Origin of the sequence: Alcanivorax nanhaiticus (assembly GCF_000756665.1) — a bacterium.
GTDB lineage: Bacteria > Pseudomonadota > Gammaproteobacteria > Pseudomonadales > Alcanivoracaceae > Alcanivorax > Alcanivorax nanhaiticus.
This window is the reverse complement of record NZ_ARXV01000007.1, coordinates 173,015-230,685: the sequence shown is the minus strand read 5'-3', so window position 1 is coordinate 230,685 and position 57,671 is coordinate 173,015. Positions and strand designations below refer to the sequence as shown.

Here is a 57,671-nt window from a genome sequence, read left to right as displayed (position 1 = left end):
TCCCCAGCCTACCTCAGCACGATCCCGAACAAAAAGTCATATGCCACAAACCGTCAGGTTGCTCCTTCACCTCAATGCTTTGAATGGTCGGGACGTATCTCAGCCAGCCTCTATGAGGCTTCGGGGAGAACAACCGCCGTAATTCTCCGGATGCTCACGAGCATCTTTAATGGCTCGCCAGGCTTCCGGCACCCAGCGTTTGTTTTCATCCAGCATGGGCCAGAGCACTCGCATCACGCCACCGATCAACTTGAAACCCAATTGATCAAGCCAGCTCCAGCGAATGCCAAATACTTCCCGATAGACCGGCGGATAAAAACCCTTCTTCAGATGCCAGGTCAGCGAGCCCATGAAGTATTGGTAAATACGCCACTGCCGATCTGGACGCACCGTGGAGCGCATTATCACCGCCACCGGTGAGCTGGTACTGGAACAGGGGCTCGACGCCCTGACCACCAACCGGGTGGCCGAGCAGGCCAACGTGAACATCGCCACCTTGTATCAGTATTTTCCGCATAAGCAGGCACTGCTCAGCGCCCTGGTGCAGACCCACATGCACGACCTGACCCGCAAGTTACACGCACTGCTGGATGGTTTGGGTGATGCCTCCGTGGCGGAGTCCACGCGGCTATGGGCAACCCTGGGCATACAGTACTTTCGGCAGAATGACAGCCTGCTGGGCATGCTGTTCCAGAGTCAGCATGCCCTGAGTACTCTGCCGGAAGGGAAGGAATTCGAAAGGCGGCTACTGGATGCCATGCACCGCTTCCTGTTGCGCCAACGCGATCGGCTACAAGTGGAAAGTCTGGATCGGGCGATCTATGTGGCACTGCATGCCTGCACCGCCATCCTGTCACGCCATCTGCTGGAACCAGTGCCGTACTATCAGGATGAGGAAATTGTCGAGGAGGTGATCATCTTGATGACCCGCTATTTTGGTGCGGGCGACGCCTGACACAACACGGTTCACGCCAAAAGCCAAAGGCGATTTACCACAGCGCGCACAGAGGCCACCAAAAAAAATGCTTTCCCCTGTGTCTCTGCGATCTCTGTGCCGAAAACGCGTCTAACACTGTCAGGTGAATGTCTCAACATACAACGCCTCTACTTTTTCCCGCGCCCACGGGGTCTTGCGCAGAAACTTGAGGCTGGATTTCACTGACGGATCCTTACGGAAACAATTGATCCGGATCTGGTCTGCCAGCGCGGGCCAGCCATAATACTCAACCAGCTCCGTCACCACTCTTTCCAGCGTGACGCCATGCAAGGGGTTGTTGATTTGCGACCCGGCCATGCGGATTCTCCTGAGGGTTCGGTCGTTAATGGCTATCGTCCGCGAGGACAGCCTGTATGATACGCGCTTCTTTTCAACGCTACTGCATGGACCGCCTCGGACACACCATGAAAAAAGGCATTTTCATTCTGCTTGTCTCACTCTTTGTGCTGCTCGCCATTGGCAAGATCGCGCATCAGCTCAGGAGCAACTGGCAGCAACAGCAAAACCTGTATCTCAGCCTGCAGGAGAATATCGCCAGTCAGAAAGCCAAATTGCAGGAAATCGATGACGACATCTCCCGGACCAAAACCAAAGCGACGCTCAGTGAGCATGATCGCTGGCTGATCGCACACCTGAGCAAAAGCCGGGAGAAACTGGCTACCCTCATTGCCGGCCTTGAGCAAAACCAACAGCACTTCCATCGTCCCCTGATCCGCCAGTGGGTTGGTCATGGCTTTATGCTCGTGGTGTTTATGGCGATGGCGGTTTTGGCGCTTTCCGGGCGCAGTAACCACCTGACCCGCGAAGAAAAACGCTGGCTGGATAGCGGGCTGAACGACATCCCGCAATTGCAGCTGAATCCCGCTCTTGCCCGCGACACAACCGCCCCGCTCAGCAACGCCAGCAACTTTGTCACCGGCCGCATCAAACCACGCAGCCGACATGAACTACATATCACCCGTAGCAGCACCCTCACCGCCATGGGCTTGGCATTTCTGCTTGCCCCACAAGGCACCCTGGCAGTGGATATCTACTACTTGTTCAACACCCTGCTCACCACATCCACGCCCTTCTCCGAACTTCCCTGGCACACCCTTTCCAATAGCCTGATGGTATCCATCCCATTTGCGCTGGCTGGTTTTTACGTGCTGTTTTTCACAACCGGAGACGTTCGCATTGATCGCCATCGCCAGCAAATCCGGCTGCAATCCGACAAGCCTGCGATTGATTTTCGGGAGGTAGAATCCTTGCAGCTCAACCAGCTTCTGACAACGGGAGAAAGAAGCTTTGTGAACAGCCAGATCCAGCTGAATCTGCGCGATGGCCAGGCAGTGTCACTGCTCAGTCATGCCGGTAAAGATCAGATATATGTGGATCTGATTCGGGTTGCGCTATTTATGGACAAGCCGGTTGCCATTGGCTCTGCTCAATGAATAACTCCTGTTTATTCGGGTGATTCAGATTCACTCCTTCGTGTGAATCACCCCGCTCTTATCGTCACTCAGCAATGCCCTTAGCGAACCTTGCCAAGCCGGGGTAATCTTGGTGATATGAGCATATAAAAAGGCAAGGAGCGCCTGATGGCAGGGAAGCAATGGCGGTACAGCATTCGCATTGGCGTGGTCGCCATCTTTGTCATTGCCACCGCTCTCACTGCCAGCATTGCCATTGGCCTGCAATACTATTTCAGCTATCAGCAATCCCTGACTGCCACCAAGGCGCTTTACAGACAGACCGCAGAACAGACGGCTGACTACCTGGAAAGCCGTGACCGCAATGCGCGTAACATTGCCCTCTCCCTGGCCCGCTATCCCCGACTCGCAAATCCGGACGGCCAGGTTCCCGCTTCTACCCTGTCACTGTTTGCCCAAACTCTGGCGCTCAATCCGGGCCTGTATGCCATTTACATGGGTTTTGATAACGGGCGCTTCTATGAATTAATCAATCTTGATGCTCACCCACAGGTACGCAGCCGACTGGACGCCAGCCCCACAGAGCGCTGGCTGTTGGCAATCCGCAACCATGACACGAATGTTCTCCAGCATATCTATCTTGATCATCAGCTCCGCATCCTGCGCCAGACTCGACAAACCAGCAGCTACGATCCTCGCACCCGCCCCTGGTATCAAAATGCGCAACAGGGCGATGTCTTTCAAACTGCCCCCTACGTATTCGACAGTCTGAATGCACCCGGTCGTACCTACTCGTTACGCCTGGACAAAACCAGCGCCGTACTTGGCCTTGATATCACCCTCGATGCCGTCACCGATCACCTGATGAAGCTGCCAGTCGCGAAAGGCACTGAACTCTATCTCCATGATAGACAGGGGCGAGTCATTGCCAGCAACGCCCCCACTCTGAAAAGCAACCTTCCCGATCTTCCTCCGCTCTCATTGAGCGAAGCAGAAAAAGCGCTGGTCAAGGCCCTTTCACCGCTCAGGGTATCCAATGAAATGGACTGGGCGCCGGTAGACTTTGCCATTGGGGGCGAACCAAATGGATACGCTATCGATGTGCTGACCTTGATAAGCCAGATGACCGGACTGGAACTGCAGTATGTGAATGGTCACACCTGGCCGGTGCTGGTTTCTCTCTACCAGGAAGGCAATATCGATATTCTTCAGCCCATTCTGCGTAACGAGAACAACGCCAGCCTGGGACTGTTTTCACAGCCCTTCCTGAACCTCCCCTTTGCAATTGCCAGCGATAGTAACCAACCCGGTTATAGTCATCTGTCCCAACTCAGCGGAAAACGACTTGGACTAGGGCAGGAATGGTCAATTATTCCCGTGATCGAAACGCATTTTCCTGACATCCAGCTCCATCAATATCCCGGTACTCTGGATGCACTTCGCGCAGTACAACGGGGCGAAATTGATGCCGCCATCGACAACGCTGCCATCCTGCGCTTTATACAGCGCCAGTATTTTCTTGAAGGATTGACCATCAAGGAAGGGCAGGACAACGGCCTTCCCAGCGAGATGGGAGAACTCTTCCTGCTCGTCCATCCAGACCAACAACGGCTACAGGCTTTGCTCAACAAGGCCTTGGCAGCCATTCCTTCTGAAGCCCATGCACAGCTGAGCAAAAAGTGGCTGGAGGATCATCAGGCCTTCAGCCGCTTTAGTGGCACCGTTCCCTACCCGGCTCTGCTGCAGACAGACAATGAGCTACGCAACGTCTCCCTTCCAAGCCATTCCCTGAAAGAATTTCAGGAGAATAACAGCCACTACTACCTTTTCTCCCGTCCGTTTGAAACCGGTACCAATCTCACTTTTTCGGCGGTTGCTCCGGCATGGCTAATCACCGGGCCGGCACGGGAAAATGCACTATGGGCAGCGGGAATTACTGCGCTGTGCATTGTCATTCTATTACCCCTTGCCGGTCTCTTTGCTGCACCTATTGTCAATCCGATCAAACGATTGGAAGCAGAAACCCACAAGGTGAAAAACCGCGACTACACGCAAGTAAAACGCATTCCATCACGCATCATTGAAACTGAAAAACTCTCGACTTCCCTCTATGTCATGGCGCAGTCCATTCGTCAGCATGAAAAAAACCAGGAAGCGCTGATGGAATCATTCATCGAGCTGATAGCCCAGGCCATTGATGAGAAATCGGCTTACACCGGGGCACACTGTGCCCGGGTGCCTGAGCTGGGAATGATGCTGGCCGAAGCCGCTTCGCAAAGTGACGCCAAACCGTTCCAGGACTTTTCACTGGATGATGAACGCAAACGCCGGGAGTTTCGCATCGCCGCCTGGCTGCATGATTGCGGCAAGATCACTACCCCGGAGCACATCGTCGACAAGGGAGCCAAGCTGGAAGCCAACTACAACCGCATCCATGAAATCCGCACCCGATTTGAAATTCTCTGGAGGGATGCAGACATAGAGTATCTCAAGGCCACCCTGGCCCACCCGGAACAACAAGCAAAATATGACCAGCGCTGGCAGGCCCGCCATCAGGAATTACAACAGCAGTTCCGAATTGTGGCTGAAGCCAATGTAGGCGCAGAATTCCTGAGCGAAGAGACCAAGGCCGTTTTGAAGGAAATTGGCGCACAGACCTGGCTACGGCATTTCGATGACCGACTGGGCCTTTCACCGCTGGACAGTCGTCGGCTGGGCCCAGGTCGCAATGATTTACCTGTGATCGAAGCCCTGCTCGCCGACAAGCCCGAACACTTGATTCCCCATGAGCACCCACCCCACTACCCCGAACATCTGGGAATCACACTAACGCCACCCCATTACCAGGCAAACCTGGGGGAGCTGTATAACCTTCTGATTGAACGCGGAACGCTCACCGATGAAGACCGCTTCAAGATCAACGAACACATCATCAACACGATCCGCATGCTGGACAAACTGCCGTTCCCCGAAGAGCTGGCCAAGGTTCCCCAGTACGCCTCCACCCACCACGAACGCATTGATGGCAACGGCTACCCACGTGGACTGAAAGGTGAACAGCTGGAACTGCCGGATCGAATACTGGCCGTCGCCGATGTATTTGAAGCCCTGACCGCATCGGATCGCCCCTATAAAGAAGCCAAGACCGTCAGTGTAGCCCTGCGCATCATGAATCACATGGTCGCCGACGGTCATCTGGATGCCGATGTCTTCCGGTTGATGCTGCAAAGCGGCATCGTGGAGGAGTATGCCCGGCAACACCTTAGTGCCGATCAGCTGGATCTCCGTGGATTTAGCGAATATTTACCGGGATAAACGCCCACCAGGCCTCAAGCTGGCCATCCAGCCATACACAAAAACAACCATAATTATCTGCCTCCTCGTTGAAACCCACTGGGAGGCTGGGATAGCTTTAGGAAACCAACAAAAATGACCTTCTCTATTTTGACAGCACTTTGCCTATGGCCCTGACGACAGCAGATGTACGTAATGCCACCGCGCTGAGCAAAAACTACCGGCTTCAGGATGAAAAAGGCCTGTTTCTTCTGGTGGAAACAGACGGCACCTGTACCTGGAAGTTTGCTTACCGCTACAACGATCGCGACAAGATCATTACCCTGGGCCCCAGCCCGGATGTCACCCTGCAATCTGCCCGCCAATTACGCGATGAGGCCCGCGAACTGATTGCCGATGGCATTGACCCCCTTAGCCGCTGTGAAAAACGGGAAATTTTTCGCCCCTCTCTTGCCACGTTTGAAACCGTCGCCAATGACTGGCTTGAGCGGGTCTATCGACTCGAAGTCTCTGAAGCCCAGTTCCGCCGTACCAAACGTCAGCTGGAAAATTACCTTATCGCCAGTGTCGGCAAACGAGTTGTGAGTGAAATCACCCCTGAAGATCTGAAATCACTGGCCAATGCGCTAGGCGCTGAAGGGCATGTGGAAAAGGGTAAACGGGTACTCGGCATTGCCAAACGGGTTTATCAGCATGCCCGCGACACTGGCGTTGCGGGATACCAGCAGACCGCCGCACTGCACAAACGTCTGACCGGCTCCGGTACCGAACCCGAGTTTTTGATCAGCACCCGGGAAAAGCTCACCCAGCTCGCCGGAGGCGTACTGGGCCAGTGGAGCCGTAGCACCAGCAGCGCAGCGTTGAAAATGACGGTCTGGCTGCTCGCCAAACCCAGTGAAATCGTCAACGCACGCTGGTCAGACATGGATCTTGATGCAGGAGAATGGCGCATTCGCCGCCGGCATCCTGATACCGGTGAGGATCGGACCATTACCGTCCCCCTCCCCCATCAGGCCGTGGAATTGTTACGCGAAATGGAGCCGCTGACAGGGCGCCATGAATATGTCTTTCCCGGCAGCCGCGACCGCAAATCCCATCTCGGCGCCAGCACCATCAGCGGTGCCCTGCGCAAGGTCACCCGCAGCAATCCGGTGACACCGGATACCCTGCGCAGCCTGGCCGCCAGCGCCCTGGGCGAACTGGGCTATCAAGCTGAACAGATTCAGGCTCAGCTGCTGGATCTTAATGGAGACACCCCGCCAGACCGGGAAACCTACCCGGAGAAACGCCGCGAGATGCTGCAGGCCTGGGCAGACTATCTGGACGGCTCACTGCTAGGCAGGGTCTCCAGACGCCAGGAAACCGCAGACTAGTCGTGCCAAACCGGCATGAATAGCGCGGTTAGCTTCCCACACCATGCTGACGCCGCCATTCGCGCGGTGTCACACCCGTCCACCCCTTGAAGGCACGGGTGAAATTGGCCGGATTGAGATAGCCCAACATTTCACCGACCCGGCGCACCTCCAGATCAGCCTCTTGCAGCAGCTGACAGCTGTCACGCAAGCGCGCCTCTTCGAGTAATTGCTGATAATGACACCCTCGCTCCTGCAAACGCCGGCGCAAGGTACGTGGGCTCTGGTGCAACAGATCCGCCAACGCTTCCGGAGAAGGGTAGCCATCGGGGCCGGGCACCAGCGCCAGACGCACCTGAAGAACAATGTCATCATCCCGATCCATCAGGGCACTTTCCCGCTCGCACTGCGCCAACGCTGTCTTCAAGGCTTCCGGGTTGGCGGTAGGCAGCGGCTGATCCAGCAAGGCAAGATCCCCATGCAGGTACAGCCCATAGCGAGGACGGGAAAAACGCAATTCAGGCAGACGATCCCGCCAGGCCTCAACCCCCTCTGGCGGATCACCTGGCAACCACATCTCCACCCCTTGCGGCAGACTCGGCAGCAGAAACTCTACCCCGCGCAGCATACTGGTCAGAATCGAACTGAACATCAGCCAGGTCAGCGAGGGGGCCAGATTGATCTCCGGGATCAGCTCCATGAACAGGGAATCACCCTCACTGCTGACCTGAAGTTGTACACCGCGCCCACGCAGGTGCCAGAAACGCTCAAGGATATCGATAGCATCACGCACCGTAGGCGCACACATCAGGGCATAACCAAGATTGCCATGGGCGGTAAGCAGCATGCGGTCGCCCGTGGCAAACCCAAGACAATGATCGCCACTCAGCTCCCGGGCCGCTGCCACCGTCTGCGCCACCTCGAACAATGACAATTTCCCGGAAGGATCTTCCAGACGACTTTCGGGCACCTCAGACAGGGCCAGCAAGGCTGATCGCTCCACCCCTCGAGCCTGGGCCGCCGCCACAAATGCCAGGGGATAAGTTGCCGCCTGGCTGGGCTGATGCACCCAATCCGGCAAGTTGTCGCGCTTTTCCGCCAGCACAGCAAGCAGAGAATCCGGGGACATTTGGCCACCAATGATAATTATTATGTCCTCGCAGCGTCTCACGGCCTTGCTGGTTTCACCAGTACATTAGGGACATTGCAGACATATTGGCCCGATGAGCCACGCAGGAGTACAACAATGAATGCCATCGTTCCTATCAAGCCCGGCAACGTCAGTAAGCGCGTACGCAGCAAACTGAAAGGGTTGAGCAAAACCCCCAAGGGCATGATCCCGAAAATTCGTCGTCCAAACTTCACTTTCCGGGAAGGTGATGTGCCCCGCTACTGGTGGGATAACAACCCGATCAAGACCTTGCTGCTGGCAGCCATGTCCTCTGGCTTCCCGCCGGGTGAACGCTTCTTCATTGATTCCGTTCGCCACTTCGAAAAGCAGATTACGGATCCGGAACTCAAGAAAGCTATCAAGGGGTTCATCGGCCAGGAAGCGCATCACTCCCGCGAGCACGACATGCTCAACGGCTACCTGCAGGAACAAGGCGTCGATCTGGCAAGACTGGAACGGGAAATCCTCGGCTTCATGAACTGGATGCGCAAGAACCTGAGCCCGGAAAGACAGCTTGCCCACACTGTAGCAGTGGAGCATTTCACGGCCCTGATGGCGGAAGAGTTCCTGCTGAAATATGACGCCCTGGATGAAATGGATCCGCACATGGCTCCGGTCTGGGCCTGGCATGCGGTGGAGGAGTCCGAGCACAAGGCCGTGGCATTCGATGTTTACAAGGCCATTGGTGGCAGCGAATTCACCCGCATCACCGAAATGATGCTGGTCAGCATCCTGTTCCCACTGTTCACCAGCGTCCATCTCTACCAACTGGTCCGAGACGAAGGCCAACTGGGTAACTGGAAAGCTTGGCGGGAAACCCTGAATTACATGTGGGGCAAGCCCGGCGTGTTCCGCAAACTGCTGCCCGGCTACTTCAGCTTCTACAAACCCAGCTTCCACCCATGGGACCACGATGCCCGCGACCTGGTGGAAAAAGCCAAGAAGCGCTGGCTCGGCGATATCGCCTGATCGAATGCGGTTACGGGTCCCCGTAACCGCTTTTCCACTTCCCCACCACCTCTCCACCCTCCCCTCGCTTCAATGGCAGGCGTGCACCAAATCGCTACCAAAGGGTCATGCACCCAAAGCACGCTTGGCTTAAAATGCGCCGTTACCGCTTGCCCCACCGCCATGGTCGGCGCATAAAATAATCTCAAAAGGCGACGGGAGCCTTCACATTGAAACGGATCAGGCTGGCATTGCTTGCCCTGTGCATAAGCAGTTCCTCCGCGGCGGACAATGTTACCGCCGAACTGCTGGCTTTTGCCCTCACACAAGCCGCTAACATCGCCTCCCGGGCTGATGTGATTGAGCAGGTGCAGCGCCAGAATAAAGTACATGCCACACTGAGCCAGGAGCAGATAGCAGTACTGGACAAAGACTGGCGACAGCAGTTCGGCAACGCCAAGGCCCCTCTGATAAACAGCCTCATGGACACCCCCCTCTCCGACTCACTGCGCCAGCTGCAATTGCATAGCAATGAGCTAATCACCGAAATCATCATCATGGATAATCGCGGGCTCAACGTGGCCCAGAGCAGCGTCACCAGTGATTACTGGCAAGGAGACGAAGCCAAGTGGCAACAGACTTTCATGGTCGGCCCCGGAGCCGAGCACGTGGGAGCGCTGGGCAGAGATGATTCCACCGGCAGCATTCAGATTCAGGTTAGCCGAACCATCAGTGACAGCCACGGCCAGCCGATTGGTGCGGTGACTGTGGGGGTAGCACCTGTCCAGTTCTGAACAACTCGCCTCTTCACCCGCTGCCAACACTCTCCCGACGATACTCCCTGCATGTCCACAGCCTCCCCGATCACTCCACCGTTCCCGCTTGCCACCTTGCCCACCGGCCCCGGCATTTATCGGTTCTGGGGCCAACAGAGCGCTCTGCTCTATATTGGCAAGAGCATTAATATTCGCCAGCGGGTACGTAGCCATTTCAACAATACGACACCGCGCGCACAGCGCATGTGTCGTCAGACGCACCACATCGACTTCACCGAAACCGCAGGCGAACTCGGCGCTCTGTTACTGGAAAATCAGGAAATAAAACAGCGCCAGCCGATCTTCAATCGCCGCCAGCGTCGCTATCGGCAACTGCAAACCTGGTTATTGGAGCAGGACAACAAGGGATTCCTCGTTCCACGCCGCTACCAACCCAACCCCATACAGCCCCTCTGGCAGCAGGACTGCTACGGTGTGTTTCGCAGCCCCCGTCAAGCGCAGCAAGCACTCGAGTACTGGGTAAAAACCCATCAACTATGCCCTCGAATCTGCGGCCTGGAACAGGGGCAGGGTCCTTGCTTCTCTTTTCAACTCGGCCGTTGTCGCGGCGCCTGCTGCAACAAGGAATCTATCGCTGAACACAATGAGCGCCTCCTCAAAGCCCTGACAGAACACCAGATTCAGGCGTGGCCCTATCAGGGCACTCTGGTGATTCACGAACAGGGGAATGATCGTGAAGACTTCCACCTGATTCGCCAGTGGTGCCATTTATGCACCCTGCCACACCCACCCTCGCAACAAGACCTGACACCGGAGGGCGAGATCTGTTTCGATCTGGACAGTTACAGAATGCTGTTGCACTTCCTCAATCGTGGCGCCCACCACTTTGTCATGAAGTAGTTCCCGCAAGGCTCTTCACACCGGATTGCCGCGTCGGGCGGATACTAGGGCCTGTTAACAGGCCCTAAAATCATGAATATTCAGCAAACCCGACTTATTACCGGTGCCAGCTCAGGCATTGGCCTTGCGCTGTTGAAGCACTGGCTCGCACCGGATGCCCCGGTGATTGCCGTGTCACGCCGTGCGACCGGTCACCCGACACTCCACGCCTTGCGAGAACAAGGGCTACCGCTACGATGCATCAATGTGGACATCACTCAGGAAGAGCAGCTTGAATACCTAGCCAAGAATCTGGAAGAGGAAGGCATCCGTCTGCATCAGATCATCAACTGCGCTGGACTTCTGCATGATGCAGAAATAGAAATGGGTCCGGAGAAGCGTCTCGAGGACATCAGCCTGAAAAACCTGCAGCGGGGCTTTGCCGTTAATACCTTTGCCCCCATTCTTCTCGCCCGGCACCTGCTACCCCGCATGGATAAAAAGCAGACGGCCGTTTTCGCCAGCCTCAGCGCTCGGGTGGGGAGCATCAGTGATAATCATCTTGGTGGCTGGTATAGCTACCGCGCCAGCAAGGCGGCACAGAACCAGTTACTCCGTACGCTCGCCATCGAGACCCGACGTCGTTACCCGAAGCTGTGTGTGATGGCGCTTCACCCAGGCACCACCGACACCCCTCTTTCATCTCCCTTTCAACGCAATGTGCCAGAAGGAAAATTGTTTTCAGCCACACGGGCAGCCCAACAACTTGCCACCATCATCGACTCCGCCAGCGAGCAGGAGCATGGCCGTTTTATTGCCTGGGATGGAAAACCGATTCCCTGGTAAATGCCACAGAAACCCAAACCTGACAGCGATCTCCAGATAAGGCCGCTTTAGTTCGATGTCGGCATTGGTGGTGCTATCGGATTTGTCGGTTACCCGTTCAAGAGGGTATGTCGCCAACCGGCGTGAAGTTATTCCCTGACACCACCTGTCAGGCCGAAGACTGCAATTCCAGCAGCCCAGCCGCATACGCATTGATATCAAAGGCGGAATCCTTCTCGGCGCTCAGGGCGATGTGTCGGGCCAAAACCGCGGCCATTTTCACCAACACCTCATCATGAGACTCACCGTTGGCAGTCAGCGCCATCATCACCAATCCGGCTTCACGAGGATGCCCATCTGCAATCTGGTTCTCAATGGCTTCTATTAGACGCTCGTGGGAAAAATCATCTTCTGCCTGTTCCATTTCGTTCATATCTTTTCCTGTCTCTCCAGACTGACTTTCTCAAGGGTTGGCTACCCTGCTATTAAAAGTCTCTACTGTCTGATTCCACTGTTGCACAACTTCATTCTCGGCATCACTGGCATCCACGATACAACGCTCCAGACACTGCTTGTAGCTTTGCATCTTCTCCTGATAAGCCACCAGCGTGTTGCGTGCAAACTGGATCTGCTCATCGTTGGCCGTTTGCCCATTCGGGATATCAGGACTGGCTGGCAGGTAGCAATTACACAATGCCGCAGCCTGACCTGCCAACCCCAGAAACAGCCCCGCCAACACAACACTACGTACAAATCGCCACATATTCTTCTCCTTGATTATCGTGACTTCAGCAAGCCCTTCATCATAGAGGATTACGGCTGAATTTCCTGGCAACACTTCACTTTCCGGCACGACTCATCCCTGTGCCAACCACGCCGCCATCTTGTCGGAAAGATCATCCAGCACAACCTCTGGATGAATACCAGGCGGCGGCATCAGCACCAGATGCAGCAAACTCCCCGCTGTGGATGTTGCCATCAGATACAGGCTGCTTGCCGGTACCGTCAGATGATAATGCTCACGAGATTTCTGCAGCCCGGTAACGACCACCTGCAAGAGCTCTTGCTGCAACTGCTGCGCAGACGGCAAATGCTGAACAAAAGGCACCTGGAAGATCAGCACTCTGATCAGCTTTCGATGTTGGTATACAAGCGCATGCAGCGCACCGATCAGGTGGCGCATGGCCCGATGCAAATCCTCACGACTATCCGTCCGCTCCAGCCGGGCATTCAAGGTGGCAGAAACATCAGCAAGCAATGTATCCGCCAGTCTGGCCACAATAGCGTCTTTGCCTGGGAAAAATTCATACACCGAGCCGATACTGACCCCCGCCACCTCTGCCACCGCATTGGTGGTCAACCCCGCATAACCTCGCTCTTCCAAAATCCGAGCACAGGCATCCACCATGGCCTGCACTGTAGCCCTGGATCGCGCCTGTCTGGGTTCTTTTTTCATTGCAAAATCAGAAGCTTGGATTGTTTCTCGGGTCATATTCGATGCCTTGATGGTGATTCCTGAATCCGAGTATTTCCGAGCATATACTCAGATTAATATTTGTGCATGCAAGCCTCTTTCAACACAGCCTATAACGCAACCGCCAACGACTGGAGTCTGTCGTGAGCAACGAACTGAAATTCCGCCTCCCCAAAGTCCTGCCTTACTTCACCCGTTTTGGCCAGCACTGGCGCTGGAATGTGAAGAGTCTGGTTTCCCCACATCACGCCCTGCAAGAACGCGTCCGCGGTAAGGTAGTACTCCTCACCGGAGCCAGTTCCGGCATTGGTGCGCAGGTAGCCTGCGAACTGGGTGCCGCTGGTGCCACTGTTGCCTTGGTGGCACGCAACCGGGAAAAACTGGAAGTCATTGCCAGAGACATTCGCAATGCCGGCGGCAATGCCGAGGTGTACCCCGGCGACCTGACCGATCTGGAAGAGTGCGACCGGATTTGCCGCACTATCGAAAAAGCTCACGGCCGAGTGGATCTTCTGATCAACAACGCAGGGCGTTCGATTCGTCGCTCCATCAAGTTCACCTACGATCGTTTCCACGACTACGAACGCACCATGCAACTCAACTATCTGGCCGCCATCCGCATGGCCATGAATGTGCTGCCGGGGATGGAAGCGCGCAACGAAGGACACATCATCAACGTGTCCACGGTAGGCGTTCAGGCAAACCCGGCACGGTTCTCCGCCTATCTGGGTTCCAAGTGGGCACTGGAAGGGTGGACCTGGGTTGCGGCCAATGAATTTGCCCACACCAATATCCGTTTTTCCTCACTCAACTACCCGCTGGTACGCACACCCATGATTGCACCAACAAAAATCTACAAGTACATGCCAGTCATGTCGGTGGATACTGCAGTCAAATGGATGCTGGATGTGATCATTACCCAGAATAAACGCAAGCTCGGCATCTTCGGTAAAGGCGCCTTGAGCATGTATTACCTGCTGCCCAAGACCTCTGAATCCATCGTTAACCTAAGCTATCAGACCATCTTTGAAGACCCGCCGGAAAATTATGTTTCTGCCAAAACCCGACGTCGTGCTTCGGCCAATGAAGAAGGTCATACCAACACAATAGCGCGTCGTCACCAGCAAGATGCCGAGTAATGTCATCACTGGGCGCAGTCACTTCGATGAGCTGATTCGCGCCCAGCACTCCCTTGCTTACGCTCCTTTCACGCCATTGAAATAACCTATCCATTCTATAGAAAAGAAAACCCCTGATTATCGGGTTGTGATCTAGCCGGGGCTCCTCTATGGCTTTAGATTAGAGGCATAACTTTCATGACGTGTTCCAAGGGAGAGTAGCAATGAGCAACGCAAACGCAGGGAAGTGTCCGGTCATGCACGGCGCCAATACTTCTGCCGGGAGTGAAGCGACCAAGTGGTGGCCGCAGGCGCTGAACCTCAACATTCTTCACCAGCACGACAGCAAGACCGACCCTATGTCGGCCGGCTTCAACTATCGTGAAGAACTGAAAAAACTCGACACCGCTGCACTCAAACGCGACCTCACTGCCCTGATGACAGACAGTCAGGACTGGTGGCCAGCAGACTGGGGACACTATGGCGGCCTGATGATTCGCATGGCATGGCACGCAGCAGGTTCCTATCGCATGGCAGATGGCCGTGGTGGTGCTGGCACAGGCAACCAGCGCTTTGCGCCACTGAACTCCTGGCCGGATAACGGCAATCTGGACAAGGCCCGTCGTCTGTTATGGCCGATCAAGAAAAAGTACGGCAACAAGATCAGCTGGGCTGACCTGATTATTCTGGCCGGCAATGTGGCCTATGAATCCATGGGCTTCAAGACGTTTGGTTTCGGCTTTGGCCGCGAAGATATCTGGGCACCGGAAGAAGATATCTACTGGGGTGCAGAAGACGAGTGGCTGGCCACCAGTGACAATGACAAGAGCCGCTACTCCGGGGATCGTGATCTGGAGAATCCGTTGGCGGCAGTAATGATGGGTTTGATCTATGTAAACCCGGAAGGGGTGGACGGCAACCCCGATCCACTCAAGACAGCGAAAGACGTACGTGAAACGTTCAAGCGCATGGCCATGAACGATGAAGAAACGGTTGCGCTGACTGCGGGTGGTCACACCGTGGGCAAGGCGCACGGAAATGGCAATGCCGATAACGTGGGCCCCGAACCGGAAGCCGCCGATGTCGATGAACAGGGTCTGGGCTGGAACATCACCGCCACTCGTGGCATCGGCAACCAGGCGGTGACCAGTGGCCTGGAAGGCGCCTGGACCACCAACCCGACTCAGTGGGACAACGGCTACTTCGAGTTGCTGCTCAACTATGAGTGGGAACTGGCCAAGAGCCCGGCCGGTGCCTGGCAGTGGGAACCTGTGGACATGCCGGACGAGCTGAAACCAGTGGATGCAGAAGATCCCACCGTTCGCCACAACCCAATCATGACCGACGCCGACATGGCCATGAAGATGGACCCGGAGTATCGCAAGATTTCAGAAAAGTTCTACAACGATCCTGCCTACTTCGATGAAGTATTTGCCCGCGCCTGGTTCAAGCTGACCCATCGGGACATGGGGCCGAAGGTCCGTTACGTGGGTCCGGAAGTGCCGAGCGAAGATCTTATCTGGCAGGATCCGATTCCCGCCGGCAGCACCGGCTACGATGTGGACGCGGCAAAGGAAAAAATTGCCGACAGTGGCCTGAGCATCAGCGAGATGGTCAGCACCGCCTGGGACAGCGCTCGCACTTTCCGCGGCTCTGATATGCGCGGTGGTGCCAACGGTGCACGCATCCGCCTTGCTCCTCAGAAGGACTGGGAAGGCAATGAGCCTGCTCGTCTGAGCAAGGTGCTGGGTGTACTGGAAGGTATTGCCGCCGACGTAGGTGCAAGCATAGCCGACATGATCGTGCTGGCCGGCAACGTGGGGGTAGAGCAGGCAGCCAAGGCGGCGGGCATGAACATCAGCGTGCCGTTCACTCCCGGCCGTGGCGATGCCAGCGACGAGCAGACCGATGCGGAATCCTTCGAACCACTGGAACCTATCCATGATGCGTTCCGTAACTGGCTGAAAAAGGACTACTCCGTACCAGCGGAAAAATTGATGGTGGATCGTGCCCAACTGATGGGTCTGACCGCACCGGAAATGACAGCCCTGATCGGCGGCATGCGCGTGCTGGGTACCAACCACGGCGGCAGCAAGGATGGTGTGTTCACCGACCGCGAAGGCCAGCTGAGCAACGATTTCTTCGTCAACCTGACCGACATGAGCAACAGCTGGAAGCCGGCAGGCAACAAATATGAAATCGTCGATCGCAGCAGTGGCAAAGTGAAATGGACCGCCACCCGAGTGGATCTGGTGTTCGGTTCCAACTCCATCCTGCGCGCCTACGCAGAGGTGTATGCCCAGGATGATAACCAGGAGAAGTTTGCCAACGACTTCGTGGCCGCCTGGACCAAGGTCATGAACGCGGATCGCTTCGACGTGTAAACAGCACTACCGGTTCCCCGTACATCCGTGCGGGGAAACCGGTTTCCTGATCAAGGAAATCCCAGCGCCCCAGTAACGGGCCTTTGGAAATGTCTATTTTTCCACGATCCACGCCTGGGCCGCTGCCCTGTCACCGGCAGCAAACTGGCGAATCTCTGCGGCCACAAAATGGCTGGCCAGCTTTTCTGCCACAACCCCTAAAGAGGAATCCGTGACCAGCGCCACACGTGCCACCGCCTTGTGATGGTCATGAACAAAACGCAGATGTGACACCAACGAACCCAACGACTCCCAACCGGGAAAGGAGTCCATCGCGATCACAAGCCCATTCAGCAAACCGTGCTTCTCGATAGCAGGATCAATCTGCGCAGCAGCATCCTCAAAGTCGGCCTGACTCAACGGGCCATCAGGGAAAACCGTTGCCACATTATCCAGCGGATCATATTCCACTTTCATTCAGGCTCCCTCCCGAGCGCGGCGCGGCATAGCCGCTTACTCTTCCGGTTTTCTTTCTTCATCCATCGGGGTCAGCTCCAGTTTCAAGCCATCCGACGTGACAAAAGCAGCAGGTTCAGCCTTCTCTCCCGGCTTCGTCTCTGACGAATCACGGGTCAAATTCTCCGGCAAATAAGGCCCCATGATTCCCTTGGCTTCTTTCAGCCAATCGGGCATTTCATCGTGGCTCGCCTCTTCTTCTGTAGGAGTCAGCTTGAGGTTATCCAGATCCAGCGAAAACGCCTTGGCCTTCTCCAGATAATTGGTCATCGTCTGCGGCTTGTCCCCGTCATCAGGCAGATACGCCTGGAAGAAACCGCGCATCTCGATCAACTCATCTTCCAGCAGCAAGGGAACCAGCGTGGAGTACATGTCCATCAGCGTAATGGCGTTTTTGGTGGAATCCGAACTGGTTGCGGACTGGAGGCGACGAGCCACCGCCGTATTGAGGGTGTGCAGCTCGTTATAAATATCCGTCAGCCCGTCAAACTCGATACGTCCCTGCCCGGTAGCCGAGCGACTCAGAAAATATTGTGCCAACAGGTACATGCCGGTGACGCGAAAAATGGTTTCTTCTTCCGAGCACAATGGCAGATGAAAACGCGCCAACGGCTTCATGAATGCCGTCTTTGGACAACCACAGATGGGGTAGATCAGATCCAGCATGGAGGCAACGACCCGCTGAAGACCGGTCTTCTGGCGCACCCTGCGTTCTTCCGTCACCACTTCGACAACCACTTCATCAATGGAACGCGTGTCATGAAAGCGGTCCACAATACTGTGCATCTGCAGTGCCAGCGGACAGTGCGTATGCTCTTCCGTGGACAGTGGGCAGTGGGCGCATTGGCTGTATTCCAGCTCCGTCCATTTGGGCGGATCTGGCACCTTGTCCCCAATGAGGTCAAACGTCTCTTCATCCAGGCGGAAATTGAAGGTTTCCAGCCTGTCCTGGCTCAGCTTGACGCGGTAGATAATGTCGACAGAGTTCATGGCGCTTGTTCAGTGCCCATTTGGCGGATTGCAGCTTTCCCGGCAACTGCAGGGAAAGCGCGTTTATTTGCAGGTTAACTCAGACAACAACTGTCAGGAAGCCGACCCTTTCGGCGCAGGATATCATACTTTGTTCGTATAAATGTGGGATCAACGCCGCAGATCAGGCGGGCTCGCCCGGCAGGGATGCACCCACCTGCTCGCGCCGCAGGAAAAACTCCACCGCAATAAAAGCAAAGGGCACCAGGGCGGCAAGGAAGATCAACAACCACACAATCACAGACCAGTTGCGACTATTACTTACCCACAGTGACAGCACCATATATGCCAGAAACAGCACCCCATGGGTCATGCCCAGCATGAAGACATAATCCCGACTGATCACCCCAAGGCTGACACTGAGAATCACCAGAAAGGACAGTCCCTCCGCAACACTGGCAGCCCGGAACACATTCAACATCGCACACCCCAACTTCTCCCCGCTGTGGCCTCCTGCCTCTACGGAATGGTTATTTCGCCAGTATCCTGCCCGGCAATGATTGGCCGCCCCCAGTCTTGTGGCTAACTGACGCCCTGGCAAGGGCAGACATCCCGCCAATCACAACGTTTATCCCTGAATGACGCAAACCCTGCTTCCGGCAGGCAACAAACCTCGCGTCTCATCAAGTCTTCATATTCTTCAGTAATGCCTGGTACAACCTCAGTGCCCGAATCGGCTTGCTGACGAAATCATCCACTCCGGCGGAAAACGCCGCCTGCTTGTCTTCCCGGCCCGCATTGGCGGTCATTGCGATGACCACCGCATCATGCAGCTCAGGGTCTTCGCGGATCAACCGCGTCGCTTCATAGCCATCCATGATCGGCATCTGCACATCCATCAGCACAGCATCGAAGCGGTCATGCTCCAACACTTGCAAAGCCTGCTTACCATTAGCCGCCACCTCCACTTCAACGCCGGCTCGTGACAATAGCTCTTTGGCGACCATCTGATTGACTTCGTTGTCTTCCACCAGCAGGATCCGCCGCCCCTGCAAGCGCTGCGCTTCTTCGTCCTCAAGAACGTCAGATTGCACCACCGCCCGCCCGTTGGTGACCCCCATCCGGGTGGTAAACCAAAACTCACTACCTTTTCCCGGCTCGCTCTCTACCCCCACCTGGCCCCCGGTTTCTTCCACAATTTTCCGGCAGATCGCCAGCCCCAACCCAGTCCCTCCATATTCCCGAGTGGTAGAACCATCCGCCTGCTCAAAGGGCTGGAAGAGCTTTTTCTGCACGTCCTGACTGATTCCGATGCCGTGATCCCTGACCAGGAAACGCAACTTGCAGGTGCGCCCATCTCGGCTGATCAATCTGGCGGATACCTTGATCTCGCCGCGCTCACTGAATTTGATCGCATTACCGATATAGTTGATCAGCACCTGGCCCAGACGCAGAGGATCACCATAAAGGTTATCTGGCACCTCTTCCGCCACCATAAACAGCAACCTCAACCCCTTGCTTGAAGCGCTGTTAGCCAACTGACTCTCCACATTGTTCAGCACCGAACGCAGAGAATAATGCTGACGATCCAGCTGAAATTTTCCGGTCTCGATACGGGAGAAATCCAGTACGTTATTGATGATACCCAAGAGATGCTGAACCGCATGATCCATCTTGCCCAGATAGTCCCGCTGGTCCAGCGTGAGAGACGTATTGCCTACCAATTCCAGCAACCCCTGAATGCTATGCATTGGCGTGCGAATTTCGTGGCTGATATTGGAGACAAAATCACTCTTGGCACGACTTGCCGCCTCCGCGCGTTCTTTCTCGCGGTTCAGTTCCAATGTACGCAAGCGTACCTGCTTCTCCAGATCCGCATTCAGTTCCAGCAAGCATTGCCGATCCAGACTTCTCTCTATGGCAATGGCAGCAAGACTGGCAGAGGCGGCGATGGTTTCAATGTGCTCATCATCAGGGCGATGAGGACTGCGATGATAAATCGCGAACGTGCCAAGCACCTTGCCACTGCTGCTGCGAATTGGCTCAGACCAGCACGCTCCCAACCCGGCCTGTTGAGCAAGGGGGCGATAGTCATCCCACAACGGGTCAGTGTGAATATTTTCCACGATGACCCGTTTTCCGGTATACGCTGCCGTGCCACACGAACCCGCCCGCGGTCCGATGAGCGCACCGTGAATGGCTTGATTATAGAAATCGGGAAGATGCGGTGCGGAGCCCAGCAAAACATGATCGCCACTGTCGTCGAGTAACAGAATACTGCACAGGGTTTGCGGATGCTGGGCCTCTACTCCCAGCACAATCGCATCCAGCACCGCATGCAGCTCTGCCCCGGTAGCAATCAAATACAACGCACGGGCACGGGCGGCTTCCCGCGTCTCCATCTGGGCCCGCCGCGTCATATCCGTGAGCACCCCCAGCGAACCGGTGTAGTTGCCACCCTTGTCAAACAACGGCGTGCTACCCACCTTCACCAGTAACAGGCGGCCATCCTTGTGGCAAAACCTGAGTTCCTGATGCTCATCATTCTCACGTTTGCGATTGGTAAGCGTAATGTGTGCCAGCGCGCGGGACTCTCTGGAATCAAGAAATTCCATGGCTGAATGTCCGCACAGCTCAGCCTGTGAATAGCCAAGCATGGATGCCAGGCGAGGATTAACAAATTGGATCCGGGCCATGTGATCCAGAGCCCAGATACCCTCATCCGCCATCTCCACCATGCGTTCATAACTCACGCCCAGCGAATGAGTGACGGAATCCAGTGATAGCGTAGTCATAACCTCCCCTTCCCTGGGGGGAATACCGGGTCAAACCCGTTTCATGTCTTAGTAATGTGCGCCTTATCCTCGCGCAGGCCAACATCGACCAAAGGCGTGCCTCCGCTCGCCCTCTGTCGGAGAGAATTCCAACCCCATGATTTACTGAACTTATTTTTCCTTTATATCAAAACAGAACTACCCTTCAGGGCTTATAATAATTTTCTCTAATTTTTTACCTGGGCGGAGCGCTAGTCCGGTTCTTTGCGGCGCAGAGCGCGCCCCGGATTTTCACCGAACCAGCGTTTGTAGGCACGGGAGAAGTTACTCACATGACTGAAACCCACTTCTGCAGCAATCTGTTTGAGATGCAACTTGCCCTCTTCCAGTAAACGTCTGGCCCGCCGCATACGCTGCTCACGGATATACTCTGCACAGCGCTTTTCCGCCAGCAAGCGAAACAACACATTCAAGCGCGCCTCTGTCATTCCCGCCTCTTCAGCCAGCTGCCCTGCCAGCCAACCCCTCCCCGGCTCAGCAGCAATGCGCGCCATCAAGGCCTCCACTGCCGCTCGCTCCCATTCCTGAATGGCCTGTTGCTCATCCGCTTCCATGCCACAGAAGCCTTCAATCAGTTCATAAAGAAACTGGATGGCCAGCGCCTCCAACTGAAAACGACGCCCCGGCCCATGGATTTGACGGGAAAACATGCTGGTCGCCACATTGCGCATTTGCGTGGATACCCCCACTCGGAGCATCACCACTTCTTCTACTCCTGCTCCCAGAAATGCCGCAAGCCCCTCAGGAATATCACCAGAAAAGCGTCGGGAAAGTGAATCCAGAGTGCAGGTAACGCCCACATGACGAATGAGCTGGGAGGCGGGTAGAAGATAACGGGTTCCTGGAATATCGACGCGCATGATCAAGGCCTCGTCGTCACTACAGGAAAACGCTCCCATTCCGGGAGGCTGAATCTGCATGTCGCCCAGTATGTTCAGACTGCCGCCAATCCAGCCCGGCGGCATGTAATTCTGTACCGCAAAGAAAGAATCCTGCTGTACATCCAGCTCCGCAAGGTGCAGAAACAGACCATTGCCAAACTCGATTTTTTCCATACGCCCCTGCACGCCGGGGAGCTCAAAATGCTCTCCTTCCTGCATGCGCAACTGGTCCTGCGGCTCCGCCAACATGCTCGCATTCAATGCCTCTTCCGAGCGGGTATTCATGACGCCAGCCCTCCCCCCGACCAGCCTGATGATAATTATCAGGAAAATGATATAAAAAAGTCGGCCCAAACAGCCGCCAGCCCCACCGGCTCACCCATTTGAGCGATTCCCAAATGCCCCCCGTATGCTATTTTTGGCAAGCAAATAAAACACAACACTGGAGCCAGACATTTGGCTCTGCGGGGGAACATCATGCAATTCTGGCGACTTGCGCTGGCCCTTATGGTGCTAGCGGGCGCAATGCTGTCCGGCGCTGCGCAAGCAGACTTTATTCAGATCGACGGTTTTACACCAGTGATCGGTAGCGCAAACCGGACCGTCACCCAGCATCCATTACCCAGTACGTCTACCACCACCAATGGGTCCACCTTCTCGGAATCCGGCGGCAAGGCCCAGCTCACCCTGGGCGGCAATGGCAACACCGCCGGTGCAGTGGAACTGGTTTATCACTTTTCCAGCCCCATTGACCTCACTGACGGCGGTACCAATGATCAGTTCTTCCTGGTAATGGACAGCATCACCCGCCCGGAAGCCCTGGAGGGCGAGTCTGCACTACAGGTCAGCATCAATGTCACCGGTGGCGGTAAAACCGGCACCTACAGCACCAGTATTGGTGAGGTTCCCGGCGGCCAGTCACTGGCATTGAATTTCTACTGCGATGTTAACCCGGTGTGCTTTTATCAAGGGCAACAACCCGACTTTTCCAGCATCACCCAGATCAAGGTCTGGCTGGCCTTCCCGACCAACTACGCGACCAATGCCGACACTACCCAGGTAGTGATGGACTCGGTGTATGTCACCCCTGGTGGCGGCAGCTTCCCGCCGGAATTTACCACAGCACCGGCCAGCGCCACCTTCCGCGAAGGGGAGGCCGCCAGCCCGGTACAGTTCGCCGCCTCCGGGGTACCGGAACCGAGCATCAGCCTGACCGGGGCCCTGCCCGCAGGCGTTACCTGGGACAATGCCAACCACCGCATCACCGGGACTCCCGCAACCGGGTCTGGCGGTAGCTACCCGCTGCAGGTCAAAGCGTCCAGCAGCGTTGGCGCCGTCACCAGGAACTTCACCCTGGCTGTGGAAGGCCCACCCAGCATTACCAGCAGTGCATCCACTACCTTCCAGCAAGGACTGCCCGGCAGCTTCACCGTTACCGCAGATGGCTATCCAGCACCCACCTTCAGTCTTACCAGTGGCAGCCTGCCCAGCGGCGTTACCCTTAGCAGCAGCGGCATCCTCAGCGGTACTCCGACCAACAGCACCGGCAGTTACTCGCTGGGCATCACTGCCAGCAACGGCGTGTCACCCAACGCAAGCCAAAACTTTACCCTGACGGTCAATCGCCCGCCGGCGGCCACCGCCTTTTCACTGAGCGGCCAGGAAGACACACCGCTGACCATTCCTGCCTCAGCCTTTGCCAACACCATCACCGAACTGGATGGCCAGGCGGTGTCGATCATTATCCACAGCCTGCCCGTCGGCACCGGCACACTCAGCAAAGCCAATGGTGACCCGGTTTCTCTCGGCACGCCGATGAATCTCGACACACTCGACCATCTGACTTTCACCCCTGCCAGTAACTGGTCCGGTAGCACCAGCTTCGCCTGGCGTGCCAGCGATGGCACTCTGTCCAGCGCCAACGTATCTGCCAGCCTGACCTTCGCTGCCCAAAATGATGATCCGGTTATCAACGAAGGGCCCACCGGCAACTATGCGACCAACGAGGACAACAGCCTCACGGTGACGCTCAATGCCAGCGACGTGGACAACACCGAACTGACCATGATTGCCACCGAGCAGCCACTGCACGGTACTCTCGACATCAGCGGCACCACGGTAGTCTACACCCCGGATCTGCATTACTACGGCGCGGACAACTACACCGTGCAAGTACAGGATGGCGTCGGCGGCACCGCCGAGCATGCGTTCAACGTCACAGTGGTATCGGTAAACGATGTCCCCGCCATTGAGCAAGGCAATGCCGTCAACCTCACCATTGATGAAGACAACACGCCCACCGCGTTCACCCTGCAACTGAATGCCAGTGATGTGGAAGACGGCACCGCCAACACCCTCGTCTGGAGTCTGTTTTCAGCGGCCAGCCATGGCACAGCGACCGTCACCGGTAGCGGCCCCGTTCCACAAATCGACTACACACCCAATGCCAACTACTTCGGTGTCGACAGCTTTATCGTACGCGTCTCGGACAGTGACGGCGGCCATGCCGATTTCACCGTGAACCTGAGCATCACCGCCAGCAATGACACCCCGGTGATCGATGGCACACCTCTGGAGAGCGCAGTGGAAAACGTACCGTGGAGCTTTACTCCCACGATTTCCGACGCTGAGGGTGACGACCTGACGATTTCCCTGACCGGCAAACCGGACTGGGCCAGCGTCGATAACAACACCGGCGCCATCACCGGCACACCCGCCAACGCTGATGTGGGTAACACCGCCAACATGATCTTGACCGTGGATGACGGCAACAGCACCGCCACCCTCAGTTTCTCGGTGACCGTATTGGCCGATTTCGATGGCGACACCATCCCCGATGTGGATGACAGCGACATCGATGATGACGGCATGGACAACGACTTCGAAGAGAACGCAGGACTTGATCCCTATGACGCCAGCGATGCCAGCGGAGATCTGGACGGAGATGGCATCAGCAATCTTGATGAGTTCAACAACAGCTCCAACCCAACCGAGGATGACTATCCGCCGGTACTGGCCACACCAGCAGATATCGAACTTGGTGCCACCGGCCTGTTCACACGGGTAGAACTGGGGGAACTGATAGGCCAGGACGGCCGGGATGGCCCGATTACCGCCACCCCGGACACCGCCTACGTGATGTCTGGCCTCAACGTTATTGAACGCACCGCCACCGACCAGGCCGGTAATACCGCCACCGTGACCCAGCGGCTTTTTATCACTCCGCAAGTCAGCTTTGCGCCGACACTGCATGGTGCCGAAGGAGGCTCCCTGACGGCAACCGCGTATCTCAGCGGCCCCTTCATGAGCCCAGGCATTTATTTGCCCTTTACCCTGAGCGGCAATGCGAACAGCTCGGATTACAGTTTGCCCGTACCGGAGATCTACCTTTTCAAGCCTACTCACGAACCCAGACTCGAAAACGGTTTCTCCATGACCTTCACTGATAATGGCATTGGCGAGGGCAACGAAACCCTGCAACTTGTGATGAGCACTCTCGGTCCAGACGAAGCCGTGCCCGGCCTCTACCCCCAGCAGGAAATCGTGATCCACGAAGATAATCTGGCTCCGACCGCGACACTGATCGCCAGCCAGAACGGTCGTCCGACCCGTATCGTGATTACCGACCAGGGCCCGGTGACCGTCACCGCCAACGTCAGCGATGCCAACCCGGCGGACAGCCTCACTAACGACTGGAGCGACACCGATGCCGAGCTGGTGGATACCGACATGGATGATGCCACCTTCACCTTCGACCCGGCCCTGCTCACCACTGGCACCTACACCGTAGCGCTGGCGGTCTCCGACGGCACCCTGGCCGACCACACCGACCTGACACTGAATATTCTCGACTCCGCCCCTGTACTGGGCAGTGAAAACAGTGACAGTGACGGCCCAGCCGATGACGTGGAAGGCTTTGGCGACGACGACAACGATGGTGTGCCTGATTATCTGGATGCCATGGGCATGGCCCGTGTTCTCCAGGCCCGCCCCGGCATTGCCGATCAGTTCCTGCTGGAAACCGAGCCCGGCCTGACGCTGCAACTGGGTGCCACCAGCCTGGCACAGGGTAACGGCGCAGCCACCCTCGATATCCAGAGTCTGATCGACACCTTCAATGTGTCGCTGCCTGCCGGCATTCGTACCGATGCCGCCACAGAAGCGCACGACATCATCATCGACGGCCTCTACCCCGGTGCCAGCACCGTGGTGATTGTGCCCCAGTCCAGTCCGCTCCCGGCCAGCGCTCGCTTCCTTGCCCTGGCCAGTAGCGACTGGGTTACCGTGGCGGCAGCACAATCCGCGCCCGGCGCCCCTGGCTACTGCCCTTCTCCGGGCAGCGCCGAGTTCCACAGCGGGCTAAACCAGGGCGACAACTGCATCAGCCTCACCGTCACCGATGGCGCAGACCATGATGCCGACGGCAAGCGCAATGGCCGTATCCTGTTACGTGGCGGCGTAGTCAACGGCGCTACCGCAGAAGCCGTGGCTGAGCACCCGTTCGATTTCGGAGGCAGCCTGGGCATGGCCCTGCTAACCGGACTGGCGGCGCTGGGCTTGCGCCGCCGGAACAACTGATCCTGGAAACACATCCCATGGAACGCCGAACAGCGTTTCATGGGATGCCCTCCGCTTGCGCGTCATCGCATCCAGACCGCCTCCCGCGTGCAGACAAGAAAAGTGAAACTATAAGGCGCGACAGGAATCGCATCGCCGTCTGTCAAAACGCGCAGTAGATCAAAGCTGCGTCGATCGGCTTATGGCACAATGCCACCATCCATTGAATCAAGGACGGTTCCTTAAACCCATGACGACACTATTACTCAATCTGCGCCAAGTTCCCGATGACGAAGCCGAAGAGGTTCGTGCGCTGCTTGAGGAACACCAGATTCCTTTCTATGAAACCGCACCCAGCCTGTGGGGTATTTCCTTTGGTGGTATCTGGCTAAGCAATCCGGATGACAAGGAAAAAGCCAAGGCGCTGGTCAACGACTATCAGCAAGAGCGCGCCCGCAATCAACGGCTCCGCTACCAGCAAGCCCGCCAAGAAGGTACAGCCCCCACACTGCCACAACGGCTGCGCGAACAACCGCTACGAGCGCTGGGTATACTGATCGCCGTCACGGCATTATTAGCGGTGACACTGGTGCCATTTCTAACGCTGGGTTAACCCGGTTTTCAGAGCTTGACGCTCTACGACCAACCTGCCCGACAGCAGACCCCATCCAACAAAACCCCAGCAAGAAAAGTCACAGATCTTCCGCGACAAAGATCATGTAGCGAACAATGTTATGAAGATCCTCATCGCCAAGGTCGGGATGCCCGCCCCGTGGTGGCATCCGGTTGAATCCATGAATGGCATGCTCAAGCAGCACAGCTTCTCCTTTGGCAATGCGCGACGCCCACATCTTCCTGTTGCCAATAAGAGGCGCATTACGCAAACCCGATTCATGGCAAGCGGCACAGCGCTCCCAGAACAACACTTCTCCGGCCTTAACCTGTTCTGACATCACCCGCTGCCCATGGCCGCCGGTGCTCACCAGCAGGAAAAACGCCACTGCCAGTCCACGCACATCCCTTGCTGGCCTTTCAAAAGCAGCCCGCATGCCTGTCTTCACCGCCATCCATTGCCCCGTTCAAATCCATGTCTCATCGCTGAATTCGAGACTAATGGATTCACCCGCACCGAGACATGACACAACTCTTCGCAAATTGGCCGACTTGTTTCTCTGGGTTGGGGAATAGAATCATCGCCCGCCAGATCCTGCATCAGTTACGCACACGGCGCTTATCCACTTTCGCCCGCGCAGAAGCCACCTTCATCAGACGCCGAAAGGAGGGACATTCCAAATGGCTGGGAGCAGAGCAACGGGCCGCATGGCGCAGCCCATCCCGCATGGCGGTCAACTTGCGGATCGTGTCATCCAGCGTCTCTGCCTTGCTCAGCAGCACCGCACGATCAATATGCGGTTCACCATCAGCGGCAAACATCGCGCCAATCTCGTCCAGGCTGAATCCCGCAGCCTGCCCCAAGGCAATCAATCCAAGTTGATCCAGCACCTGCGGAGAAAACACCCGCTTCAGACCCCGCCGGCCCGTGGAAACAATCAGCCCTTTTTCCTCGTAATAGCGCAACGTGGATGCCGGCACCCCCGTGCGCTGTACCACTTCAGAAATATCCAGCATCACCTTGACCTCAAGTCAGCTTGAAGCTGCAGCATAGCATGAGCGCATAAAAGTCGAGGCCCAAGGAGAGCAACATGGACACACACGAACTCACTGACGTCACTCTTAACGCCCTGGTGATTGGCATTACCGCCACTTTGGTTATGGATCTCTGGGGATGGCTGCGGCCCCAGGCATTCGGCCCACGTCCTAATTACGCCATGGTAGGACGCTGGTTATTGCACATGCGTCATGGCCAGTTTCTGCACCAGGCCATAGGTGCATCGCCGGCACAAAAAGGGGAGCGCCTGGCAGGCTGGGTCGCCCACTATCTGACAGGTATCAGCTTTGCCATTTTGCTATTCGTTTTTGCCGGAACAAGCTGGATCGATAACCCCACTCCAGGCCCCGCACTGGCCACCGGGATAGTCACCGTGATTGCGCCGTATTTCCTGATGCAGCCGGGGATGGGAATGGGCATTGCCGCGAGCAAGGCCCCAATGCCATCCCGAGCACGCACGCAAAGCTTGATCACCCATGGGGTATTCGGGATGGGGCTGTACCTTGGCGGCCTGTTGACTGCATGGCTCTAGCAACGCCCGCCTCATCGCGTCAGGCGGCGTTTTCCTCAGCAATCTGGATCCAGCGCCTGTGCAAACGATGATAATGTTTGCCTGACACGCGAGCCTTCTCTACCACAGAACGATAGAGATCCTTGCTGGCCGCCACATCGCCAGCTTCAGCCAATATTCTGGCCAGCCGGCAAGCAGGCTCGGGGCTCGAGCCATATCCAGCCAGCACCTCATACTCAGTACGGGCATCGTTGACGCGCCCCGATTTCTCAAGAGCGCGAGCGTATAACAAATGCCCCTCCTCACTGGTTCGCTGGGGATTATGCTGTTTGAAATCATCCAGGGTCTCCAGGCAAGCCAGGTATTCACCTTGGCCAAACAGGGCCTTCGCCAGCGCCATCATCAACTCGGGATCGGTGGCATGCAGGCCTGTCATGCTGTGCTCCAGCACTTCCCTTGCCTGCTCATAGGCCTGCTTTTCCATCAGCTGTTCCGCCAGCACCAACGCGTTGGATGCCGTACTGGCCACACTAAAATTCTGCGCGGCCTCACGCACCTCACGGTGCGGGTTCAACGTCTTCGACATACTACGACGCATACGCTGGCCTCCCGGACTCTGCCCCATGGACGGCAACAGCTCCACAATCACATAGGCCAACCCGCCGATCAGCGGAAAGAACAGCAGAATGTAAATCCAGCTGGTATTGCGCCCGGTTTTCATCACATGAACCACCAGCGCCAGCTGGATCAAAATGGATAATATCAATAGCGGCATGACTCCCCCCACAGCCTGTTTTCCCATCCCCCGCAGACAAAACTATAAAGATTTTCGTACGCAGACAATGGCAAATGTCCTACAGAAAAAGCTCAGCCGACCTTTGCTGGAGATTGCCGGGATACGGGCATGAGCCACGGCGCCATCGCCGTCCGGATTGACGCCTTCGCGGCGTCAGACAATGGCACCATAGGCAGGCGACACTCTGGCTGACACAGATCCAGCAATGAGCAGGCATACTTGATCGCCGATGGATTGGGAGCCAAAGACAATGCCTCAATCAGTGGCGTGACGGCAGCCTGAAACTCACGGCCTGCTGCATAGTCATTGTCACGGCACGCATCCTGAAGCTGCCTACTCAGCTGCGGCAACACATTGGCAATCACACTGATCACCCCGTTGCCGCCCATGGCGTTATAAGCCACCGCTGTACAATCATCACCAGATAGAAAACTGAAACACCGGGTAATGCGCATCCTCTCCTCCATGGGCCTGGCAAGATCCCGGCAAGCATCCTTGACCCCAACCACCCGTTCCAGCTCGGACAACCGCGCCAGAGTGTCGGGCGAAATATCCACGATAGTACGCGGAGGAATGTTGTAGAGCAGAATCGGCAGTTCAGAATGATCGTGCAGATAACGGAGATGGCCATAAAGCCCTTCCTGATCGGGCCGGTTGTAATACCCTGCCGCGCACAGCAGCCCGTCTGCCCCGTGCTGCTTTGCCAGCGCGGCCAGTTCCACAGCTTCCCGGGGATCATAGGAGGTCGCCCCGGCAATCACCGGCACCTTCCCGGCCACCTGTTCACATACCGCAGCCACCAAGGCCGCATATTCCCCTTTCGACAGCACCGGAGCCTCTCCGGTGGTGCCAGCTACCACCACCCCCTGTGTGCCTCCGGCAAGCTGATAGTCAACACAGCGTTCCAGCGCCTCCGTATCCACGGCATCGCCGTTGAACGGTGTAACCAGCGCTACCAGTGATCCTGAAAAGTGTCTACGTTCCTGCATTTTCACATCCTTCTGTTGGTGTCGAAGGCTGCGCGCGGGCAATAAAAAACCCGGTCGCGCATCCGCGACCGGGTTTGATAAAAACTGAATCAGAGTGAAATCAGATTTTTTCCATGCAGCACCCGGCCCGGACAAAAGCTGCCCGTTTCTTGGCCTTGTGTTTACAGGAAAACATCGTGTTCATTTTCGCCTGATCATCACTCTTGAAATCTGTCTTGAATCTAACAGCCAGATTAAACCCGGGTCAAGACAACGATTTCATTCGTGAGGATGCTCGCTGAACTGCTTGGCATCATCCCCGATCACATACCAGCAGGGCTTCTCGGAAACGAATTCATGGAAGGTATTCTCAAGCTCGATATCGCCATCGATACAGTGGGCATTGATCGGGAACGACGCCATATCCGACAGCACCTCACCCAAGGCAGTGCCACAGACAGAGCAAAAATTCCGGTCATACTTATAGGGCGGCTCAGCCTTGAAGGTGGTAATGTTCTCTCGTCCCGCAACGAGCCGAAACTGCTCCTGCTTCACAAACGCCAATGCACTGGCCCCAACCTTGCGGCAGCGGCTGCAATGACACATGCCCAACATCCCCGGCACATCCGTCAACTCAAATTGCACCGCGCCACAACAACAACTTCCCTGAATCATGCATCCCCCTGGTATCGGATATCGGTTCAGGGAACGTTACCATCAAACTGTACATATGGACAGTTATTAATGATAAGACCAAGGCCGAGATCACACCAGGATGTCGGCCTTTTGATGGGGCATACTGAAACGGAGAATGATTGAGACTTCATTGCGCCACAAGCAGCCAGCCTCACCCCTTGCGCGGATCAATCAGGATCTTGGCATGCTGCTCCGGATTACCCAGCGCACTAAAGGCTTCATCCACACCGGACAAACCCACCGTGCCGGTAATCAACGGTTCAACGTTCACTTTCCCTTCGGCAATCATATGCAGCGCATCACGGAATTCGATAGGCATGTACCCAAGCGTAAAGCGCAAATCGATTTCCTTGTTAATGGCATTCACCGGGTAAATCCGGTCCTGCTTCATGCATACGCCTGCCACTACAATGCAAGAGCGCAGCGGCGCCTCGGCGATGATGCTGTCGATCATCCCCGGAACCCCGACACACTCAAAAATCACCGGTCTTTTCGGGTTAGTCACGCCGGCCACTTCGGCGGCCCGCCACAACGGCTCCCAGGGCAACGGTGTCATGCGCAGCATGGCCATGCCATCCAGCGCCATATCAAACAGCTGTGGCGCATCCACCACAAAACCGCGTTTGGCCAGACCGTCATAAGGACTACCCTGAGTAGGATCCACCACCACATGGGCGCCCATGGCCCTCGCCAACCTGCGTCGGGTCGCTGAGAAATCACTGGCCACGATGTGCTTTACGCCTTTGGCCTTCAGCATGGCAATCACACCGAGACCAATTGGGCCGCAACCAATCACAATCGCCGTATCACGACGACTAACACCAGAACGGTTTACCGCATGCAGCGATACTGCCATCGGCTCGGTCAGCGCCGCATGATCGTCAGAAATGCCGTTGGTGACCGGAAACGCCAGCGACTCTTCCACCAACACCCGCTCGGCGTAGGCACCAGGAGCAGCAGTGGATAGTCCGGTCAGGTGAACCACCCCGTTGTTGCGGCGCATGGGCATCGCCACAACACGCTTGCCGGCCTTCCAGCGACGATGAGTCTTCGGGCCATAATCGGCAATCTCACCCACAAACTCATGCCCCAGCACTACATGCTCATGGCTGCGCATGATATGCGGATAACCGACACGCTCGGTGGCCTCGGCTAGTTCATCGGCATGATGGCGCGCATGCAGATCCGAACCACAGATACCGCACCGCAACACATTCAGCAGAATCTGCCCTTTCTCGGGTTGCGGCTCTGCTACATCCTGTACTTCAAACTCGCCGTGGTGGCATACCACTGCTTTCATCAGCATTCCTCTGGCAATCGTTGTTCCTCGGCTAGCTATAGTGCTGCCAGCCCTTTGGGGAATAACAGGTCGGGGGGAGCCAATTGTTGGCCATCCCTATGCAGGATCACCGTCTGGCCCAGACTTTCCGGGGAGGTTTGCCGAAGTGGCGGTTGCATGGGCAGCACGATCTCAGCGACGCCTGCCCATGCCTCCTACAGGAAGGGACTAACGCCGCCCCGCATACAGTGAGTAGACACCACTATGCGCCTCACTCTCCGGGTGCCGGTGCGCAGTCACTTGATAGCTACCCGGCTTGAGGGTTTCAATAATGCGAGAGTTATAATCCTCACCACCATCATCATCTTCTGCATAAAAACCATCCGGCCCCTCAATCACCAACACCGAATCCAGACTGAGTGACCGCATATCGATTTGATACTCGCCTTCTTCCTGAATTTCCAGAGAGTAGCTATCTGAGCCAGCACTCATCCAGCCGGTGATCTCAGAACCCAGCGACAATGTATCAGACTCAGTAATTTGAATGTCGAGGGAAGAAATCTTGATATCGAAAAGCCCCTGACGCCCCTCATAGGAACCCACCGTCAGCGTATATTCTCCGGGAACCAGCAAATCCCCCATACGGGCGTTATTATCTTCACCTCCATCATCGTTTTCTGTGTAGTAACCATTCGGCCCCTCCATCACCAACACAGAATCAAAGTCAGCAGAGACAACATCTATCTGATAGGCCGAATTTTCACTCACCGTGAATGTATAACTGCGCGGCTCCGACTGCAGCCAGCCACTGGTCGTGCCTGGCACAACCAGAACCCCGGTATCATTCAATTCGATATTTTTGGAACTGATGCTGAACGGACCATAACTGTCCGAGGAATCACCACTGACGACAACCGCATAATCACCGCCCTCCTCTGACCGGAGACGCACAGTGGAATCTGTCATCAAGAGCGCGTCCTCGTCATCGTAGAGTGAGAGTACGCTTTCGAAACTGCCATCGACTTCAATCTCGACAATACTTCCCGCTTCGAGAGAAAAACGATACATCTCATAGCGGCTACCGTCCTTGACGTTAAGAGGACTCCGAGTCGTCAGCTCACCCTTAAGACGCTCCCCCGGCACCAATTTTCCGGTACTGCTGTTGACAACAGAAGAAGAAAATGACGACGAATTCGACGCCATCATTTGACATCCCGTTAACGCGACCATCGCCACGCCCCCTACTGCTCCCTTGACCAAAACCGAATAAAAGTGACTCATGAATAATCCCTGTAAATCATGTTCAAGCACGCAATCGCGCATCAATCACTGAAACGAGTTCAGTGCGCTACATCATAGCGGCTAGCTCATCCCTTGAGGGCCAAAATCATCAGTTATGAGAACTCAGACAGAACACGCTCCCCGGTAAGACCATCGACATCCGGTTTCGGGAATCCATGCATGGGAATAGCAACACAACCATCATCTAACGTCCGACAAGCGTTGCTGTAAAAACTCCACAAAACTGCGCACCCTTGCAGGCACATGCTTGCCCGGCGGGAACACTGCGTAGATTCCTCCCTTGGGCAGAGACCATCCTGGCAATACCCTGATCAATTTCCCTGAGGCCAATTCGGGTGCCGCGATGGAATCAGCAAGCACCGACAGGCCCGCACCAGCCAGCAACAGCTGCTTGGTCACCGCGGTGGTGTTGGCTCGAAATCGTGACTGCATTTTTATCTGTCGGGTTTGCTTGCCTTTACTGAACTGCCACGTGAGCGGTGCCGGCAAGGGGGTAAAGGTAATCCAGGCATGATCCGCCAATGCTTCAGGCTTTTTCGGCGTACCGTGGGCACGAAGGTAATCCGGTGAGGCGACCAGATACTGCTCGAAGTCACCTAGCTGACGGGCCCGCAGCGTCGAGTCCTTCAGCCAGCCCAGTCGCAAGGACAAATCAATCCCCTCACGAACCATGTCTGCCACGCTGTCGCCGGTGCGCAACTCCAGATTCAATTGCGGATGCTGCTGTGCAAACGCCACCAGCGCCGGCGCCACCACTTGGGCAGCAAAATCTTCCGGCGCGGCAATGCGCAGTGCCCCCTGCAACACATGCTGATCTGCTTCCACCTGCGACATCAATTCATCGAGTTGAACCATCAGGGGAGCGCAACCCGCCATAAACTGCTCTCCGGCCTGGGTCAGCTGCACCTGCCGGGTGGTACGAGTGAACAGTGCTACCCCCAGATGCGATTCCAGCCGCCTCACTCCCAGGCTCACCTTGCTCTTGTTGCAACCCAGTTGCTCGGCAGCCGCCGTAAAGCTGCCCGCGTCCACCACAGCCAGAAACAGGGGCAGGGTATTCAAGTCCAGATCTGCATCCACAGCCATCACCATTGTTTAGATATTCACAACACTGAATTGCCAGAATGGCCGTTTATCGAATCAATAGCCAGCGTCATCATTACCTCATCGACAACGCATACATCGAGGAACACCACATGAATATTGCACTGATAGGCGCCAGCGGCTTTATTGGTTCCGCCCTGCGGGAAGAGGCCCTGCAACGTGGCCACCAGGTCTCCGCCCTGGTCAGCCAGCCGGACAAACTGCAGGCCACTGACAATCTGACCATCGTAAAAACGAATGTGCAGGACACCGCGCTGCTTTCCGAGCAGCTGAAAGGATTTGACGCGGTAGTCAGCGCTTTCAGCGGCCATGCCCAGGACAATGTGCGCGAGTATTACGTACAGGGCGTGCGATCCATCATTAATGCAAGCAAAGTAGCCAGCGTACCCCGCCTGCTGATCGCTGGTGGTGCAGGCGCACTGCGCGTGAACGCCGATACCTTGCTCATTGACACCCCGACTTTTCCTGCAGAATACGAAGGCACCGCCCGCGGTGCTCAGGATGCGCTTGCCCTGCTTGCAGAGGAAACCGACCTTGACTGGACCATGCTCGCCCCCGCAGCCGAGATTTTCCCCGGCGAACGTACCGGGCAATTCCGGTTGGGCAAGGACGATCTGATTGTCGATGCCGACGGCAACAGCCGGATTTCGGTTCAGGATTATGCCGTGGCAATGATCAATGAACTGGAGCAGCCGCAGCATGTGCAACAACGGTTTACGCTAGGCTACTGACGCTCATCGGCACGCCATGTCGGCAGCCTCATTGTTGCCAGGTTCTGATACCGAACCTGGCACTTTCTCCTTCGCCAAAGTCCGGCTAAGTTAATCAGGCACCCCAACCGGATGGAGCCGACATGAACAAAACACGCATTGCCAACTGGGACGAACTGATAGCCGACCAACCGCGCCATGCACTGGTCAGCAATGTTGATCTGGTGATTATTCGCTGGCCTGATGCCGAACAGGTGTCAGTGCTGTTTGGCCGCTGTCGTCACCGTGGCGCCTTGATGGCGGATGGTCACGCCGCAAATGGACAGCTGGTATGCGGACTCCATGGCTCCACCTATCGATACCAGACCGGCAAGAACGTCCACTTTCCCGGCGCTGACCTGAAGCACTTTTCCGCCTGGATCAAAGAGGGCGGGGTGTGGGTAGACGCCGATGAAATCGCCGAATGGGAGCAGAGCAACCCGCAAAAATTTCAGCGAGACACCTATCAGGGAGATTATGCTGACTTCAAAGGCACGGAAGACGAGCCTCACGTCAAAGCGATTCGTGCACTGGCAGAAAGCGGTCTTGAGAAGACAGGTCACCACGGCCCCATGGCAGCCATGGGAGTCCCAGGCCATTCTCTCCCGCGCTGGGACGACATCCAGGTATTGACGGCTCAGCTACACCGCCCCCCACAGCTGGACGACACACCAGTAGGCACCGACGTCATCATCGGACCCGGCGCCGGCAAACCGCTAACCCTGAAAATCCCCCTGCTGGTATCAGACATGAGCTTTGGCGCTCTGTCCCAAGAAGCCAAAACCGCGCTCGCCACAGGCGCAGAACAGGCCGGCACCGGCATCTGCTCAGGGGAAGGCGGCATGCTGGATGAAGAACAGCAGGCCAACCATCGCTACTTCTATGAACTCGCCTCTGCACGCTTCGGTTTTTCCATGGAGAAAGTACAACGCTGCCAGGCATTTCACTTCAAGGGAGGGCAAGCTGCCAAGACGGGCACCGGCGGACACCTGCCTGGCGACAAGGTGATCGGACGCATTGCCGAAGTGCGCAACCTCACCGAAGGCGAAAGCGCCATATCACCAGCACGTTTTCCCGACTGGACCACGCCTGCGGATTTCCGTGATTTCGCCGATCAGGTTCGCGCCGCCACCGGCGGCATTCCCATCGGCTTTAAACTCTCAGCCCAGCATATCGAAAAAGATATTGATGCCGCTCTGGAAGTCGGTGTCGACTACATCATCCTTGATGGTCGAGGTGGTGGCACCGGCGCAGCACCGTTGTTATTCCGCGATAACATTTCCGTGCCCACTATCCCCGCCCTGGCTCGCGCCCGGGCCCATCTCGATCGCTGCAACGCCCACGATGTCAGCCTGATCATTACCGGCGGGTTACGCGTGCCAGCGGATTTCATCAAAGCACTGGCCTTGGGCGCTGATGCGGTGGCACTGTCAAACAGTGCCTTGCAAGCCATTGGTTGTCTGGGCATGCGTGCCTGCCACACCAACAACTGCCCGGTGGGCATCGCAACCCAGAAGCCCCACCTCCGCCAGCGCATGGTCATCGAACCGGCCGCCGCACGCCTGGCCCGCTTCCTCAGCGCATCAACAGAACTGATGCAAGTGATGGCACGTGCCTGTGGCTACACCCACCTTAACCAGTTTAATCAGGATGACCTGACCACATGGCATAAGGAAATGGCTGCGCTGTCCGGAGTATCGTTCGCGGGCATCACTCCCTAGCCAGACGCTCGCATTCCCCTGGCCCATGGCCCGACGAAGCCATGGGCTAGGAGGCTGCAAGTAACGGGCCCGCCAAACGCGTCTTTTGAGCTCGCACAGCCTCCGTCAGAAAGTCCATCAGCGCATGAATCACGCCACGGCATTGCAGCGTTGCAGAAGTTTTTTTAGGCTTCAGGTTTTCCACCACAAAGAATCCCTATGCGCGCCCTCACCCTTGCTTCAATCCTGCTGAGCACATTGGCTTCTGCTGCCCATGCCGAACAGGACTGCCAGCTCGACATCCTGCACAGCGCCATTGGCGATACCCACAGCTTCAATCTGAAAGTGACCTGCGCGGGAAACTACAACACCTTGACCTATCTGCTGCGCAGCAAAACCGAAAAGAACGGCGTTACCCGCATCGACAGCGAAAGTGGCGACTTTCTTATTCGGGGGGACAGCAAAACCACCGGTGCCATTGAGCTGAATCTGCAAGAGGGCGACAAGGTAAGCGTAGAAGCACGAATTGTGCAGGCCTGCGAAGTGCTAGGGGAAACCACCCTGGAATACCAGCATCAACCTTGATGCAAGGCCAGCATAGCCTCCCCGTAGCCTTATCCGTTTGTCCTGGTTTTTTTGAACATCAGATGCCGGTGCGCCAGGCCTGATTTCAGGAAACAATGAAGCAAGAAAAACCGAACAGCCAAAGAATCTGACATCCATAACTCAGCCTTTGATAAAGGCCTGGAACCGTTTTCGCGCTGAACGCCTGAGCCAGCTTATACGAAAAACCAATACAGCCGAGAATGCAGATTGCTGAAAAAATCCTGAGATAAGAGGGATAAAAATCCGAGCAAATCACTATTGCTGGAGCAACAATTAACGAAATCAGCATCACCACGCCCGACCAAGAATGAATCTGACAGCTAAGTGACGGTTCCGTTGTATAGGGATCTGCATCCATAGGGAACCATCCGCAAATCCATGTGCACAGGCCGTGAACCATTACCATCACGCCGATGAAAATAGTGAGCACATGGGGGGCAAACTCGCTGACCAGATAATAGCCAAACGCGATAAAAAGAAAGCCTAGCGGGTAGTTATTAATCGCTGGCGATAATTTTTGTACCGGGCTGTCAAAGGCACCCAGTTCACTACAGAACTGCCGGGAATGACTGTAGTTCGGATAGAATAATGAGGCGACAAACACACCCAAAACGATCCAGATTGAAGCGGCAATACCGGCGTACTGCATTAAACCATCCATTACTCATCCTTCTTGATTAAACAACTGAGGCCTGTCGAAGATCGGAGGCGCCCCAATCAGCGCATGATGATCCACTGGTTTTTCCCGATGGCCTTCAGCTCCAACTTTGTGGCTTTGATGCTGCCCTTCACAGGGTTACAAACCCGCAATCAATGCGCGCACCGTGGCCAGCTTGATCACCTCCGGGTCACCCCATGGATACTCAGGGATGGTGATCAGATTCAACGCCACCCCCTGCATGCCGCACATCAGTACATTCTGTTTTTCATCCGGATCTCCCTCGCCAATCACACCAAGCTTCTGCGCCTCCACCACGGCCTGGCGGAATACCTGCAAGCTTTGCTGAATGCCGGAGCTGTCGACGAAGTAACTGTCTCCTTCAGCCTGGGGCTGGTCCTGGATCAGGAAAATCGCGCGGTAATCGTCTGGTCGCAACAGCCAGAAGTCCACAAACGTCAGACACATGGCTTCCAGCCGTTCGGCCGGTTCGGAACGCTCATAGCACTGCTGCAGCAACGCAATCAACTCAGCAAAGATCTCCCCCCAGATATGCAGCAGCAACTGGCGCTTGCCGGGGAATAACTTGTACAGCGCCCCCGGCGAGCAACCCGCCAGCGTGGCGACCTTGCGCATGGAGACACCGTGATAGCCCTCATCGGCAAACAAGGTGCGCGCCGCATCAATAATCATCTGGCGGCCGTCAGCGGCCTGTTTCAGGCTGCGGGGCGGACGGCCACGGCGAGTGGTTTTCGAAGTCGTTGAAGTCATGGCTTGATTTTAGTGAACGCGTTTACTAAATTAAAGACCCTGCACTCAAAAATATACCGAGCAAGAGCGAGAACACCATGAACCATACTGATCCGGAGCAGGATGTCATCATTGTTGGTGCCGGCCTCGCCGGGCTCAAGGCTGCTCTTGAGTTGAAGCAAGCCGGCAAACGGGTACGGGTACTGGAAGCGCGTGATCGGGTTGGTGGGCGCTCCATGCCTGGTGAAATCGCCGGGCAAACTATCGATCTGGGCGGTCAATGGGTGGGCCCGCAGCAGACCCTGCTACTGGAGCAGGCCAGTGCGCTCGGTGTCAAAACCTTGCCCCAGCATACCGCTGGCGCCAGCATTCTTTCCCTTGATGGCAAACGCAGCACCTACAAATCAGACATCCCCAAGCTCCCATTTCTGTCACTCATGGAGCTAGCCCTGCTGGAGCGTCGCTGGAACAAGGAAATGCGCAGCCTGCCAGACAGCGCAGAACCCTGGCTGGCCGCCAAAGCCGAACAGTGGGACTCGCACACCCTGGAAAGCTGGATTCTCAAACATGTGCACACCCGCGGCGCTCGTGAGTTCGCACGCACCATCACCCGAGCGGTACTTTGCGCCGAACCTCGCCAGGTATCCTACCTGTGCTTCCTTGAATACCTGCGTCAGGGAAAAAGCCTTGAGACCCTGATTGGCACTGAGGGAGGCGCACAGCAGGACAAGTTTGCCGGCGGGGCCTGGCAGATCCCGCATCGCATGGCAGAGCAACTGGGCGACGCTGTTGTTCTCGACTCGCCAGTACAAGGCGTCGAGCAACATCACGATAGCGTCAGCGTGAGCAGTAACGGCAAGATCTATCGTGCCCACCACCTGATCATGGCCGTTCCGCCGGTACTGGCCGCCAAGATTCAATATAACCAGCCGCTTCCCTCCAAGCGCAGCGCACTGCTCGAGCGCATGCCCATGGGATCAGTCATCAAGATCCATGTGGCCTACGAACGTCCGTTCTGGCGTCAGCGCGGACTCAACGGTGCCGTAGTCAGTAACGATCGCGCTTTCAATGTCGTGTTCGACCAGTCACTGGATGATGACGGCATGGGCGTACTGGTGGGCTTCATGGATGCCGACCACGCCATCGCCATGAGCGCTACCGATGAAGCCACCCGGCGCCAGCAGGCCATCACCGATCTGGTTCACTACTTCGGGCAGGAGGCAGCCAACCCCATCGCCTATGTGGAACAGGACTGGACAAAAGAACCATGGAGTCGCGGCTGTTATGTGGCTCACACAGCCCCCGGCGTCATCACCTCCTTTGGTGATACCCTGCGCGAGCCCTGTGGGCGAATTCACTGGGCCGGAACCGAAACCGCAACGCAATGGTGCGGCTATCTGGATGGCGCCCTGCAATCAGGCATTCGCGCAGCCCGCGAAGTTCTTGAACGATAACGCCCTACTGCCACAAAACAAAAACGGGGCCTGAATGGCCCCGTTGTTTTCCGCTCAGCAGACGTTAATCCGCTACCGCCAGGCTGGACATGTCCATCACATAACGGTGGGCAATATCGCCTTTCGCCATCACGGTGTAGGCATCATTCACCTCATCCGGGCGAATGATTTCACAGACCGGGTGGATATTGTGCTCTGCACAGAAGTTGAGCACTTCCTGGGTTTCCTTGATACCACCAATCAGTGAGCCCGCCACGCGGCGACGGCCAAAGATCATCGGGGCCGAAGCAAAGTCGTCCATGTCACCTACCTGCCCCACAATTACCAGCGTGCCATCCACATCCAGCAGCGGCAGGTAAGGCTTCAGGTCGTGACGTACCGGCACAGTGTCGAGAATCAAATCCAGTGAGGCGGCAGCCGCTTTCATCGCTCCACGATCAGTGGACACCAACACGCCTTTAGCTCCCAGCCCTTCCGCTTCCTCTGCCTTGCGAGCAGAGCGACTCAGTACCGTCACCTCTGCACCCATGGCCACCGCCAACTTCACCGCCATATGGCCAAGGCCGCCGAGACCAATCACCCCTACCCGGCTTCCCTTGCCCACGTTCCAGGTGCGCAGTGGAGAAAACGTGGTAATCCCCGCACACAGAATCGGAGCGGCACGGGACGGATCCAGCGCCTCTGGCAAGCGCAGCACAAACTCTTCACGCACTACAATATGCTTGGAATAGCCGCCCTGTGTTATCTCACCATCAATGCGATCCGGCGCACCGTAAGTCGGGGTCATACCATTGCGACAGTACTGCTCTTCACCATGATCGCACTGATCACAGGCCTGGCAGCTGTCGACCATGCAGCCCACGCCCACATTGTCGCCCACCTGGTAACGGGTCACTTGCGGGCCCACGTCAATCACCCGCCCAATGATCTCGTGGCCGGGTACCAGCGGATAATGCTGTTTGCCCCAGTCACCGTTCACCGTATGCAAATCGGAATGACATATCCCGCTGTACAAAATTTCGATGGCCACATCATTGCCACGCAAGTCGCGTCGCTCAAAATGATAAGGCTGCATGTGGGCATCGGAGGAAAAAGCCGCGTAACCGACGGTTTTCATAAACTCTCCCGGGAATGGATTTCAGGGGTAACAATAACGACGGCGCCGTGAACACCGCGCCAGAGAGGACACCATGATAAGGGAGTAATAGGCAAGCGTGGGCACCGGATACTGTCGATTTCTTGCCGGATTCTGCAGAATTCGCCGCTATTCACCATCCATCAGGGGAAGGCCAGCAACTCAAGGCAGGACTCCGAGCCCGCTGACGACGATATTCATATTCTCGCCGGGCCAGAGAACCTGCCTTGACAAAAGCCTCCACGTCACAAGTGGTAGACCTTTCCATTTGTCTGCGTCGTGTATTTCCGTTTGTTCAAAAACGCGCTATTCCATCAAATTAATAAGCCGATTAATGAAGATATTAATGAAATCGAAATAGGCCGGACCCTCGCGCAGGCTCTGTTTTTCTTTTTCAGCATAGTCCGCCTCAATCTGGCGGAGCAGATCCTGGTACTGCCCAGAATCCCGCGCCGCAATGTCCTGCCAACGCTCCATGTAAATCTGCAACGTCTCCAGCTCCCCAGAATCCAGCCATACGCCATGACCATCTGGGCAGGCATTCACAATGACACCGGAATTGGTCTGGTAATTAGAAGCAGGTAGCGCAAGGCTGCAGACCCGACAGGTCAATTCCCGCTCACGCTCTTCAGCAGGAACCCCTTTCCCGCCCAGTGACGCCAACGTCTTCTCAATCACATTTGCAGACCAGGAGGCATCTCTGGTCTCAACGATTTCCGTGAGCTCGCCAAAATCCAGCCATACGCCGGAGCACGTTCCACAGACGTCGATCTCCACACCTTCATAGTGCGTTGGGGCCATGCCACCACAACCGTTAATACACTCAACCATTCTTATTCCCCCTTAATCAGATCACAGCTTATAACAGCTAAGCGCCATGCTCTGTAAGCCATCTCTTACACCGAGGCGATTCACCACACATCGACGGGCAGGGGCTTAGTCTGGGACACGCATGATTTTCAAGAACTCCGACTTATTGTCCTCAACAAACCATCTGACTCTGACCCGCAACCCAACGACGTCCCGTGTGCGCCGCATACTCTTTCAGCCTCACCACGCTTCCTACTGCCACCGGCAACCTTTTCCGTCTAGGCCTCATATGCTGTAGCCAGACAGATTCATTAATACCAAGCCGGTTTAAAATATCTGCAGCCTCAAGGGAAACCGCTCCGCGTTTGTCATGACGGATCGAGCGACCTGTACTGTCCACAATCACCAGATAGTCCATCAATCGGAACCGAAAAACCGTTTCATTATCATCGGCCTCAACATGCGTATCATCCACCAGCGGCAATAACCGTGGTGTCTGGCTCTGCTTGCCAGTGCCGCTGATCGCGCTTGTCCGCTGCTGAATGGAGGTATAGTCAGATTCCTCCGGCGTCGCCGCCATCGCTGCCCTGACAGGGTTCAGATCCACATACGCCATGCACTGCAGCACCGCCTTTTCATCCAGCAGCGCCTGGCACTTGTAACGCCCTTCCCAGAAGCGCCCCTTACAGCAGTCTTCTTCATTGGCACGACGGGCCAGATACTCATTCAGACACTTCATAAACCACCCAAGATCATAAAGCCGCTCTCGCCACAGCCCGATGATTTCAAGCGCCTTAAGTGTTTCACCCCCTTCTGTCTGCCCGGACAACCAGCGCTTTACCACCTCCGGGCCACGAAACAACTGCATCCATCGCTCAGCGACCTCAGTGTCGCCCCAGCCGCTTGCCTGTTTCTCATTGATACGGACAACAACATGATAGTGGTTGGACATCACCGCATAGGCACAGAGATCGATGGCGAACACCTCACCCAACACCGCAAGGCGATCCACCACCCACTGGCGGCGATGCTCATAATCCTGGCCGGAATAGTGGTCCCGACCACACAGAAACGCCCGCCGCACACAGCGACAGATACAGTGATAGTAAGACGTGGAATCCAGCGATACCTGGGTATAACGCGCACGCGTCATGGAGCGCCTCCTTGCTTATCCATGACACAACAATACTGGCGGCGATGCTCATAATCCTGGCCGGAATAGTGGTCCCGACCACACAGAAACGCCCGCCGCACACAGCGACAGATACAGTGATAGTAAGACGTGGAATCCAGCGATACCTGGGTATAACGCGCACGAGTCATGGAGCGCCTCCTTGCTTATCCATGACACAACAATACTGACCAAACAATCAGCACACCATCAGAGATCAATCATTCATGGCGTAGGAGATCCGCCAATTTATGGGTGTCCCTTATTTTGATCAGGCGTCCCTATTTCCCGCGCTGGGTATAACTCGCACGGGTCATGGAACGCCTCCTTGCTTATCCATGACCCCACAATGCTGACCAAACAATCAGCGCAACATCAGAGATCAATCATTCATGGCGTAGGAGATCCGCCAATTTATGGGTGTCCCTTATTTCGTTAACCCCAAAATCATTATCAGAGAACCAAAACCAGACTCAATATATTTTTTATAAACTCCGGACGCTTTCTTGGTAGATAAAAACAGGATCACGCAAGAAAACCATGCTGAAGCCACGCCCAACACGACAAGAAGCATTAAAGAAAGCAAATAAAAATTGGATGGCCAAGGCCCCTGCGATCAGGGGCCCGGTAACGCCGCACAAGGCCCTGTCAGCAATCCGCCCAGCGACCCCATCCCCGCCCGCTACCGGGACGCGCGCGGCGGCATCAATCTTGAGCAGATCAGACGAGACCAGTTGCACGCCCGGCAGGAGTGGCTTCGGGCGGTGGTGCGGAGCATGAAAGCCTTGTGGAGGCGTTGAGAAATGGTGGGGCACCACGGGGCGAGACCTGCCTCTCATGTTCGCTATTGGTCGTTGCTATCGAGAGGCTGCGCCTTCGCTTCCCGGTGACGATATGTATCCGCAACGAAATCAATGAAGGCCACAGCAGACGCAACCGCTAACCTCGCATGACGAGGCTGTAAACCGCGGTGCTGGCCATCTCGGCCGTGCCCGGTGCCGTAAAGTCCCCGCAACTGTGCGAGATTGTGCGTCAGTTGCGTAAGGTTACGCAGGATAAGACGGATATTATCCACGCCCTTGGCTTGATCTGATACACCCTCCGGAACAAGCTGCAGCTCCTTGACCAGCAGCTTTGTGAGGCAGCCCAAGTCCGCGGACCTAGAAAACTCCACCCGGCGCTTGGTCAGGATGGTTTTACAACAGGACTCCACAAGCTCCTTAGCCGTACCTATGGCTAGCTCTGGGTCGCTGTCTACGGCGCGTTCCAGACGTTCGATCGCCTTGGCCATCCATCCTGCGTCCAAAGCATCAGCCACTGTGTGCGCACGCGACACCGCACGCGGTCCGTAGTGGGTGAGTTCGCGGTAGGAGAAGCGCGGTCGCCCCCCGATACGTTCTTCCTCGAAAATCTCACAGCCAGCCTGTCGCAATTGGTCATTAAAATCGGAAACAAGCTTGAGCGCCTCGTTCCGATCCGGACGTATGACCGGATGCACAGTCTCACAGAGGAACCGTAGGAAGGTATCTGCGGGGCCGTTGATCAACTGAAAACGGTCGTCGGCGAACACCCAATCCCGCTCCCAATCCTCGTTGTTGATGCAGTGCTGCCAAATGTCACCTGCCGCGTCCTTAAATCGGTTGTCGAGCGACGGTAACTTCTGGAGATCGTAGAGCCTGCTAAGGAACTCCACCTCATCCAGCTGGCCGTGCCAAATCACATTTTCCAGCCGAAATCCGTCGAAGATATTTAGCCGAGTCTGGCGCGGCACGGTAAAAGGTTTTCCGCGCCAATCTGTATTGCGCTCTCGTGCAGGTACGATCTTGGCGGAGTACCAATCTTGGGTCTCTTGTTCTACGACCGTCTTCAGCCGCGCCGTAATCTGTTCTTCCAGCTGCGTTCGCCGGGAGCCGAAGCGCGCGTACTCCACGGCTGGCACCTCTAAGTACACGTCCCATAAGTCGGTGCCACCGTTCCAGTTGTCGTAGCCCGTCAGCTCAGCACGGGCTGGATATGCACGGACAATATGGGCGGCCTCCTGCATACCCTCCGCCTGGAGCAAGGCATTTACCGTAGCCAGCGCCGACTCCAGCTGTTGTGTCTCCATTCCCTTCTCAACCTCGAATCACTAGGGTTACCAAGGATCAGTGTAGCCCTGGGAGGCTTCCTCTGTCAGGGCGCCTAACACTGCATTCACCGGCTTGTCCTGAGGGTCAAAAGGGTCAGGCCTTGCCCCGTGCGTATTCATTACCAATATTCAGGCTTCATCACGGGCTTTTTGCCCGTTGCAACTACCTCAGGAAGATGGCTTTCCCTCAGCTCAATATCCGTAATGTGTGATCGAGTCCAATCACAATACTGGCTCAACTGTTTATTTGGGGGCCTGCCACTACCTGATCCACGAACCGGTATCACTGTACCCAAAACCAGAGACGTACCAAAATCATCTCTGATTGCCTTTAGCGCTGGCGCCAAATCCGTATCGTTCGACACAAAGACCAACTGTTTAGCCAGACCTTTGGAAGCATCTCGATATGCTTCCAGTGCGATATTCACATCTGTCTGCTTTTCTTCCAGCCGCCACACATCGACACGGTCCGTTTTATCTGGCGGCTGCTTGAATTTGAGCAACCGCGCCTTCTCAAGACTGTAGTAGCCTTTGATAATATCGATTTCGTCGGGATAACGGACACAGAGAGCCCGGTGATAAGCCTGCTGCGCGTGCTGGGCGGCAGCACCGTTGGATGCGACTTTGGATTTGATATCGGCAGTGAAGAACTTGATTTTCACCAGTTCGGAGTGAGGGTTCTGGACATGAAGTATCTGGTCTGCCAGTAGCGCTTTCAGATCCAGCCATTTATCCTCTGAATGTTTCAGACAGCCGTAGAACAGGTTATACCCGTCCACGTAAATTATTGTTTTCAAAGCATATCCTTATGCCAAAAATGAAAAAACCGCCAATAAGGCGGTTTTTCCGCCCCAAGCAAACATCAACTTAATGATGCCTGCGAGGGGTGAGTCGTAGCTTTATTATCGGACTGGCATTCCAGGCCGTCAAGCCAGTAACTGACTCTTTATCCTTTCAACTCCTCAACCCTCCTTTTCGAAAACACCCCATAAAGACTCGGCAACACCAACAACGTCAACGCCGTGGCTGACACCAGCCCACCCACAATCACCACCGCCAGCGGCCTTTGCACTTCACTGCCCACTCCGGTGGCCAGCAACATGGGAATCAGCCCCAGCATGGAGGTGAGTGCGGTCATCAGCACCGGGCGCAACCGTGAAACCGCACCTTCGAAGATGGCTACATCCAATGCTTCCCCATCGCGCAGCCGATGATTAATGGCTTCCACCATCACCACCCCATTGAGCACCGCCACCCCGAACAGGGTGATAAAGCCCACGGAGCTGGGCACAGACAGGTACTGGCCGCTGATGGCTAATGCGAGGATGCCGCCGATCAGGGCCAATGGAACATTCACCAAAATTAGGGCGGCCTGGGCCACGGAGCCGAAGGCGAAGTAGAGCAACAGGGCGATAAGGCCGACGGCCACAGGTACCACCATGGCGAGGCGCTGCTGGGCCCGCTGCTGGTTTTCGTATTGGCCGCCGATGTCCACGCTGTAGCCGGGGGGCAGATCCACTTCGCTGTCGATGGCTTGCTGGATGTCGGTGACAACCGAGCCCATGTCACGCCCGGCCACGTTGGCCTGGATGACCACCCGGCGCTGCACGTCGTCGCGGCTGATCTGCGGAGGGCCGGACACCAGATCGACGTCTGCCACATCCATGAGCCGCACCCAGGCGCCGTCTGCTGCCTTTAAGCGCAGGTTGCGAATGGCTTCCGCATTGTTGCGGGCATCCTGTTCCAGGCGCACATAGATGTCGTAGCGTTCGTTACCGTTAATCACCTGCCCGGCGCTACCGCCGCCCAGGCCGTTGCTGACCAGATCCATGACCTGATTGACGCTAAGGCCGTAACGACTGAGGGCGTTGCGGTCCGGGGTGACCACCAGCTGGGCTTCCCCGGCGATCTGTTCCAGTTGCACATCAGTGGCACCATCGACTTCTTTCACTGCCTGGGTAATCGCTTCGCCTTTTTCCTGCAACACAGTGAGATCCGGGCCAAACAGTTTGATGGCCAGTTGCGCTTTCACGCCGGAAAGCAGTTCGTCCACGCGCATGGCGATGGGCTGGGAAAAGTTGAGCAGCAGGCCGGGATGGACCGCCAGTTTTTGCTGGATTTTTTCCTGCAGCTCCAGACGTGTGCTGGCGCTTTCCCATTCGCTGACCGGCTTCAGGCCGATATAGATTTCCACGTTGCTCACCGGCTCCGGATCGCCACCGATTTCAGCGCGTCCGACCCGGCTGAGCGCGTAGGTGACTTCCGGGAAGGTCATGATTTCTTTCTCCAGCTTTTCACCCACTTCCAATGCGGTATCGAGACTGGAAGACGGCGCCAGGGTCACGCGCAGGGCCAGGGTACCCTCTTCCAGTACCGGCACGAATTCGGTGCCGATGAAGGGAGTGGTGGCCAACGCCAAGGCGAACAGACCTACCGCGCCACCGATGACGGCCTTGCGGGCCTGCATGGCTTTAGCCAGCAGCTTTCGATAACGGGCTTCCAGCCACTGCATGAGTTTGTTGGGCTTTTCTTCCACGCCGTGACGGAACAGAAAACCGGCCAGGGCGGGCACCACGATCAGTGCCACCAGCACGGCGGCGGCCATGGCGAGCATGATGCTGATGGCCATGGGCACGAACATCTTGGCCTCTACCCCTTCGAAGGCAAACAGGGGTAGAAACACCACCAGGATAATGCTGGCCGCGAAGAACACCGGCCGCGCCACTTCCTGGCCAGCGTCTTTCACCCGCAGGGCGATACCGCCTTGTGCATCGTGACTGCCTTCTACGCGGCTCAGGTGTTTGAAGATGTTTTCCACCATCACCACCGAACCATCCACCAGCATGCCGATGGCCACGGCCAGTCCGCCCAGGGACATGAGGTTGGCGGACATGTCGAAGCTGGTCATGGCCAGCAGGGCGAGCCCAATGGAGAGGGGAATGGACAGCAGCACCAGCACGGTGGCGCGCAGATTCATCAGGAACAAGGCCAGCACGATGACGATAAATACGAACGCCAGCAGCAAGGCGGTGACCACGGTGCTGACGGCTTTTTCCACCAGGTCCGCTTGATCGTAGAACACCTGAAATTCCACCCCGTCGGGCAGGGCCTGCTGGATGCGCGCTTCCCGTGCCTTGATGCCATCGATGGTGGCCTTGGTGTTGGCGCCCATGCGCTTGAGCACGATGCCCGCCACTACTTCGCCCAATGCTTCCGGTTCGCCATTGGCGTCGCGGCGGGTCATGGTGAGCGCGCCTTGGCGGATCTCGCCGCCGAATTCCACCTTGGCCACATCGCTGACGCGCACCTGGGTGCCGTCCACTTCGCGCAGGGGAATGGCGGCGATGTCTTGCAGGCCCTGCTCACCGCTGCCCACCCAGCCCATGCCACGAATCACCAGTTGCTCGGCACCGCGATCCAGATACCAGCCACCGGCATTACGGTTGTTGGCGGCGATGGCGTCCATGACCTGTTGCAGGGTCAGGTCGTAGGCGAGCAGACGGGTGGGGTTCACGTTGACTTGATACTGGCGCACTTCCCCGCCGTAGCTGAGCACATCGGTGACACCGCCCACGGGCATGAGTAGCAGCTTTACTACCCAGTCGTTGAGGCTGCGCAGTTGCATGGCATCGATGTTGGCGCCGGGTTTGGCGGTGAGCAGGTATTGATAGACCTGCCCGAGGCCGGAGGTGTTGGGGCCCATCTCCGGGGTGCCGACGCCCTCGGGAATATCTTCCCGCGCTGCCTGCAAACGTTCGAACACCAGCTGGCGGGCGAAGTAGATATCGGTGCCGTCTTCGAACACCACGGTGACGATGGACAGGCCGGTCTTGGAAATGGAACGTACCTCGGCCACCTGGGGCAGCGCGTACATCACCGCCTCGATGGGATAGGTGATCAACTGCTCCACTTCTTCGGCGGCCAGCCCTTCCGCTTCGGTGTTGACCTGCACCTGCACGTTGGTCACGTCCGGGAAGGCATCCAGCTTCAGGTTGGGCAATTGCCAGCCGATCACTCCCACGGTGATCACCAGCAGCAACAACACAATCAGACGGTTGGTCACCGCCCAATCGACAATACGATTAAACATGGCAGTGATCCTTTAGTGGTTGTGAATGTCGAAACCGGACTTGGCCATTTCACTGGCCAGGAAGAACGCGCCGCGCGTGACGACGCGGGTGCCCGGTTCGATGCCGCTAACGATGCGTTGCTCACTAAGTTGACCGGTGAGTTCGATTTCCACCGGCTGGTACTGGCCCGGCGCCTCTTCCACAAACAATTGCCAGTCCCCATCGGGGCCACGGGTGAGGGCCTCTTCCGGTACGGTGAGCGCGTTCTCCGGTGCCGACAGTGACAACGCCACATCGGCGAACATGCCGGGGTGCAACAGGTGCCCGGCGTTGGGCACCGCCACACGTACCGACAAGGTTCGCGTGACCGGGTTAAGGCGGTGGCCGGACTGGATCACTTCGCCTTCTACAGTCGCATCACCGATGAGCAGCCGCGCAGCAGTGCCGGTGGGAATGTGCAGGCCTGGGCTGGGCGGCAGCGCCGCTTCGGCCCACAGTTCGGATTCATCCACCAGGGTGACCAGTTCGCTACCGGCGGTGAGCCACTGGCCTTGCTGGAAGGCATCTTCCAGCACCAACCCTTCATCCGGAGCGGTAAGGGTGTAGATGCCCTTTTCGCTTTTGCCACTTTCGATGGCGCGGATGGCGGCGTCATCCAGTCCATAACCCTTGGCGCGGGCACGCAGGGACTGGTACTGGCTTTGCGCATCCAGATAGCGCTGGTTGCCCACGGTGCGTCGGCCCAGATTATTGACCCGTCGCCAGGCATCGGCGGCCACCTGCAGTTCACTTTGCAGTTCCGCCATGGCCGGACTGAACAGGGTGGCAATGGGCTCCCCTTTTTTCATGTGCTGGCCCAGGGAGGCGCTGCGCGATTGCACCTGGGAATCGATGCGCACCGGCACCACCCAGGTGCGGTACTGGTTGCTGGTGATTTCCGCCGGGACGGTGAGAGTTTGGGTGGCGTTCTGTTGCGGCTGCAGAGTGACGACCTGCAGGTTGAGCATGGCTTGCTGTTCGGGCGTAAGGGTTACGCCCGATTCCTCTTGCTCGCCGTGTTCGTCCTGATGATCATGCGAGGGTGCATTGTCGTCATGATTATCGTGGGCGTCATGATCATCATGGTTTTCCTGCGCGTGGGATTCACTTTTTGCCGGCGCAGCATCATGGTCATGGCCGTGATCGTCTTCGCCCCATGCGGGGAAGGACAGGGTTGCCAGCAGGGCGATCGCCAGCGGCGTTTTTCTGAAAGTCATTTTGGTTTTCATAAAAAATTTCCCATTTTTTATGTAGGAGCGGCGCTTGAGCCGCGAAGCGTTACACGGCATGCAGTGCCAATTTCTTCGCGGCTCAAGCGCCGCTCCTACAAAACAATTAATCCGCCAGTGCGGCTAACCACTCATCCAGCTGGGCGCTTTGCTGGAGCCAGTCGATCCAGGCTTGCTGCATGGCTTCGCGCAGGGCGATGCCGGACAGGCGGGTGTCGAGGCTCTGATTGAGCGCCAGCAGGTAGTTCTGGGTGGTGAGCTCGCCCTGTTGCCAGACACGTTTGAGCAGGGCGTCGTTATCGCTCAACGAGGGTTGCGCCAGTTGCTGCCAGTTGTCCCAGCGCTGCTGTTGTTGCTGCGCGTTGTCGAGCGCGCCTTGCAGGCGGGCGCTGATATCGTTGCGGGTTTTCTCCAGCAGGGCACGGCGGGCATCGCTGTCGGCCAGTGCCTGTTGGTAGGCAGGCTTGTCGGTGTTGAAGAATTTCAGCGGCAAGCTGAGGTCCACGCCCCACAGGTTGTCGTCACCCTCCTTGCCCACGTACACCCCCAGGGAAGGGTCGGCATTACGCTGCTTGTTGGCGATGGTGACGCCCTGCTCGGCCAACGCCAGTTGCTGTTCCGCCAGCTGCAGATCGTAGTTGGCTGGCAGGCGCACATCGGGCGAGCCCGTGACGGCACCCGCTGAAGTGAAGCCGTCCTGTGGCAACCCATAGGCGGGAGCGGACAACGCCATCACTTCGCGCAACCGGGTTTGTGCCCGGGTGGCACTGGCTTCCGCTTCGGCCAGCGATTGCTGGGCCTGCCCCACCGATAGCAGGGTGAGGCTGGCATCCACCTGCCCCACATCACCGGCCTGCTGGCGACGACGGATCAGTTCGGTGAGTTCGGTGAGCTGCTGCTCCTGCTGGCGGGCGGCCTGCAATCGTGCCTGGGCGGCATCCCAGGCGACCAATGCCTGAAGCGATTGCGCCAACAGATCGGCCCGCGCCTTTTGCGCACGCAGGTCCGCCAGCGTCTGACGCACAGCACTGACATCGCGACTGGCCCGCGCCTTGCCAGACCAGTCCAGAGTCTGACTGAGGCCCACGGTCTGGGTGACCTCGGCACTGTCTTCATAGTTGATATTGAGATTGGGGTTATAGAGCGGTTGCTCTGCCCCACGGCTTTCTGCCAGCCACTGCTCTCGCCGTGCCTGGATGGCACGGCTGGCGGGCAACTGCTGGACTTGCTGGCGCACCCATTGCGCCCATTGCGATTGCGCTGCTGAATGCTGATCGACAGTCGCGCTGGCGGCCAATGGCGCGCCACACAGTACGGTCAGCATGACACTGACACGCACGAGGTAACGGCTTCCCATGGGAAGTCTCCTGATAATTCAGACACGATGAATCACAGTGAACGACCCGACACGGGACACATCACTGCAAACGAAACGTCAGAACGATCAGGCGATAGGAGGGCGGAACGGGGATTCCGGGGGGGCGTCGGGAAGATCCGGGCGCCAGCCGAGCAGCGCGGTGACTGGCGCTGGCTGTCGTGCAGGCGGGCAATCCACACCAGCCATGAAGCCGTGGCACTGGCAGCAGTGCTCTGCGCCCTGGTCCAACACATCCAGTTGGACGCGCTCCTGCTGGTGGCTGTCATCACTCAGGGACTGGGCATAGTCTGCCCCGGCATCATGTTCATGATGCACGGCATCGAGCACCAGCACGTGGGTGCAGATGATCAGCAGCAATGTCCAGACCAGTGATTTCATGGATTCGCCAATGTGGGGTGAGGGGCTATCTTCGACATCATTGAGACTCAGGTCAAGCGAAGAGGTTCCCAGCGGTCATTCACAGCACAGCGGAATGCAGGCAGAGTGTCTCCCGCTCATTTCACTGAAGGAGAAATGCCATGAGCCGCCTTGATGTTGTTCGCGACGATGTGCTTGCCCATCCGCTGCACCGTGCCTGCGAACTGGAACTGCTGCACGCCGCTGAGGGCACCAGTGAACTACGATTCCAGGTGAACGACTTTACTGCCAGCCCACTGGGCACACTGCATGGCGGCATTCTCTATGCGCTGATGGACGTCAGCTGCTTCTTTGCGGCGGCATCGTTACTCAATGACGATCAAGCGCCGGTGACGGTGGAAACCCACAGCAGCGTGCTGCGTGCCGCCAAGAAAAACGAGTCGGTTTTATTGCGCGCCAGGACAGATCGAATTGGCCGCACACTGGCCGCCATGCGGACAGAAGCCTTTGCCGTGAATGAGGCAGGAGAAGAGCGTCTGATCGCCACCGGATCAGTGACTAAATCCATCTTGAAAACGGCCTGAAAACCCTATTTTTTACCCGTATTTTTGCATTGCTACCGACCGACGGTTGGCGGGGCTGCATGACTGGGTCTGTCACGGCCGGGCAATGAATTGTTTCCCCCTTTTTGCAGGCGTATCGTTCAGGTAAGGCCGACGATTTGATCGGTCGTTCATTCAGTGTGCCGGCAGGATGCCAGCACTGCCTGACTCAAAGGGAGCTACCATGTATCAGATCATGCTCGTTGATGATGAGGATTACATCCTCAAGGCCCTGCATCGCACCCTGTCATTGAATACCGACTGGCAGGTGGAAACCTACCAAGACCCCCACGAGGCATTACGTCGCGCCCGCACCACCGTGTTCGATGCCGTTGTCACGGACTTCATGATGCCGGAGATGAACGGGGTGGAGTTGTTGCAGGAAATTCGCGAACTGCAACCTGATGCCATCCGCATTCTGCTCACTGGCGTGATTGATATCGAAACCGTCATGTCCGCCATCAACAAGGCCGGTGCATTCCGCTTTATTCCCAAACCCTGGGAAGACAAGCAACTTCTGGAAGCACTACGCGAAGGCATGAGGTTCCACGACATCCTGCTGGAAAATCGCATCCTGGCGCAGAAAGTCCGCGAACAGGAAAAAGCATTGCAGAGCCTGGGGCTTGGCGACTGAATTCACCCCGATATATGCGGTAAAGGGCCATGGAAACAATCTGGGCATCTTCAGACATCATGGGCATTGAAGCACAGGGACTGTTCCTCATTGCCTCGACACTGATCCTGCTGATCATTATTTTCTTTCTCTACAAGACTTATCGGACTTCCATGAACGTGGAGGCCCGGCTAAGCGAGTTTTCCTCACTGACCAATGACACCTTCGGGCGGCGGCTGCGGCTGATTGAAGTGAATGCCGATGAGCACAAACTCAACAAGCAGGCACTCGGGCCACTGGGCAGGATTATCGATGAGTACTGTGTGCTCACCACCAATCGCGATGGGATGATCACTTTCGCCAACGGCAAGTTCCTGTCGCTGAGCGGTTTTTCCTTCCAGCAACTTATCGGCAAGCCGGAAGCGGTGAATCATCCGGCGGCGGATATGTTGCCGTCTGGCGCTGGCGTAATGCAGTGCGAACGGGCACTTTCCGGTGTATGGAATGGCGAAGTCTGCAACCGCCGTCCGGATGGCTCGGTGTACTGGATGAACATGTTCCTGTTCCCGCTTTCCTACATTTCCGATGAAGATGACGGCTACATTTATTTCGGCACCGATATTACCGAGATCAAGGCGGAAAATTCGGAACTGCACCAGGCAGTGATGGACAAGGACCAGAAGCTCAATGAAGTGGAGTCTTTGTTGCTGCATTCCGAAAAAATGGCATCCCTGGGCACCATCTCGGCGGGCATCGCCCATGAGATTAACAACCCGATTGCCTTCCTGGCCTCCAACATCAATCGTTGCAAGGAATATCTGACTGCCATGAGCGGAGTAATCCGCGGGCTGGAAAAGCGTATTACCGCAGAGAAGTTTGACCGCTTTCTGGCCATTGAAGGCGGCGATATACCAGAGAGAAAGAAGCTGGATTTCATGCTGGATGACCAGGAAATCCTGGTGCATGAAACGGTGGAAGGCATCGACCGGATCAAGAAAATCATTCGCGATCTGAAACACTTTTCCCATAATCAGCCGGACAAGTTCTCATCCATTTCTCTTGCCGACTGCATTGATTCGTCACTGAATCTGGCCCGACACGAGCTGAAGAACCGGATTACGGTTGAGCGACAGATCCCGGAAGACCTGCCAGCCCTGCAGGGATCGGAAAGCCAGCTTTCCCAGGTGTTCATGAACCTGTTCGTCAACACCGCCCAGGCGATTCAGGGCAAGGGAAAAATCCGCATTGAGGTAAGCTGCGATGATGAATGGTTCACCCTGAACATCGCGGATGACGGCCCCGGGATTCCCGATGACAAGATTGACCAGATCTTCGAGCCGTTCTTTACCACCAAGCCCATTGGGCAGGGCACCGGGCTGGGGTTGTCTATTTCCCATGACATCATTCAGCAGCACGGGGGCAGCATGTCGGTGAAAAGTCAGCAGGGCGAAGGCACCACCTTCACGATCCAGTTACCACGCCGCCAACGCGGTGAGGCTCATGCAGCCTGATATCCTCTACCGGATTCAGGATGCGAATGGCACAGATGTCCGCATCCCGATTCATTTGCAGGAAGATCACTCCATTGCTGTACCGGACGACTTCTCCCCCCCTGCCTGGGCAAAGCTGGACTATTGCCAGTGCAGCCATTGCCCCCTGACCACCGACACCCATGCCTATTGCCCGATTGCCCGCAACCTGGCTTATCTGTTACCCCGGTTACCTTCAGGGGAGTCCTACCGGACGATCTCGCTGGAAGTGAAAACCGAGCCGCGCAATTACCAGCAGGACACCACATTGCAACGGGCGCTGGGCTCCCTGTTCGGGCTGATATGCGCCAGTAGTGATTGCCCGCACACTCGATTCCTGCGCCCCATGGCGCGTTTTCATCTTCCGCTTAGCTCTCACACAGAAACCCTGGTACGCAGTACCAGCCTCTATCTGCTTCAACAGATTGTGCAGAATCGGGAGGGAGAACAGGCGTCACTGGCAGGGCTGAACGAACGCTACCAAACGTTGAACGAACTCAATCAATGTTTCGTTAAACGCTTCCATGACCGCAATCTTTCGGACGCCCCCGTCAATGCCATGGTATTGCTGAAAACCATTGCCCAGCATCTCAACTGGAATCTGGAGGATGATCTGTCAGAGCTGGCTCCGCTGTTCGGCACAACGGAGCCGGGAGGGTCTACGAATCGTTTTTCCCAAGGTAGCGGTTGAGGATCATTCGCCACTCTTCCGTTGGCAATACATTCAGCATGGCCAGATTCAATGGCTCCTGTAACGGGCTCTCGTTAGCAACCGCAAACGCATAACTTTCCTCACGGATCAGATTCGGCAGCACCAACAGATTTTTGTCGTCGCGATCGCGAAGCATGTAACGCATGACTGGCGCATCGGAAACCATGGCATCGATTTCCCCCAGTGCGACTGCGCGCATGCCCTGCTTGAGGTTGTCGTAGGGTTTGTAGTGAATCCCCTGCGCCGCCAGCCACTGGGCACCACTGGTGTTGGCCACACTCCCCACGTTAACCCGGAGCAAATCCGATACGCCACTGATGCGGGTCTGTAATTTATTCACCGTGACACTGGAGGCAATCGCGGCAGTAAAACCGGAAATGGTAATGATGCTGGCGAACATCCAAATCAAACCCAGTGCTCTCCCTGCCGGGCTCACGGGAGCCTTGTCGCCATAGCCCACCGTGGTCATGGTGACCGCTGACCACCAGAAACCATTGCCGATACCTTGACTCATGGAACCACCGAATTGCTCCGGATTACGGCGGCGCTCGAACAGCCAGATCAACACACCAATGATCAACAACACCAGCCCAAGCGCCAGCACCGCTGAAAAGAATTTCCAGGTAAACAGGTTACGCAGGGTGACCAGCCAGCCGCTGGGCTCACTACGGGTGGCGATACCCAATCCGCCTCGGAACATGGGCTGGGAAAAGTCCAGGCGCCGCTCACGATCCGCCGTCACACTGATGGCACCAACCGCCAAATCCGCTTGCCCCAGCTCTACCGCTTCGAGCATTTCATTGACGCTACGATAGGGGCGGTAGCGATACTCAATCTCGGCCTGCTCAGCTACCTTTTCCCACAATTCCACGCTGATACCATCCCAGCGCTCACCACTCTGAAAACTGAAGGGTGGCGAGGCTTTTACCGCTACCGTTAGGGGTGCAGCTTGCACCAGCGACACCATGACCAACAGCAAGCTGGTGGCCAAAACACGGATTCTGAGCGACATTATCCCTCCTGGATCAATTTTGGATGACGGTTTTGCGGGTACGAGCACTTGTCGCGCTGACCACGTTTTTGTGGGCACAGGGTAGCTGGGGTCATGGCATTCTGCCAGACGAGATCCCCATGGCGGCCGGCACCGCCCTGCGTGAACCCGGACAACTGACGGCCACCCCCGTGCTGTTCAGCAAACGCTGGCAGCCAGCACAACTGTCATTCCCACAGGGCGTCTCGCGGGCACTCACCTTCACCAACCACAGTGATGACTGGCATCTGTTTGCACTT

54 protein-coding genes (1 of these 54 cut by a window edge) are annotated in these 57,671 nt (G+C 56.5%); 22 read left to right on the top strand and 32 right to left on the bottom strand.

Annotated features, from left to right (window positions below):
- Window positions 1-99: 99 nt before the first annotated feature.
- Window positions 100-402 (bottom strand): oxygenase MpaB family protein, encoded by a 303-nt coding sequence (locus Y5S_RS10890; RefSeq protein WP_035232927.1) that lies wholly within the window; start codon window positions 400-402, stop codon window positions 100-102.
- On the opposite strand from Y5S_RS10890, the gene Y5S_RS10885 reads away from it, so the two are divergent.
- Window positions 392-955 carry a TetR/AcrR family transcriptional regulator gene (locus tag Y5S_RS10885; protein WP_035232923.1) on the top strand — a complete coding sequence of 188 codons (564 nt, stop codon included), beginning with the start codon at window positions 392-394 and terminating at the stop codon, window positions 953-955. The two genes, Y5S_RS10890 and Y5S_RS10885, sit on opposite strands and share 11 nt — an antisense overlap.
- 120 nt (window positions 956-1,075) lie before the next feature.
- Here Y5S_RS10885 and Y5S_RS10880 read toward each other — a convergent pair whose 3' ends face one another.
- Entirely contained in the window at window positions 1,076-1,294 is a 219-nt protein-coding gene (locus Y5S_RS10880) for a VF530 family protein (protein WP_035232922.1), read from the bottom strand.
- A 107-nt stretch (window positions 1,295-1,401) separates the two neighbouring features.
- Here Y5S_RS10880 and Y5S_RS10875 point away from each other — a divergent pair, with 107 nt between their 5' ends.
- The 3 genes from Y5S_RS10875 to Y5S_RS10865 all read left to right on the top strand — a co-directional run bounded on the left by Y5S_RS10875 (window position 1,402) and on the right by Y5S_RS10865 (window position 7,076).
- Window positions 1,402-2,430: a hypothetical protein gene (locus Y5S_RS10875; protein ID WP_156107724.1), complete on the top strand. Its 1,029-nt coding sequence runs from the start codon at window positions 1,402-1,404 to the stop codon at window positions 2,428-2,430.
- A gap of 147 nt (window positions 2,431-2,577) precedes the next feature.
- Entirely contained in the window at window positions 2,578-5,724 is a 3,147-nt protein-coding gene (locus tag Y5S_RS10870) for an HD domain-containing phosphohydrolase (protein WP_035232920.1), read from the top strand.
- Between the two features lie 146 nt (window positions 5,725-5,870).
- Window positions 5,871-7,076, top strand: coding sequence for a tyrosine-type recombinase/integrase (locus Y5S_RS10865; RefSeq protein WP_035232919.1), 1,206 nt, complete (start codon window positions 5,871-5,873; stop codon window positions 7,074-7,076).
- A gap of 28 nt (window positions 7,077-7,104) precedes the next feature.
- Here the strand turns inward: Y5S_RS10865 and Y5S_RS10860 are convergent, their stop codons facing one another.
- Window positions 7,105-8,184, bottom strand: coding sequence for a helix-turn-helix domain-containing protein (locus Y5S_RS10860; RefSeq protein ID WP_156107723.1), 1,080 nt, complete (start codon window positions 8,182-8,184; stop codon window positions 7,105-7,107).
- A 117-nt stretch (window positions 8,185-8,301) separates the two neighbouring features.
- Here Y5S_RS10860 and Y5S_RS10855 point away from each other — a divergent pair, with 117 nt between their 5' ends.
- From Y5S_RS10855 to Y5S_RS10840, 4 genes are all read left to right on the top strand, one after another.
- Window positions 8,302-9,195: a metal-dependent hydrolase gene (locus Y5S_RS10855; RefSeq protein WP_081939731.1), complete on the top strand. Its 894-nt coding sequence runs from the start codon at window positions 8,302-8,304 to the stop codon at window positions 9,193-9,195.
- Between the two features lie 209 nt (window positions 9,196-9,404).
- Window positions 9,405-9,968: a hypothetical protein gene (locus Y5S_RS10850; RefSeq protein ID WP_035232918.1), complete on the top strand. Its 564-nt coding sequence runs from the start codon at window positions 9,405-9,407 to the stop codon at window positions 9,966-9,968.
- A gap of 51 nt (window positions 9,969-10,019) precedes the next feature.
- Complete coding sequence (locus Y5S_RS10845) at window positions 10,020-10,850, top strand: GIY-YIG nuclease family protein (RefSeq protein WP_052041534.1); 831 nt, start codon at window positions 10,020-10,022, stop codon at window positions 10,848-10,850.
- Window positions 10,851-10,922: 72 nt separating this feature from the next.
- Window positions 10,923-11,675, top strand: a complete 753-nt coding sequence (locus Y5S_RS10840; RefSeq protein WP_035232917.1) for an SDR family NAD(P)-dependent oxidoreductase — start codon at window positions 10,923-10,925, stop codon at window positions 11,673-11,675.
- A gap of 148 nt (window positions 11,676-11,823) precedes the next feature.
- Here the strand turns inward: Y5S_RS10840 and Y5S_RS10835 are convergent, their stop codons facing one another.
- The 3 genes from Y5S_RS10835 to Y5S_RS10825 form a co-directional block, all read right to left on the bottom strand.
- Window positions 11,824-12,087 (bottom strand): hypothetical protein, encoded by a 264-nt coding sequence (locus Y5S_RS10835; RefSeq protein ID WP_035232916.1) that lies wholly within the window; start codon window positions 12,085-12,087, stop codon window positions 11,824-11,826.
- 30 nt (window positions 12,088-12,117) lie between these two features.
- Window positions 12,118-12,417 (bottom strand): hypothetical protein, encoded by a 300-nt coding sequence (locus Y5S_RS10830; protein WP_035232915.1) that lies wholly within the window; start codon window positions 12,415-12,417, stop codon window positions 12,118-12,120.
- A gap of 93 nt (window positions 12,418-12,510) precedes the next feature.
- Complete coding sequence (locus tag Y5S_RS10825) at window positions 12,511-13,110, bottom strand: TetR/AcrR family transcriptional regulator (RefSeq protein WP_231552668.1); 600 nt, start codon at window positions 13,108-13,110, stop codon at window positions 12,511-12,513.
- A gap of 161 nt (window positions 13,111-13,271) precedes the next feature.
- On the opposite strand from Y5S_RS10825, the gene Y5S_RS10820 reads away from it, so the two are divergent.
- Window positions 13,272-14,267: an SDR family NAD(P)-dependent oxidoreductase gene (locus Y5S_RS10820; RefSeq protein ID WP_052041533.1), complete on the top strand. Its 996-nt coding sequence runs from the start codon at window positions 13,272-13,274 to the stop codon at window positions 14,265-14,267.
- 203 nt (window positions 14,268-14,470) lie between these two features.
- Window positions 14,471-16,630 carry a catalase/peroxidase HPI gene (gene katG, locus Y5S_RS10815; protein WP_035232914.1) on the top strand — a complete coding sequence of 720 codons (2,160 nt, stop codon included), beginning with the start codon at window positions 14,471-14,473 and terminating at the stop codon, window positions 16,628-16,630.
- Between the two features lie 93 nt (window positions 16,631-16,723).
- On the opposite strand, the gene Y5S_RS10810 is transcribed toward katG, so the two are convergent.
- The 5 genes from Y5S_RS10810 to Y5S_RS19160 form a co-directional block, all read right to left on the bottom strand.
- The gene (locus Y5S_RS10810) at window positions 16,724-17,086 is read right to left on the bottom strand and encodes a SpoIIAA family protein (RefSeq protein WP_035232913.1); all 363 of its coding nucleotides are present in this window, start codon (window positions 17,084-17,086) and stop codon (window positions 16,724-16,726) included.
- Window positions 17,087-17,122: 36 nt separating this feature from the next.
- Entirely contained in the window at window positions 17,123-18,115 is a 993-nt protein-coding gene (locus Y5S_RS10805) for a DUF6901 family protein (protein ID WP_052041532.1), read from the bottom strand.
- 163 nt (window positions 18,116-18,278) lie between these two features.
- Window positions 18,279-18,575: a DUF3817 domain-containing protein gene (locus Y5S_RS10800; RefSeq protein WP_035232912.1), complete on the bottom strand. Its 297-nt coding sequence runs from the start codon at window positions 18,573-18,575 to the stop codon at window positions 18,279-18,281.
- A gap of 202 nt (window positions 18,576-18,777) precedes the next feature.
- Window positions 18,778-20,889: an ATP-binding protein gene (locus Y5S_RS19165; RefSeq protein ID WP_052041531.1), complete on the bottom strand. Its 2,112-nt coding sequence runs from the start codon at window positions 20,887-20,889 to the stop codon at window positions 18,778-18,780.
- A 230-nt stretch (window positions 20,890-21,119) separates the two neighbouring features.
- Window positions 21,120-22,094, bottom strand: a complete 975-nt coding sequence (locus tag Y5S_RS19160) for a helix-turn-helix domain-containing protein (RefSeq protein WP_052041530.1) — start codon at window positions 22,092-22,094, stop codon at window positions 21,120-21,122.
- 192 nt (window positions 22,095-22,286) lie between these two features.
- Between Y5S_RS19160 and Y5S_RS10785 the strand changes: the two genes are divergently transcribed.
- Both Y5S_RS10785 and Y5S_RS10780 read left to right on the top strand, forming a co-directional pair.
- A complete protein-coding gene (locus Y5S_RS10785) occupies window positions 22,287-26,387 on the top strand; it encodes a tandem-95 repeat protein (protein ID WP_035232911.1) in 4,101 nt (1,366 codons plus the stop codon).
- Between the two features lie 229 nt (window positions 26,388-26,616).
- The gene (locus Y5S_RS10780; RefSeq protein ID WP_035232910.1) at window positions 26,617-26,979 is read left to right on the top strand and encodes a DUF6164 family protein; all 363 of its coding nucleotides are present in this window, start codon (window positions 26,617-26,619) and stop codon (window positions 26,977-26,979) included.
- A gap of 79 nt (window positions 26,980-27,058) precedes the next feature.
- Here Y5S_RS10780 and Y5S_RS10775 read toward each other — a convergent pair whose 3' ends face one another.
- Complete coding sequence (locus Y5S_RS10775) at window positions 27,059-27,433, bottom strand: c-type cytochrome (protein WP_052041529.1); 375 nt, start codon at window positions 27,431-27,433, stop codon at window positions 27,059-27,061.
- Between the two features lie 145 nt (window positions 27,434-27,578).
- On the bottom strand, window positions 27,579-27,995 hold the full coding sequence (locus Y5S_RS10770) for a helix-turn-helix domain-containing protein (RefSeq protein WP_035232909.1): 417 nt from the start codon (window positions 27,993-27,995) through the stop codon (window positions 27,579-27,581).
- 74 nt (window positions 27,996-28,069) lie between these two features.
- Between Y5S_RS10770 and Y5S_RS10765 the strand changes: the two genes are divergently transcribed.
- Window positions 28,070-28,567 (top strand): DUF2938 domain-containing protein, encoded by a 498-nt coding sequence (locus tag Y5S_RS10765; RefSeq protein ID WP_035232908.1) that lies wholly within the window; start codon window positions 28,070-28,072, stop codon window positions 28,565-28,567.
- A 19-nt stretch (window positions 28,568-28,586) separates the two neighbouring features.
- Here the strand turns inward: Y5S_RS10765 and Y5S_RS10760 are convergent, their stop codons facing one another.
- From Y5S_RS10760 to Y5S_RS10735, 6 genes are all read right to left on the bottom strand, one after another.
- The gene (locus tag Y5S_RS10760) at window positions 28,587-29,321 is read right to left on the bottom strand and encodes a hypothetical protein (protein WP_035232907.1); all 735 of its coding nucleotides are present in this window, start codon (window positions 29,319-29,321) and stop codon (window positions 28,587-28,589) included.
- A gap of 92 nt (window positions 29,322-29,413) precedes the next feature.
- On the bottom strand, window positions 29,414-30,331 hold the full coding sequence (dapA, locus tag Y5S_RS10755; protein ID WP_052041528.1) for a 4-hydroxy-tetrahydrodipicolinate synthase: 918 nt from the start codon (window positions 30,329-30,331) through the stop codon (window positions 29,414-29,416).
- Window positions 30,332-30,589: 258 nt separating this feature from the next.
- Complete coding sequence (locus Y5S_RS10750; RefSeq protein ID WP_035232905.1) at window positions 30,590-30,985, bottom strand: GFA family protein; 396 nt, start codon at window positions 30,983-30,985, stop codon at window positions 30,590-30,592.
- A gap of 172 nt (window positions 30,986-31,157) precedes the next feature.
- Complete coding sequence (locus Y5S_RS10745) at window positions 31,158-32,306, bottom strand: zinc-binding dehydrogenase (protein ID WP_035232903.1); 1,149 nt, start codon at window positions 32,304-32,306, stop codon at window positions 31,158-31,160.
- Between the two features lie 207 nt (window positions 32,307-32,513).
- Complete coding sequence (locus Y5S_RS10740; RefSeq protein ID WP_156107719.1) at window positions 32,514-33,491, bottom strand: hypothetical protein; 978 nt, start codon at window positions 33,489-33,491, stop codon at window positions 32,514-32,516.
- A 276-nt stretch (window positions 33,492-33,767) separates the two neighbouring features.
- Window positions 33,768-34,673, bottom strand: a complete 906-nt coding sequence (locus tag Y5S_RS10735) for a LysR family transcriptional regulator (protein WP_052041540.1) — start codon at window positions 34,671-34,673, stop codon at window positions 33,768-33,770.
- Window positions 34,674-34,711: 38 nt separating this feature from the next.
- Between Y5S_RS10735 and Y5S_RS10730 the strand changes: the two genes are divergently transcribed.
- The 3 genes from Y5S_RS10730 (at window position 34,712) to Y5S_RS10720 (ending at window position 37,725) form a co-directional block, all read left to right on the top strand.
- Complete coding sequence (locus Y5S_RS10730; RefSeq protein WP_231552667.1) at window positions 34,712-35,422, top strand: NAD(P)-dependent oxidoreductase; 711 nt, start codon at window positions 34,712-34,714, stop codon at window positions 35,420-35,422.
- Window positions 35,423-35,544: 122 nt separating this feature from the next.
- Window positions 35,545-37,161, top strand: a complete 1,617-nt coding sequence (locus Y5S_RS10725) for a glutamate synthase-related protein (protein ID WP_035232899.1) — start codon at window positions 35,545-35,547, stop codon at window positions 37,159-37,161.
- 198 nt (window positions 37,162-37,359) lie between these two features.
- Window positions 37,360-37,725, top strand: coding sequence for a hypothetical protein (locus Y5S_RS10720; protein WP_035232898.1), 366 nt, complete (start codon window positions 37,360-37,362; stop codon window positions 37,723-37,725).
- Between the two features lie 85 nt (window positions 37,726-37,810).
- Here Y5S_RS10720 and Y5S_RS10715 read toward each other — a convergent pair whose 3' ends face one another.
- Window positions 37,811-38,407, bottom strand: coding sequence for a DUF998 domain-containing protein (locus Y5S_RS10715; protein ID WP_035232896.1), 597 nt, complete (start codon window positions 38,405-38,407; stop codon window positions 37,811-37,813).
- Window positions 38,408-38,542: 135 nt separating this feature from the next.
- On the bottom strand, window positions 38,543-39,175 hold the full coding sequence (locus Y5S_RS10710) for a TetR/AcrR family transcriptional regulator (RefSeq protein WP_035232894.1): 633 nt from the start codon (window positions 39,173-39,175) through the stop codon (window positions 38,543-38,545).
- Between the two features lie 77 nt (window positions 39,176-39,252).
- On the opposite strand from Y5S_RS10710, the gene Y5S_RS10705 reads away from it, so the two are divergent.
- The gene (locus Y5S_RS10705) at window positions 39,253-40,608 is read left to right on the top strand and encodes a flavin monoamine oxidase family protein (RefSeq protein WP_035232892.1); all 1,356 of its coding nucleotides are present in this window, start codon (window positions 39,253-39,255) and stop codon (window positions 40,606-40,608) included.
- A gap of 64 nt (window positions 40,609-40,672) precedes the next feature.
- Here Y5S_RS10705 and Y5S_RS10700 read toward each other — a convergent pair whose 3' ends face one another.
- From Y5S_RS10700 to Y5S_RS10655, 10 genes are all read right to left on the bottom strand, one after another.
- Window positions 40,673-41,725 carry an NAD(P)-dependent alcohol dehydrogenase gene (locus Y5S_RS10700; RefSeq protein ID WP_035232890.1) on the bottom strand — a complete coding sequence of 351 codons (1,053 nt, stop codon included), beginning with the start codon at window positions 41,723-41,725 and terminating at the stop codon, window positions 40,673-40,675.
- 324 nt (window positions 41,726-42,049) lie between these two features.
- Window positions 42,050-42,574, bottom strand: a complete 525-nt coding sequence (locus tag Y5S_RS10695; RefSeq protein ID WP_035232888.1) for a zf-TFIIB domain-containing protein — start codon at window positions 42,572-42,574, stop codon at window positions 42,050-42,052.
- Between the two features lie 151 nt (window positions 42,575-42,725).
- Window positions 42,726-43,706, bottom strand: a complete 981-nt coding sequence (locus Y5S_RS10690; RefSeq protein WP_035232886.1) for a transposase — start codon at window positions 43,704-43,706, stop codon at window positions 42,726-42,728.
- On the bottom strand, window positions 43,703-43,876 hold the full coding sequence (locus Y5S_RS19870; RefSeq protein WP_407921417.1) for a hypothetical protein: 174 nt from the start codon (window positions 43,874-43,876) through the stop codon (window positions 43,703-43,705). The genes Y5S_RS10690 and Y5S_RS19870 overlap by 4 nt, the downstream gene beginning before the upstream one ends.
- 692 nt (window positions 43,877-44,568) lie before the next feature.
- Entirely contained in the window at window positions 44,569-45,831 is a 1,263-nt protein-coding gene (locus tag Y5S_RS10680) for an abortive infection family protein (RefSeq protein WP_035232882.1), read from the bottom strand.
- A 140-nt stretch (window positions 45,832-45,971) separates the two neighbouring features.
- Entirely contained in the window at window positions 45,972-46,649 is a 678-nt protein-coding gene (locus tag Y5S_RS10675; protein ID WP_035232880.1) for an NYN domain-containing protein, read from the bottom strand.
- A gap of 149 nt (window positions 46,650-46,798) precedes the next feature.
- A complete protein-coding gene (locus tag Y5S_RS10670; protein WP_035232877.1) occupies window positions 46,799-49,942 on the bottom strand; it encodes an efflux RND transporter permease subunit in 3,144 nt (1,047 codons plus the stop codon).
- A gap of 12 nt (window positions 49,943-49,954) precedes the next feature.
- Complete coding sequence (locus tag Y5S_RS10665; RefSeq protein WP_035232875.1) at window positions 49,955-51,190, bottom strand: efflux RND transporter periplasmic adaptor subunit; 1,236 nt, start codon at window positions 51,188-51,190, stop codon at window positions 49,955-49,957.
- A 106-nt stretch (window positions 51,191-51,296) separates the two neighbouring features.
- Window positions 51,297-52,547, bottom strand: a complete 1,251-nt coding sequence (locus Y5S_RS10660) for a TolC family protein (protein ID WP_035232873.1) — start codon at window positions 52,545-52,547, stop codon at window positions 51,297-51,299.
- An 87-nt stretch (window positions 52,548-52,634) separates the two neighbouring features.
- Window positions 52,635-52,946 carry a hypothetical protein gene (locus Y5S_RS10655; RefSeq protein ID WP_035232871.1) on the bottom strand — a complete coding sequence of 104 codons (312 nt, stop codon included), beginning with the start codon at window positions 52,944-52,946 and terminating at the stop codon, window positions 52,635-52,637.
- A 140-nt stretch (window positions 52,947-53,086) separates the two neighbouring features.
- Here Y5S_RS10655 and Y5S_RS10650 point away from each other — a divergent pair, with 140 nt between their 5' ends.
- The 4 genes from Y5S_RS10650 (at window position 53,087) to Y5S_RS10635 (ending at window position 56,360) form a co-directional block, all read left to right on the top strand.
- Entirely contained in the window at window positions 53,087-53,509 is a 423-nt protein-coding gene (locus Y5S_RS10650) for a PaaI family thioesterase (RefSeq protein ID WP_035232870.1), read from the top strand.
- 202 nt (window positions 53,510-53,711) lie between these two features.
- Window positions 53,712-54,161 (top strand): response regulator, encoded by a 450-nt coding sequence (locus Y5S_RS10645; RefSeq protein WP_035232869.1) that lies wholly within the window; start codon window positions 53,712-53,714, stop codon window positions 54,159-54,161.
- 29 nt (window positions 54,162-54,190) lie between these two features.
- The gene (locus tag Y5S_RS10640) at window positions 54,191-55,651 is read left to right on the top strand and encodes an ATP-binding protein (RefSeq protein ID WP_035232868.1); all 1,461 of its coding nucleotides are present in this window, start codon (window positions 54,191-54,193) and stop codon (window positions 55,649-55,651) included.
- Window positions 55,641-56,360, top strand: a complete 720-nt coding sequence (locus Y5S_RS10635; RefSeq protein WP_052041526.1) for a DUF6901 family protein — start codon at window positions 55,641-55,643, stop codon at window positions 56,358-56,360. Before Y5S_RS10640 ends, Y5S_RS10635 begins: the two co-directional genes overlap by 11 nt.
- Here the strand turns inward: Y5S_RS10635 and Y5S_RS10630 are convergent.
- The gene (locus Y5S_RS10630) at window positions 56,329-57,393 is read right to left on the bottom strand and encodes a transporter substrate-binding domain-containing protein (protein ID WP_035232867.1); all 1,065 of its coding nucleotides are present in this window, start codon (window positions 57,391-57,393) and stop codon (window positions 56,329-56,331) included. The genes Y5S_RS10635 and Y5S_RS10630 overlap by 32 nt on opposite strands.
- Before the next feature lie 23 nt (window positions 57,394-57,416).
- Between Y5S_RS10630 and Y5S_RS10625 the strand changes: the two genes are divergently transcribed.
- Window positions 57,417-57,671: the 5' portion of a cupredoxin domain-containing protein gene (locus Y5S_RS10625; protein WP_035232866.1), read on the top strand. It continues 225 nt past the right edge of the window; 255 of the gene's 480 nt are visible here — the first part of the coding sequence; the start codon lies at window positions 57,417-57,419; its stop codon lies beyond the right edge, outside the window.

Bases quoted from the DNA above. Each gene is read 5' to 3' on its own strand.
- Y5S_RS10880 (WP_035232922.1), bottom strand. From the start codon at position 1,294: ATGGCCGGGTCGCAAATCAACAACCCCTTGCATGGCGTCACGCTGGAA.
- Y5S_RS10740 (WP_156107719.1), bottom strand. From the start codon at position 33,491: ATGATGGCGTCGAATTCGTCGTCATTTTCTTCTTCTGTTGTCAACAGC.
- Y5S_RS10715 (WP_035232896.1), bottom strand. From the start codon at position 38,407: ATGGATGGTTTAATGCAGTACGCCGGTATTGCCGCTTCAATCTGGATC.
- Y5S_RS10845 (WP_052041534.1), top strand. From the start codon at position 10,020: ATGTCCACAGCCTCCCCGATCACTCCACCGTTCCCGCTTGCCACCTTG.
- dapA (WP_052041528.1), bottom strand. From the start codon at position 30,331: ATGCAGGAACGTAGACACTTTTCAGGATCACTGGTAGCGCTGGTTACA.
- Y5S_RS10870 (WP_035232920.1), top strand. From the start codon at position 2,578: ATGGCAGGGAAGCAATGGCGGTACAGCATTCGCATTGGCGTGGTCGCC.
- Y5S_RS10840 (WP_035232917.1), top strand. From the start codon at position 10,923: ATGAATATTCAGCAAACCCGACTTATTACCGGTGCCAGCTCAGGCATT.
- katG (WP_035232914.1), top strand. From the start codon at position 14,471: ATGAGCAACGCAAACGCAGGGAAGTGTCCGGTCATGCACGGCGCCAAT.
- Y5S_RS10725 (WP_035232899.1), top strand. From the start codon at position 35,545: ATGAACAAAACACGCATTGCCAACTGGGACGAACTGATAGCCGACCAA.
- Y5S_RS10635 (WP_052041526.1), top strand. From the start codon at position 55,641: ATGCAGCCTGATATCCTCTACCGGATTCAGGATGCGAATGGCACAGAT.
- Y5S_RS19165 (WP_052041531.1), bottom strand. From the start codon at position 20,889: ATGACTACGCTATCACTGGATTCCGTCACTCATTCGCTGGGCGTGAGT.
- Y5S_RS10720 (WP_035232898.1), top strand. From the start codon at position 37,360: ATGCGCGCCCTCACCCTTGCTTCAATCCTGCTGAGCACATTGGCTTCT.
- Y5S_RS10630 (WP_035232867.1), bottom strand. From the start codon at position 57,393: ATGTCGCTCAGAATCCGTGTTTTGGCCACCAGCTTGCTGTTGGTCATG.
- Y5S_RS10785 (WP_035232911.1), top strand. From the start codon at position 22,287: ATGCAATTCTGGCGACTTGCGCTGGCCCTTATGGTGCTAGCGGGCGCA.
- Y5S_RS10645 (WP_035232869.1), top strand. From the start codon at position 53,712: ATGTATCAGATCATGCTCGTTGATGATGAGGATTACATCCTCAAGGCC.
- Y5S_RS10680 (WP_035232882.1), bottom strand. From the start codon at position 45,831: ATGGAGACACAACAGCTGGAGTCGGCGCTGGCTACGGTAAATGCCTTG.
- Y5S_RS10695 (WP_035232888.1), bottom strand. From the start codon at position 42,574: ATGGTTGAGTGTATTAACGGTTGTGGTGGCATGGCCCCAACGCACTAT.
- Y5S_RS10875 (WP_156107724.1), top strand. From the start codon at position 1,402: ATGAAAAAAGGCATTTTCATTCTGCTTGTCTCACTCTTTGTGCTGCTC.
- Y5S_RS10660 (WP_035232873.1), bottom strand. From the start codon at position 52,547: ATGGGAAGCCGTTACCTCGTGCGTGTCAGTGTCATGCTGACCGTACTG.
- Y5S_RS10810 (WP_035232913.1), bottom strand. From the start codon at position 17,086: ATGAAAGTGGAATATGATCCGCTGGATAATGTGGCAACGGTTTTCCCT.
- Y5S_RS10775 (WP_052041529.1), bottom strand. From the start codon at position 27,433: ATGGCGGTGAAGACAGGCATGCGGGCTGCTTTTGAAAGGCCAGCAAGG.
- Y5S_RS10805 (WP_052041532.1), bottom strand. From the start codon at position 18,115: ATGAACTCTGTCGACATTATCTACCGCGTCAAGCTGAGCCAGGACAGG.
- Y5S_RS10800 (WP_035232912.1), bottom strand. From the start codon at position 18,575: ATGTTGAATGTGTTCCGGGCTGCCAGTGTTGCGGAGGGACTGTCCTTT.
- Y5S_RS19160 (WP_052041530.1), bottom strand. From the start codon at position 22,094: ATGAATACCCGCTCGGAAGAGGCATTGAATGCGAGCATGTTGGCGGAG.
- Y5S_RS10690 (WP_035232886.1), bottom strand. From the start codon at position 43,706: ATGACGCGTGCGCGTTATACCCAGGTATCGCTGGATTCCACGTCTTAC.
- Y5S_RS19870 (WP_407921417.1), bottom strand. From the start codon at position 43,876: ATGACTCGTGCGCGTTATACCCAGGTATCGCTGGATTCCACGTCTTAC.
- Y5S_RS10825 (WP_231552668.1), bottom strand. From the start codon at position 13,110: ATGAAAAAAGAACCCAGACAGGCGCGATCCAGGGCTACAGTGCAGGCC.
- Y5S_RS10770 (WP_035232909.1), bottom strand. From the start codon at position 27,995: ATGCTGGATATTTCTGAAGTGGTACAGCGCACGGGGGTGCCGGCATCC.
- Y5S_RS10745 (WP_035232903.1), bottom strand. From the start codon at position 32,306: ATGAAAGCAGTGGTATGCCACCACGGCGAGTTTGAAGTACAGGATGTA.
- Y5S_RS10860 (WP_156107723.1), bottom strand. From the start codon at position 8,184: ATGTCCCCGGATTCTCTGCTTGCTGTGCTGGCGGAAAAGCGCGACAAC.
- Y5S_RS10735 (WP_052041540.1), bottom strand. From the start codon at position 34,673: ATGGCTGTGGATGCAGATCTGGACTTGAATACCCTGCCCCTGTTTCTG.
- Y5S_RS10665 (WP_035232875.1), bottom strand. From the start codon at position 51,190: ATGAAAACCAAAATGACTTTCAGAAAAACGCCGCTGGCGATCGCCCTG.
- Y5S_RS10650 (WP_035232870.1), top strand. From the start codon at position 53,087: ATGAGCCGCCTTGATGTTGTTCGCGACGATGTGCTTGCCCATCCGCTG.
- Y5S_RS10780 (WP_035232910.1), top strand. From the start codon at position 26,617: ATGACGACACTATTACTCAATCTGCGCCAAGTTCCCGATGACGAAGCC.
- Y5S_RS10855 (WP_081939731.1), top strand. From the start codon at position 8,302: ATGAATGCCATCGTTCCTATCAAGCCCGGCAACGTCAGTAAGCGCGTA.
- Y5S_RS10750 (WP_035232905.1), bottom strand. From the start codon at position 30,985: ATGATTCAGGGAAGTTGTTGTTGTGGCGCGGTGCAATTTGAGTTGACG.
- Y5S_RS10760 (WP_035232907.1), bottom strand. From the start codon at position 29,321: ATGCCGCTATTGATATTATCCATTTTGATCCAGCTGGCGCTGGTGGTT.
- Y5S_RS10730 (WP_231552667.1), top strand. From the start codon at position 34,712: ATGGCCGTTTATCGAATCAATAGCCAGCGTCATCATTACCTCATCGAC.
- Y5S_RS10835 (WP_035232916.1), bottom strand. From the start codon at position 12,087: ATGAACGAAATGGAACAGGCAGAAGATGATTTTTCCCACGAGCGTCTA.
- Y5S_RS10705 (WP_035232892.1), top strand. From the start codon at position 39,253: ATGAACCATACTGATCCGGAGCAGGATGTCATCATTGTTGGTGCCGGC.
- Y5S_RS10830 (WP_035232915.1), bottom strand. From the start codon at position 12,417: ATGTGGCGATTTGTACGTAGTGTTGTGTTGGCGGGGCTGTTTCTGGGG.
- Y5S_RS10865 (WP_035232919.1), top strand. From the start codon at position 5,871: ATGGCCCTGACGACAGCAGATGTACGTAATGCCACCGCGCTGAGCAAA.
- Y5S_RS10700 (WP_035232890.1), bottom strand. From the start codon at position 41,725: ATGAAAACCGTCGGTTACGCGGCTTTTTCCTCCGATGCCCACATGCAG.
- Y5S_RS10710 (WP_035232894.1), bottom strand. From the start codon at position 39,175: ATGACTTCAACGACTTCGAAAACCACTCGCCGTGGCCGTCCGCCCCGC.
- Y5S_RS10640 (WP_035232868.1), top strand. From the start codon at position 54,191: ATGGAAACAATCTGGGCATCTTCAGACATCATGGGCATTGAAGCACAG.
- Y5S_RS10670 (WP_035232877.1), bottom strand. From the start codon at position 49,942: ATGTTTAATCGTATTGTCGATTGGGCGGTGACCAACCGTCTGATTGTG.
- Y5S_RS10655 (WP_035232871.1), bottom strand. From the start codon at position 52,946: ATGAAATCACTGGTCTGGACATTGCTGCTGATCATCTGCACCCACGTG.
- Y5S_RS10765 (WP_035232908.1), top strand. From the start codon at position 28,070: ATGGACACACACGAACTCACTGACGTCACTCTTAACGCCCTGGTGATT.
- Y5S_RS10890 (WP_035232927.1), bottom strand. From the start codon at position 402: ATGCGCTCCACGGTGCGTCCAGATCGGCAGTGGCGTATTTACCAATAC.